Origin of the sequence: Mycobacterium sp. 1164966.3 (genome assembly GCF_001665395.1) — a bacterium.
Classification (GTDB): Bacteria; Actinomycetota; Actinomycetes; order Mycobacteriales; family Mycobacteriaceae; genus Mycobacterium.
Genome location: NZ_LZSG01000001.1, coordinates 284,814 through 341,469, shown reverse-complemented (window position 1 = coordinate 341,469; position 56,656 = coordinate 284,814). Strand labels below are relative to the sequence as shown.

Annotated in this window: 57 protein-coding genes and 2 tRNA genes (2 of these 59 only partly in view); 35 read left to right on the top strand and 24 right to left on the bottom strand. The window is 66.4% G+C overall.

The window, feature by feature from the left end; translation table 11 throughout:
• Positions 1-697, bottom strand: partial view of an STAS domain-containing protein gene (locus tag A9W99_RS01580; RefSeq protein WP_067233927.1) — the 5' portion only. The gene continues 206 nt to the left of window position 1, outside the view; the window shows 697 of its 903 coding nt (coding positions 1-697); it begins with the start codon at positions 695-697; the stop codon falls past the left edge of the window.
• A 219-nt stretch (positions 698-916) separates the two neighbouring features.
• Between A9W99_RS01580 and A9W99_RS01575 the strand changes: the two genes are divergently transcribed.
• From A9W99_RS01575 to A9W99_RS01545, 7 genes are all read left to right on the top strand, one after another.
• On the top strand, positions 917-1,285 hold the full coding sequence (locus A9W99_RS01575) for an STAS domain-containing protein (RefSeq protein WP_156622885.1): 369 nt from the start codon (positions 917-919) through the stop codon (positions 1,283-1,285).
• Positions 1,286-1,311: 26 nt separating this feature from the next.
• On the top strand, positions 1,312-1,812 hold the full coding sequence (locus tag A9W99_RS01570) for a DUF6328 family protein (protein WP_067372298.1): 501 nt from the start codon (positions 1,312-1,314) through the stop codon (positions 1,810-1,812).
• 120 nt (positions 1,813-1,932) lie between these two features.
• Positions 1,933-2,145 carry a hypothetical protein gene (locus tag A9W99_RS01565; RefSeq protein ID WP_156622884.1) on the top strand — a complete coding sequence of 71 codons (213 nt, stop codon included), beginning with the start codon at positions 1,933-1,935 and terminating at the stop codon, positions 2,143-2,145.
• Between the two features lie 153 nt (positions 2,146-2,298).
• Positions 2,299-2,598: a DUF4193 domain-containing protein gene (locus A9W99_RS01560; RefSeq protein WP_067372294.1), complete on the top strand. Its 300-nt coding sequence runs from the start codon at positions 2,299-2,301 to the stop codon at positions 2,596-2,598.
• Positions 2,599-2,641: 43 nt separating this feature from the next.
• A complete protein-coding gene (locus A9W99_RS01555) occupies positions 2,642-3,022 on the top strand; it encodes a thiol-disulfide oxidoreductase DCC family protein (protein WP_067372290.1) in 381 nt (126 codons plus the stop codon).
• Positions 3,023-3,064: 42 nt separating this feature from the next.
• Positions 3,065-3,895 (top strand): hypothetical protein, encoded by an 831-nt coding sequence (locus A9W99_RS01550; RefSeq protein ID WP_067372286.1) that lies wholly within the window; start codon positions 3,065-3,067, stop codon positions 3,893-3,895.
• A gap of 45 nt (positions 3,896-3,940) precedes the next feature.
• Entirely contained in the window at positions 3,941-5,320 is a 1,380-nt protein-coding gene (locus A9W99_RS01545) for a cytochrome P450 (RefSeq protein WP_156622883.1), read from the top strand.
• Between the two features lie 70 nt (positions 5,321-5,390).
• On the opposite strand, the gene A9W99_RS01540 is transcribed toward A9W99_RS01545, so the two are convergent.
• Positions 5,391-6,878 carry a DUF4185 domain-containing protein gene (locus A9W99_RS01540; protein ID WP_082929754.1) on the bottom strand — a complete coding sequence of 496 codons (1,488 nt, stop codon included), beginning with the start codon at positions 6,876-6,878 and terminating at the stop codon, positions 5,391-5,393.
• Between the two features lie 378 nt (positions 6,879-7,256).
• Between A9W99_RS01540 and A9W99_RS26375 the strand changes: the two genes are divergently transcribed.
• On the top strand, positions 7,257-7,412 hold the full coding sequence (locus A9W99_RS26375; RefSeq protein WP_156622881.1) for a hypothetical protein: 156 nt from the start codon (positions 7,257-7,259) through the stop codon (positions 7,410-7,412).
• A gap of 64 nt (positions 7,413-7,476) precedes the next feature.
• Here the strand turns inward: A9W99_RS26375 and A9W99_RS01535 are convergent.
• The 4 genes from A9W99_RS01535 to ponA2 form a co-directional block, all read right to left on the bottom strand.
• A tRNA-Pro gene (locus A9W99_RS01535) sits at positions 7,477-7,550 on the bottom strand.
• Between the two features lie 51 nt (positions 7,551-7,601).
• Positions 7,602-8,708 (bottom strand): PLP-dependent cysteine synthase family protein, encoded by a 1,107-nt coding sequence (locus tag A9W99_RS01530; RefSeq protein WP_067372280.1) that lies wholly within the window; start codon positions 8,706-8,708, stop codon positions 7,602-7,604.
• Entirely contained in the window at positions 8,705-9,661 is a 957-nt protein-coding gene (locus A9W99_RS01525; protein ID WP_067372278.1) for a metallophosphoesterase, read from the bottom strand. The genes A9W99_RS01530 and A9W99_RS01525 overlap by 4 nt, the downstream gene beginning before the upstream one ends.
• Before the next feature lie 83 nt (positions 9,662-9,744).
• Positions 9,745-12,177 (bottom strand): transglycosylase/D,D-transpeptidase PonA2, encoded by a 2,433-nt coding sequence (ponA2, locus tag A9W99_RS01520; protein WP_067372275.1) that lies wholly within the window; start codon positions 12,175-12,177, stop codon positions 9,745-9,747.
• 362 nt (positions 12,178-12,539) lie between these two features.
• Between ponA2 and A9W99_RS01515 the strand changes: the two genes are divergently transcribed.
• Positions 12,540-12,890: a WhiB family transcriptional regulator gene (locus A9W99_RS01515; protein WP_067372272.1), complete on the top strand. Its 351-nt coding sequence runs from the start codon at positions 12,540-12,542 to the stop codon at positions 12,888-12,890.
• 193 nt (positions 12,891-13,083) lie between these two features.
• On the opposite strand, the gene A9W99_RS01510 is transcribed toward A9W99_RS01515, so the two are convergent.
• Together A9W99_RS01510 and A9W99_RS01505 are read right to left on the bottom strand one after the other, a co-directional pair.
• Positions 13,084-14,244: an ArsA family ATPase gene (locus A9W99_RS01510; RefSeq protein WP_067372269.1), complete on the bottom strand. Its 1,161-nt coding sequence runs from the start codon at positions 14,242-14,244 to the stop codon at positions 13,084-13,086.
• Positions 14,244-15,266, bottom strand: a complete 1,023-nt coding sequence (locus A9W99_RS01505) for an ArsA family ATPase (protein ID WP_067372266.1) — start codon at positions 15,264-15,266, stop codon at positions 14,244-14,246. Before A9W99_RS01505 ends, A9W99_RS01510 begins: the two co-directional genes overlap by 1 nt.
• A 74-nt stretch (positions 15,267-15,340) precedes the next feature.
• Here A9W99_RS01505 and A9W99_RS26370 point away from each other — a divergent pair, with 74 nt between their 5' ends.
• The 3 genes from A9W99_RS26370 to A9W99_RS01495 are packed head-to-tail and all read left to right on the top strand — an operon-like array spanning position 15,341 to position 16,785.
• The gene (locus tag A9W99_RS26370) at positions 15,341-15,502 is read left to right on the top strand and encodes a DUF4177 domain-containing protein (protein WP_156622880.1); all 162 of its coding nucleotides are present in this window, start codon (positions 15,341-15,343) and stop codon (positions 15,500-15,502) included.
• A gap of 8 nt (positions 15,503-15,510) precedes the next feature.
• Positions 15,511-15,978 carry a RidA family protein gene (locus tag A9W99_RS01500; protein ID WP_067372263.1) on the top strand — a complete coding sequence of 156 codons (468 nt, stop codon included), beginning with the start codon at positions 15,511-15,513 and terminating at the stop codon, positions 15,976-15,978.
• A gap of 6 nt (positions 15,979-15,984) precedes the next feature.
• Positions 15,985-16,785, top strand: a complete 801-nt coding sequence (locus A9W99_RS01495; RefSeq protein WP_067372261.1) for an MBL fold metallo-hydrolase — start codon at positions 15,985-15,987, stop codon at positions 16,783-16,785.
• A 76-nt stretch (positions 16,786-16,861) separates the two neighbouring features.
• Here A9W99_RS01495 and crp read toward each other — a convergent pair whose 3' ends face one another.
• Together crp and A9W99_RS01485 are read right to left on the bottom strand one after the other, a co-directional pair.
• Positions 16,862-17,536 (bottom strand): cAMP-activated global transcriptional regulator CRP, encoded by a 675-nt coding sequence (crp, locus tag A9W99_RS01490; RefSeq protein ID WP_067233956.1) that lies wholly within the window; start codon positions 17,534-17,536, stop codon positions 16,862-16,864.
• Between the two features lie 98 nt (positions 17,537-17,634).
• The gene (locus A9W99_RS01485) at positions 17,635-18,030 is read right to left on the bottom strand and encodes a hypothetical protein (protein WP_082929753.1); all 396 of its coding nucleotides are present in this window, start codon (positions 18,028-18,030) and stop codon (positions 17,635-17,637) included.
• Positions 18,031-18,134: 104 nt separating this feature from the next.
• Here A9W99_RS01485 and nth point away from each other — a divergent pair, with 104 nt between their 5' ends.
• From nth to marP, 4 genes are read left to right on the top strand one after another with little or no spacing between them, the layout of a single operon-like run.
• Entirely contained in the window at positions 18,135-18,872 is a 738-nt protein-coding gene (gene nth, locus A9W99_RS01480) for an endonuclease III (RefSeq protein ID WP_172828785.1), read from the top strand.
• Positions 18,873-18,889: 17 nt separating this feature from the next.
• On the top strand, positions 18,890-19,522 hold the full coding sequence (locus tag A9W99_RS01475) for a TlpA disulfide reductase family protein (protein WP_067372251.1): 633 nt from the start codon (positions 18,890-18,892) through the stop codon (positions 19,520-19,522).
• Between the two features lie 34 nt (positions 19,523-19,556).
• Positions 19,557-20,348 carry a CoA pyrophosphatase gene (locus tag A9W99_RS01470; protein ID WP_172828784.1) on the top strand — a complete coding sequence of 264 codons (792 nt, stop codon included), beginning with the start codon at positions 19,557-19,559 and terminating at the stop codon, positions 20,346-20,348.
• Positions 20,349-20,353: 5 nt separating this feature from the next.
• Positions 20,354-21,547, top strand: a complete 1,194-nt coding sequence (gene marP, locus A9W99_RS01465) for an acid resistance serine protease MarP (protein WP_156622895.1) — start codon at positions 20,354-20,356, stop codon at positions 21,545-21,547.
• Here the strand turns inward: marP and A9W99_RS01460 are convergent.
• Positions 21,540-22,502, bottom strand: coding sequence for an alpha/beta fold hydrolase (locus A9W99_RS01460; protein ID WP_067372241.1), 963 nt, complete (start codon positions 22,500-22,502; stop codon positions 21,540-21,542). The two genes, marP and A9W99_RS01460, sit on opposite strands and share 8 nt — an antisense overlap.
• Complete coding sequence (locus A9W99_RS01455; protein ID WP_067372238.1) at positions 22,503-23,018, bottom strand: phage holin family protein; 516 nt, start codon at positions 23,016-23,018, stop codon at positions 22,503-22,505. It lies immediately after the preceding gene.
• A gap of 222 nt (positions 23,019-23,240) precedes the next feature.
• On the opposite strand from A9W99_RS01455, the gene A9W99_RS01450 reads away from it, so the two are divergent.
• Positions 23,241-23,936 (top strand): serine protease, encoded by a 696-nt coding sequence (locus tag A9W99_RS01450; protein WP_156622878.1) that lies wholly within the window; start codon positions 23,241-23,243, stop codon positions 23,934-23,936.
• A 29-nt stretch (positions 23,937-23,965) separates the two neighbouring features.
• Here A9W99_RS01450 and acs read toward each other — a convergent pair whose 3' ends face one another.
• The 4 genes from acs to A9W99_RS01430 all read right to left on the bottom strand — a co-directional run bounded on the left by acs (position 23,966) and on the right by A9W99_RS01430 (position 28,915).
• Positions 23,966-25,927, bottom strand: coding sequence for an acetate--CoA ligase (acs, locus tag A9W99_RS01445; protein WP_067372230.1), 1,962 nt, complete (start codon positions 25,925-25,927; stop codon positions 23,966-23,968).
• Positions 25,928-26,006: 79 nt separating this feature from the next.
• Entirely contained in the window at positions 26,007-27,278 is a 1,272-nt protein-coding gene (locus tag A9W99_RS01440; RefSeq protein ID WP_067372228.1) for a PPE family protein, read from the bottom strand.
• Positions 27,279-27,385: 107 nt separating this feature from the next.
• A complete protein-coding gene (locus tag A9W99_RS01435) occupies positions 27,386-28,315 on the bottom strand; it encodes a PPE family protein (RefSeq protein WP_067372225.1) in 930 nt (309 codons plus the stop codon).
• Positions 28,316-28,471: 156 nt separating this feature from the next.
• Positions 28,472-28,915 carry a hypothetical protein gene (locus A9W99_RS01430; protein WP_156622877.1) on the bottom strand — a complete coding sequence of 148 codons (444 nt, stop codon included), beginning with the start codon at positions 28,913-28,915 and terminating at the stop codon, positions 28,472-28,474.
• 101 nt (positions 28,916-29,016) lie between these two features.
• Here A9W99_RS01430 and A9W99_RS01425 point away from each other — a divergent pair, with 101 nt between their 5' ends.
• The 5 genes from A9W99_RS01425 to A9W99_RS01405 are packed head-to-tail and all read left to right on the top strand — an operon-like array spanning position 29,017 to position 34,845.
• A complete protein-coding gene (locus A9W99_RS01425; protein ID WP_067372440.1) occupies positions 29,017-30,651 on the top strand; it encodes an ABC transporter substrate-binding protein in 1,635 nt (544 codons plus the stop codon).
• Position 30,652: 1 nt separating this feature from the next.
• On the top strand, positions 30,653-31,579 hold the full coding sequence (locus tag A9W99_RS01420) for an ABC transporter permease (protein WP_067372220.1): 927 nt from the start codon (positions 30,653-30,655) through the stop codon (positions 31,577-31,579).
• Positions 31,572-32,435 (top strand): ABC transporter permease, encoded by an 864-nt coding sequence (locus A9W99_RS01415; protein ID WP_067372217.1) that lies wholly within the window; start codon positions 31,572-31,574, stop codon positions 32,433-32,435. Before A9W99_RS01420 ends, A9W99_RS01415 begins: the two co-directional genes overlap by 8 nt.
• Complete coding sequence (locus A9W99_RS01410; RefSeq protein WP_067372438.1) at positions 32,432-34,069, top strand: ABC transporter ATP-binding protein; 1,638 nt, start codon at positions 32,432-32,434, stop codon at positions 34,067-34,069. The genes A9W99_RS01415 and A9W99_RS01410 overlap by 4 nt, the downstream gene beginning before the upstream one ends.
• Positions 34,066-34,845: an oxidoreductase gene (locus A9W99_RS01405; RefSeq protein WP_067372214.1), complete on the top strand. Its 780-nt coding sequence runs from the start codon at positions 34,066-34,068 to the stop codon at positions 34,843-34,845. The genes A9W99_RS01410 and A9W99_RS01405 overlap by 4 nt, the downstream gene beginning before the upstream one ends.
• Positions 34,846-35,291: 446 nt before the next feature.
• Here A9W99_RS01405 and A9W99_RS01400 read toward each other — a convergent pair whose 3' ends face one another.
• Complete coding sequence (locus A9W99_RS01400; RefSeq protein WP_067372211.1) at positions 35,292-36,149, bottom strand: HAD-IB family hydrolase; 858 nt, start codon at positions 36,147-36,149, stop codon at positions 35,292-35,294.
• Between the two features lie 491 nt (positions 36,150-36,640).
• On the opposite strand from A9W99_RS01400, the gene ssd reads away from it, so the two are divergent.
• The 7 genes from ssd to A9W99_RS27030 all read left to right on the top strand — a co-directional run bounded on the left by ssd (position 36,641) and on the right by A9W99_RS27030 (position 41,325).
• On the top strand, positions 36,641-37,696 hold the full coding sequence (gene ssd / locus A9W99_RS01395; RefSeq protein ID WP_082929765.1) for a septum site-determining protein Ssd: 1,056 nt from the start codon (positions 36,641-36,643) through the stop codon (positions 37,694-37,696).
• Entirely contained in the window at positions 37,693-38,868 is a 1,176-nt protein-coding gene (locus A9W99_RS01390; RefSeq protein WP_067372205.1) for a TadA family conjugal transfer-associated ATPase, read from the top strand. The genes ssd and A9W99_RS01390 overlap by 4 nt, the downstream gene beginning before the upstream one ends.
• Entirely contained in the window at positions 38,865-39,677 is an 813-nt protein-coding gene (locus tag A9W99_RS01385) for a type II secretion system F family protein (RefSeq protein ID WP_067372201.1), read from the top strand. Before A9W99_RS01390 ends, A9W99_RS01385 begins: the two co-directional genes overlap by 4 nt.
• A 148-nt stretch (positions 39,678-39,825) precedes the next feature.
• Positions 39,826-40,422, top strand: a complete 597-nt coding sequence (locus tag A9W99_RS01380; protein ID WP_172828778.1) for a type II secretion system F family protein — start codon at positions 39,826-39,828, stop codon at positions 40,420-40,422.
• 63 nt (positions 40,423-40,485) lie between these two features.
• Positions 40,486-40,677, top strand: coding sequence for a DUF4244 domain-containing protein (locus tag A9W99_RS01375; protein WP_156622893.1), 192 nt, complete (start codon positions 40,486-40,488; stop codon positions 40,675-40,677).
• Positions 40,674-41,003: a TadE family type IV pilus minor pilin gene (locus tag A9W99_RS27035; RefSeq protein ID WP_305799899.1), complete on the top strand. Its 330-nt coding sequence runs from the start codon at positions 40,674-40,676 to the stop codon at positions 41,001-41,003. The genes A9W99_RS01375 and A9W99_RS27035 overlap by 4 nt, the downstream gene beginning before the upstream one ends.
• A gap of 16 nt (positions 41,004-41,019) precedes the next feature.
• A complete protein-coding gene (locus A9W99_RS27030) occupies positions 41,020-41,325 on the top strand; it encodes an Rv3654c family TadE-like protein (RefSeq protein WP_067372195.1) in 306 nt (101 codons plus the stop codon).
• Here A9W99_RS27030 and A9W99_RS01360 read toward each other — a convergent pair.
• A complete protein-coding gene (locus tag A9W99_RS01360) occupies positions 41,322-42,356 on the bottom strand; it encodes a PAS domain-containing protein (RefSeq protein WP_067372192.1) in 1,035 nt (344 codons plus the stop codon). The genes A9W99_RS27030 and A9W99_RS01360 overlap by 4 nt on opposite strands.
• A 219-nt stretch (positions 42,357-42,575) precedes the next feature.
• Positions 42,576-44,891, bottom strand: coding sequence for a DEAD/DEAH box helicase (locus tag A9W99_RS01355; RefSeq protein WP_067372190.1), 2,316 nt, complete (start codon positions 44,889-44,891; stop codon positions 42,576-42,578).
• Between the two features lie 292 nt (positions 44,892-45,183).
• On the opposite strand from A9W99_RS01355, the gene cspA reads away from it, so the two are divergent.
• The 3 genes from cspA to topA all read left to right on the top strand — a co-directional run bounded on the left by cspA (position 45,184) and on the right by topA (position 49,225).
• Positions 45,184-45,387 (top strand): cold shock protein CspA, encoded by a 204-nt coding sequence (gene cspA, locus A9W99_RS01350; protein WP_007166602.1) that lies wholly within the window; start codon positions 45,184-45,186, stop codon positions 45,385-45,387.
• A 231-nt stretch (positions 45,388-45,618) separates the two neighbouring features.
• Entirely contained in the window at positions 45,619-46,209 is a 591-nt protein-coding gene (locus tag A9W99_RS01345) for a hypothetical protein (RefSeq protein ID WP_067372188.1), read from the top strand.
• Between the two features lie 211 nt (positions 46,210-46,420).
• A complete protein-coding gene (gene topA, locus A9W99_RS01340) occupies positions 46,421-49,225 on the top strand; it encodes a type I DNA topoisomerase (RefSeq protein ID WP_067372185.1) in 2,805 nt (934 codons plus the stop codon).
• A gap of 231 nt (positions 49,226-49,456) precedes the next feature.
• Here the strand turns inward: topA and A9W99_RS01335 are convergent, their stop codons facing one another.
• Positions 49,457-51,193 (bottom strand): adenylate/guanylate cyclase domain-containing protein, encoded by a 1,737-nt coding sequence (locus A9W99_RS01335; protein WP_253869508.1) that lies wholly within the window; start codon positions 51,191-51,193, stop codon positions 49,457-49,459.
• A gap of 76 nt (positions 51,194-51,269) precedes the next feature.
• Between A9W99_RS01335 and A9W99_RS01330 the strand changes: the two genes are divergently transcribed.
• Together A9W99_RS01330 and A9W99_RS01325 are read left to right on the top strand one after the other, a co-directional pair.
• A complete protein-coding gene (locus tag A9W99_RS01330; RefSeq protein WP_156622892.1) occupies positions 51,270-52,478 on the top strand; it encodes a DNA polymerase III subunit delta' in 1,209 nt (402 codons plus the stop codon).
• 44 nt (positions 52,479-52,522) lie between these two features.
• Positions 52,523-52,595, top strand: a tRNA-Thr gene (locus tag A9W99_RS01325).
• Between the two features lie 74 nt (positions 52,596-52,669).
• On the opposite strand, the gene A9W99_RS01320 is transcribed toward A9W99_RS01325, so the two are convergent.
• Positions 52,670-54,457: a hypothetical protein gene (locus tag A9W99_RS01320; protein ID WP_067372179.1), complete on the bottom strand. Its 1,788-nt coding sequence runs from the start codon at positions 54,455-54,457 to the stop codon at positions 52,670-52,672.
• 32 nt (positions 54,458-54,489) lie between these two features.
• On the opposite strand from A9W99_RS01320, the gene A9W99_RS01315 reads away from it, so the two are divergent.
• Positions 54,490-55,434, top strand: coding sequence for an NAD-dependent epimerase/dehydratase family protein (locus A9W99_RS01315; protein ID WP_067372177.1), 945 nt, complete (start codon positions 54,490-54,492; stop codon positions 55,432-55,434).
• A gap of 72 nt (positions 55,435-55,506) precedes the next feature.
• Here A9W99_RS01315 and A9W99_RS01310 read toward each other — a convergent pair whose 3' ends face one another.
• The 3 genes in view from A9W99_RS01310 to A9W99_RS01300 are tightly spaced (at most 47 nt apart) and all read right to left on the bottom strand, a layout consistent with a single transcriptional unit that may run on beyond the window.
• Entirely contained in the window at positions 55,507-55,842 is a 336-nt protein-coding gene (locus A9W99_RS01310; protein ID WP_067372174.1) for a DUF2304 domain-containing protein, read from the bottom strand.
• Positions 55,843-55,889: 47 nt separating this feature from the next.
• Positions 55,890-56,591 carry a glycosyltransferase family 2 protein gene (locus A9W99_RS01305; protein WP_067372172.1) on the bottom strand — a complete coding sequence of 234 codons (702 nt, stop codon included), beginning with the start codon at positions 56,589-56,591 and terminating at the stop codon, positions 55,890-55,892.
• A gap of 34 nt (positions 56,592-56,625) precedes the next feature.
• Positions 56,626-56,656, bottom strand: partial view of a hypothetical protein gene (locus A9W99_RS01300; RefSeq protein ID WP_067372429.1) — the final stretch only. The gene runs 1,247 nt beyond the window's last position; 31 of the gene's 1,278 nt are visible here — the last part of the coding sequence; its start codon lies beyond the right edge, outside the window — the gene reads right to left on this strand; its stop codon occupies positions 56,626-56,628.

Here is a 56,656-nt window from a genome sequence, read left to right as displayed (position 1 = left end):
GGTTTGCCACCGTCGAGTCGATGGTGGGCACACCGGTGATGTCGATGACCACCACTTTCGCGCGATTGGCCCGAATGGCGCGCAGCAGCTGTTCGGTGACCTGGCGGGCTCGCTGGCTGTCCAGGACCCCGATGATCGGCAGAATCAGCAGCTGCTCGCGCACCTGCAGCACCGGCGTTGACAGCTCGCGAATCGCCTCCTGCTGCTGGCGGATGATGCGCTCACGTTCCTGGACGAAGCTGACGCCCACGGTATTGGCGATGCGGTTGGCCGCCGGCTCGTAGGCGTCCAAAACCCGGTTGAGCATGTCGAACTCGGCCTGGTACTTCTCGAACAGCGACCGCGCCAGCACGTCGCGCAGCAGCAGCACGATGCCGAGCACCTCATCGGTCTCTACGCCCCGCGGGATGATGCGTTCGGAAAGGTCGCGAGCGTAAGCCTGCAACGCCTCGACGCTACCGGTCTCGAGCACCTCGACGTAGTTGTCATAGACGGCGGTGGCTTCGGAAAAGAGCTCCTCGGGCGTCATCGCGGTGAGCAATTGTGCCTCGGTGATTCTGCGCGCCCATTCTTCGCGCAGAATCGTTCGATTCCGCCGCAGGTGCTGCACCAGCTGTGGCAGCAGGCCCTCGCTGGAGACGCTGACCGTTTGTGCGGCGCTGCCGGGGTTGCTGTTCTCCATCAGCGAATCTGACATGCGGGCCTCCTAAGGCCTCCCAATGCACTCAATGCACTCCCAATGCAGTCCCTGTGCCCAGCCGATGCGCGACGCGCTCCGCAGGGCGCAAGTTCTATGGCGACATTAGCCTGAGTAATCGCACGACAGGTGTTGAGGTCTTTTTCTACGCGCGCCTGGCGAGGCGGGTTAGGCTGACACCACACTCAAGGCACGCAAGACCCGGACGAAGGACCACCATTGTCAGCTCCTGATTCGATTACCACCATGGTCGCGGACCACGATGGGGTGTCCGTGGTCAGTGTCAGCGGTGAAATCGATTTGGTTACCGCTCCCGCTTTGGAACAAGCCATTGGTGCGGTGGTCGCGGACGGTCCGACGGCGCTGGTCATCGACCTTTCAGGGGTGGAATTTCTCGGCTCGGTGGGCCTGAAAATCCTGGCGGCTACGCACGAGAAGCTCGCCCAATCCGCCGAGTTCGGGGTGGTGGCGCGCGGGCCGGTGACCAGACGGCCGATTCACCTGACCGGTCTGGACAAGGCCTTTCCCCTGTACCCGACGCTGGAGGAAGCGCTGACCGGCGTGCGAGACGGCAAACTCCACCGCTAACGCCACGGCGTTTCCGGGCTGCGGCCATGGATGTCGACCATCCAGAAGAAGACCAGCGCTGGGACAGCCGCCAGCGTGGTGAAACCGAACTTCAACGGCTGGATCGCAATTGGAACAGCCTGCTGCAGGAGCTGCGGGTGGTGCAGACCGGGGTGCAGCTGCTCACCGGCTTCCTGTTGACGCTGCCGTTCCAGCAGCGTTTCGACGTTCTCAGCGGACACATGCGCATGGTGTACCTGGCGACGGTGAGCTGCTCGGTGGCGGCAACGGTGTTGTTGATCGCGCCGGTCGCCATGCACCGGCTGCTGTTTCGGCGCCATCGACTCCAGGTGCTGGTCTCAGCGGCGCACCGATGCGCCTATGCGGGGTTGACTCTGCTCGGCCTCGCGCTGACCGGGATGACGGTGATCGTCTTCGCGGCCGTGTCCGGGCGCATTGCGGGTTTTGTCGCGGGAGCGTTTGCGCTGGCGCTGTTCACCGTGTTTTGGCTGGTGGTGCCGCTTTTGTTGCGCACCCGCGGCCCGTAGCCGGCGAAGTCTCGGGCACCGGTGCCGGACTTTGCGCGATCCGGTAGATTACCGACCGTGTTCGGGGGGAAATCGGGCGCGGCGGGCCGCGCATCGGCCGTCGTCTTTGCGGTAGGTCTGGTGGCGGCCGTCATCGCGTTGGCGAATGGTTGTCTTTTGATCGCCGGCGCGAGCTTGATTCTGGCTTTTCTGGCGCCCTGGTTTGGGCTGGCCGCCGTCCTGCATAGTAAACCGCGCGTCATCGATAGCGAATTGCCTTGGCAGGATGGACGTTCCGCGAACCCCGTGCCCGTGTCCAGCGGCGGCTATCGGATCCGGTTGCCGGCACGCTGAAGCCCGGTTTCGTCTTGGCCCGACCGCCGGAAACACGTATTGAATTTATTGGAATTAAAAGGTGTGACCGCCCCTTCAAGGGGGTATCGCCTCTGCCACGGGTCGACTACAGGCAGGTCGGTTGACCCGTCCCTCGGCGAGGAAGGAACACCCATGACGACCGCAAGCGATTACGACGCACGCCGTGTGTCCGACGTCGACACTGCGGACCGGTCCACACTACGGGAGTTGGCACCTGTGTTGCCGAGGTCTGCCCCCGTAATCGTCGACGACCTGAACGATGTGCCGTTCTTCGAGCTGCCCGGCGCGGATTTGTCCAATGAAGAACTGACGGTGGCCGTGATTCCCGTGCGCGAAGACGAGTTCACCTGCTCGAGCTGTTTCCTGGTGCAGCACCGGAGTCGGTTGCGCAGCACCGCAGGAGGACGTCAAATCTGCGCCGACTGCGCCTGAATCGTCGGTCTGCCGGCCGCCGCAGATGCGGCAGACTAGGACCATGGACGGTGTCTTGCTTTTCGACGGGCGGTGTGGAATTTGCACCCGCGCATGCAATCGGTTGGCCCGGTGGAATCGGACGGGCCGGCTGCGGATCGAACCCTTCCAGAGGCCCGGGACGGCCGAACTGCTGGGGGTGTCCGCTGCGCGTTTGACGGAATCGGCATGGTGGCTTGACGCGTCGGGCGCCGTCTTCTCCGGGGCGGAGGCAATGAACGCAGCCCTTTCTGCGGCGCTCGGTACGACACTGCCGCTACGGGTCTACCGGCTACCGGGAGTCGGCGCCGCGCAGGACGCGGCATACCGCTGGGTGGCGGCACACCGTTATCGGTTCCGCGGTGTGACGCCGCTGTGCGAAGCTGAGCCCGAACGCTGCGCGTAATCGGTTGGCGTGGTGGCATTTCCAGCAAATGAGCGATCACCAGTGCACTTCCGCCGATTCGATTTACGCGCCGCGATGGTGGCGATCAGCGTCACTGCCGTGGCCGCAGCGGGTGGGTGCGGATCGGGTGGCTCGACGGGCAGCTCCACTTCGACGTCCGCGAGTGCGACTGCGCCGCAACAGGTGTCGCCGTCCTGCCCGAACGTATCCATTGGCTTCCAGCCAAAGCTGCAAGACCAGCATGTGCGCTGCGTGCTGCAGGTCGCGCAGAACCTGATCCTCGACGTGTCCAGTGCTCCCGCGTGGTCGTTTACCTTGCGAAACGCGGGAGTGGTGGCACAAGAATTTCGGGAGCCGACCGCGGAGATCGGTGAAACCGGCGAGGTGCCGCTGCTGCAAGACATCGACAACAGCGGGGCTCCCGAGTTGCTGGTGGTCATCGGCCGCGGCGGGACGGGAGGGGAACCCATGGCCGTCTGGCGCTTGACTGGTTGGCCGGGCCAGCAACCCCGGTTCGTCCGCGCCGGCCAGCTGTTCGGGTTTCGCAGCTTCTACCAAACCGCCGAGGGATACTTCGGCAACTACGCGCATTCCAGCGCGGCGTCGGGAACCGTCCAGTTGTACCGCTGGGTCGACGACAAGATGGTCGAGGTGGCCCTGCTGGACATGCAGGTCGTCTCGACGCGGCCCGACCCCGATTCCCGCCATGACTGGCTGCGCAACGGCAATGTGTTGTGCGGCCTCAACAACGACGACTATCCGGAGGGTTCCCGCGCCGCCAGGACTGCCGCGTTGCAAGCCGCCGGGATCGACCCCGCTACCGCGGCGCAGCGGTTCTGCACGCAGCCGTGGGTCGCTTCGATCTATAAGTAGATCGGCGATACGCGGCGCGGACGTGGCTCCTTGACCTAGTGCGAGGTGCCGTGTTGTGTCGTTAGCGTGGCATCATCCGCACTTCGCTCGTCGAACGCACCGGATGCCTTGCCCCGTCCGCCGGGTTTGCCTGCGCCGCGCAGGTTACATGCGGTCTTCGCGGCAGCGTATGCGGTTGCCTACCTGGTGGGCGGGGAGCGCCGGATGCTGCGGCTGATCCGTCGGTACGGCCCGATCATGACGATGCCCATCCTCAGTCTGGGTGACGTTGCGATCGTTTCCGATCCGGCGTTGGCGAAGGAGGTCTTCACCGCCCCGCCCGACGTGCTGCTCGGCGGCGAGGGTGTGGGGCCCGCGGCCGCGATCTACGGGTCGGGATCGATGTTCGTGCAGGAGGAACCGGAACATCTGCGACGGCGCAAACTTCTGACACCGCCTTTGCATGGAGCCGCGCTGACCGGTTATGTGCCGATCATGGAGGAGTCCACGCGCGTCGCGATGCGCAGCTGGCCGGTTGACCGTCCGTTCGAGATGCTGGAAGCGGCGCGGTCATTGATGTTGGACGTGATCGTCAGGGTCATTTTCGGCGTCGACGATCCCGCCGAGGTGCGGCGACTGGGCCGGCCCTTCGAGCGGCTCCTGAATCTCGGTGTCTCAGAGCAGTTGACGGTCCGCTACGCGCTGCGCCACTTCGGCACCCTGCGGGTATGGCCGCAGCGTGCCAAAGCCAATCGGGAGATCGACGACGTCGTCATGCCGCTTATCGCGCAACGACGAAACGACCCGGCGTTGGGGGAGCAACTCGACGTCTTGGCTTTGCTCATGGGCGCACGCGGAGAAGACGGTAAAGGGTTGTCCGACGATGAGATTCGAGATGATCTGATCACCTTGATGCTCGCGGGCCATGAGACGACGGCCACCACATTGGCGTGGGTCATGGACCTGCTGCTGCATCATCCCGAGGCGCTGCAACGCGTCCAGGCCGAAGCCGCCAGCGGCGGAGAGGATTTCACCACCGCCGTAATCCACGAGGCGTTACGGGTGCGTCCGCCGGCTCCGTTGACCGCACGGGTGGCCGCGAAGCCGTTACCCATCGGTGGCTACCGTGTAGCTGCCGGCACGCGAATCGTGGTGCATATCATCGCAATCAATCGGAACCCGGGTGTTTATGAGTATCCGAACGAGTTTCGCCCTGAGCGGTTCCTCGGTATCCGACCGCAGACCTACGCCTGGGTCCCGTTCGGTGGCGGCGTGAAACGTTGTCTGGGAGCAAGCTTCTCGATGCGCGAATTGATCACCGTGCTGCATGTGCTGCTGCGCGAGGGCGAGTTCACCGCTGTCGACCCGAGTCCGGAAAAGATCGTGCGACGGTCCATCATGCTTGCTCCCCGCCGCGGCGCCAGAGTGCGCTACCGGCCAGCATGACGAGCAGACGCAAAATCACCCGTTTCGACGCCGAAATGGGGGATTTTGCGTCTGCTCGCGCAGGGGCCGGCTAGGGGAGCACGGTGTGCATGAGCATGACGTCGTATGCCGACCACAGCGATAGGTTGAAGTACAGGTCTTTTCCGGACGACCAGGGGTGGATCATCGGAGCGTAGATGCCACCGGGCATCTGGAACGACGACACGAGCAATTGCTCTGGGCTCCAAGGGCCTTGCGGAGCCGGGGCAGTTCTTGCCACCACGTCGTTGGCGCCGTTGGTGTACAGCACCAGGTACTGCTTGAGATAGCTGTTGTATTGTCCTGACATTTCCGCGACCGGGCCCGGAATGACCGGCGTTGCCGCGCCCGGGTCGGCCGCGACCCAGTGGCCTTCTCCGTCACCGTTCCAGTATTGGTACTTACTGAGATCCGGTACGAACTGCGGTTGCACCCGTGCGAGATGCGCCGCACCGCCACGCCCGGACGGGGTTCCGAACGAGTAGAGGTAACCGTCGGTACCCTTCATGAACGCGCCCATCTGGAAATTCTCGTTGCCCGGAACGAATTTGGCTCCCGGCACGCCTTCCGGATCGGCCGGGCGGATGGTGCCCGGGTAGACCCCCCAGGTCTGGCCGTTGTCGCGGGACATCGCGATGGCCGAGAAGTTCGTCCGCCAGTCTCCGTCGCGCACCCACTCCCTGATGGACATGAAGTTCACGAGTTGCGTTCTGCCGATGGATATTCCAGCGGTCGGAATGATTCCGGTCTCGTGCGGCGCCCTCTTCATGGTATTGATGATCTGCCTGGACAGCCCCGACGGATACGACGGCGAGCCGGCATACCTGTCGGTAGCGGAGCCCTGCGCCACGTGGATCCCGTGCGAGAGATCGTGATCTGAACTGCGGAACAGTGTGTTGTAGCGCCATTGCTGGCCATGGACACGGCAGTAGCCGAACGTGTCGCCGAACGCCATCAGCACCTGACGGTTCGCGGGATCGCCGTTGTCCCAAGCGATCCCGAGGTCCGTTCCCGAGATGCCGAAACGTTCGAGTGTCTTGTTCGGGCCGTTGACCCCGGTCACCCAGTCCACCAGCGACGTCGGGGCGCCGGCGATGGAGGGCGGTGGTCCGGCCTCGGGCGCCGGCTGGGGTGCAGGTTGTGGAGCGGGCTGAGGGGCGGGCTGCGGCGCTGCATTCGGACGCAGCTGAGTGGCGTTGGGTGGCGGTTGGGCGCCCGGTTGGGGTGGATTGGGACCGGGCTGTGTCCCCTCCGCTCGTGGGACCACCTGCGATTGGTTCTCCTTCGGGGCGGAGTACCTAGTGGTGCCCGGTCTGAGCAGAGACGAGATCAGCGGGCCGAGTTTGGGAAGCGGCGCATGGTCGTTCGTGTTGCTCGGCCGGCGTCCGGTCGGCGGCCGGACAACTGGTGCGGGTGCAGGTACCGGCGCGGCGGTGGCGGGAGGCTCGATGTTGGCCTCCGGCGCCTCGCACGGCGTGGCGGACGCGGGCGGGGCAGCGCCTATCCCGACAATGAGTCCGATGGCGACCGCCGACGCCATCGATACGGACACGAGTCGCGGAAACGCCGACAATGTCACACCTTTCGAGGACAAGACGCCGGATTGACGCCCGCAGTTACACATGTGACGATAGAGATCCACGGGGCTGTTGTGACCAGTGATCCGGCAAAAGGTATGCATCTGAGATCGTGTCGCGACCCTTTTGTTGGCCCCCGCGGCAAACCGCAGCGGGGGACTTGCCACGCGGGCAAATCGCCCGGGTTTCAGCTGCACAGGATGACGTGACAGCTAGGCCCGTAGTGGCCCAAGGGTCCGAATCCACGGCGGAGGGCGCTGCGGCAGCACGATTGGAGAGCTGAGAAGCCGGGTATACCAGCCGAACCAGCAAATTAGAGCTTTCAGCAGGAGGGTCGCGACGTGATTATTCTCGGCATCATTCTTTTGGTGGTCGGCTATTTCACCGGCCTGAGCATTCTGTACACCATCGGCGGCATCCTGGTGCTCGTCGGCGTGATTCTGTGGATTCTCGGTGCCGTCGGGCGGCCCGTGGCGGGGCGAAGAGTCTGGTTCTAACGCCGCGGCAAGGGATTTGGTCGTTCGCCGGGCGTGCCCAGCCCTCTAATGGCGATGACGCGAGTCGGGGTGGCGGGATTTGAACCCACGGCCTCTTCGTCCCGAACGAAGCGCGCTACCAAGCTGCGCCACACCCCGATTAAAGCCACGACAGCCTATCGCGGCCCCACCCACCCGGCCAAACGCGCACTATCCCCAGCGGCATGAGCGTTCGAACACGACCAACGTCTCGGCATGCGCGCCGGGGTCTAGTCCCTGGGCGGCGACCCACTCGTCGCTGAAATAGGTGTCGGCGTAGCGGTCGCCGCTGTCGGCGAGCAGAGTGACCACCGACCCACTGCGTCCTTCGGTGACCATCCCGGCAAGCAGGCCGAAAGCTCCCCACATATTGGTGCCAGTCGAGGGTCCCACGCGACGGCCCAGGACCGCGCTGACGTGGCGAGCGGCCGCGATCGACGCTTCGTCGGGCACCGCGACCATCCGGTCGACCACGCCAGGCAGGAACGAAGGCTCAACCCGCGGTCGGCCGATACCCTCGATCCGCGATGAGGTCGGCATGACGATGTCGTACCGACCTTGGGTGTAGGCGGGGAAGAACGCGGAGTTCTCGGGGTCCACGACGCACAGCCGGGTGGGATAACGCTTGTAGCGGATGTAGCGGCCGATCGTCGCGCTGGTGCCGCCGGTGCCCGCGCCCACCACAATCCATTCCGGTATCTGATGCGTCTCGTCGCACATTTGGGCGTAGATCGACTCAGCGATGTTGTTGTTGCCGCGCCAGTCGGTCGCGCGCTCGGCGTTGGTGAATTGGTCCAGGTAATGGCCGCCGGTGTCTTGGGCGACGCGGACCGCCTCGGAGTAGACCTTGCTGGAATTCTGCACGAAATGACAACGGCCACCGTGTGATTCGATGAGCGCTACCTTGGCGGCGCTGGTAGCGGCGGGCACCACGGCAATGAATGGCAGGCCCAACAGCGCGGCGAAGTAGGCCTCGGACACGGCCGTGGAACCAGAGGACGCCTCGACCACTGTGGTGCCCTCGCCAATCCACCCGTTGCACAGCGCGTAGAGAAACAGGGAACGCGCAAGGCGGTGCTTGAGGCTGCCGGTGATGTGCGTCGTCTCATCTTTGAGGTAGAGCGCGACGTCCACCTCGGTGGACCAGGCCGACGGCAGCGGGTAGCGCAGCAGGTGCGTGTCGGCGCTGCGACGGGCGTCGGCCTCGATCAGCCGGATGGCGTTTTCGGTCCATGCCCGCGGCAGGCTGCGGACCGCGATTTGGGTCGGATCGGTCAACGCACCGATGCTGTTGGCTGCGAACGGCTCAGGTTGCTATTGGAATCCCGGTCACCCATCGGGGCGGCGATCAAGGTCAGCAAGGTTGCCTCCGGGCGGCAGCAGAATCGCACCGGCGCGAACGGAGATGTTCCCACTCCCGCCGAGACATGCAACAGCATGTTCTCACCCCAACGCGACGGCCCCTTGGCCCGCGACCGGTCCAGGCCACAGTTGGTTACCAGGGCGCCGTAGAAGGGCAGGCACAGCTGACCGCCGTGGGTGTGGCCGGCCATCACCAGCTGGTAGCCGTCGGCGGCGAAGCGGTCCAGCACTCGCGGCTCAGGCGAGTGCGTCAGCCCCAGCCGCAGGTTCGCGGCCGGGCTCGCGGGGCCTGCAATGGTGTCGTATCGGTCCCGCTCGATATGCGGGTCGTCCACGCCCGCGGCGGCGATGTGCAGTCCGGCCACCTCGAACTCGCGACGGGTGTGCGTCAGATCGAGCCAGCCGCGTTCGGTGAACGCCGCCCGCAAGTCCTGCCAGGGCAGCGGCTCACCGCGGACGCGGTGACCGGGGTTGGTCAGGTAGTTCATCGGGTTCTTTAGCCGCGGGCCGAAGTAGTCGTTGCTGCCGAATACGAACACGCCCGGCCGGGACAGCAGGTCGCCCAGCGTCTGGACGACGGCGGGCACGGCCTTGGGGTGGGCCAGGTTGTCCCCGGTGTTGACCACCAGATCGGGCTCCCACGCGGCCAGCTCGCGCAGCCAGGCCTGTTTGCGGCGCTGATTGGGCAGCATGTGCAGATCGCTGATATGCAGCACCCGCAGCGGGGTGGAGCCTGGCGACAGCACGGGCATGGTCAACTCACGCAGGACGAACGCGTTGCGCTCGACAATCGCGGCATATCCAATTCCGGCGACGGTCGAGCCGAGCGCGACGGCACCGGTCCGTAACAGCACGGGCAAAACAGCCATGCAGGCAGCCTACTGCCGGTCGCCGACTACATACGCATGTCCCACGACACAGGCCCTCGAACGACCCTCGAAAGAGCCCATTGTTATGGCGGCGGCTGTCCCGGTGGTGGCGGCGGCGGGGGTGCCAACAGCGGGATGGTGATCGGTGGCAATCCCGGAATCTCCACCACCTGCGACCCGATCGGTACCGGCGCGCCCTCCGGCGGTGGCGGCGGTGGCGGCGGGATGCCGTTGCTGACTTGAATGGTGATGATCGATCCCGGGATGGTCTGGCCGCTGGGCGACGTTCCGACCACCTCGCCTGCCTTTGCGGAGCTGTTGACGGAGGATGTTTCCTGGGCCACCTGGAAACCCGCTTCCGTGATGCGCTGCCGGGCCAGCTCGACGGTCAGACCGGCGACGCTGGGCACCCGTGAACCCGGTGAACCCTCGACGTAGCGGGGATCGGTCGGCGGCAGCTTCACCTCGCCGAACATGGTGGCAATCGGCTTCATGGCGGTGAACCACGTGCGGGCCGGCTCGTTGCCTCCGTACAAGTCACCCTCGCCGCAGTGGCGCAGCGGGCCCGAACACAGATCTGTCGGCGAGGTCGAGTCGTCGTAGATGTAGTTCGCCGCCGCGTAGTGGCTGGTGAAGCCCACGAATCCGGAGGACCGGTGCGCTTCGGTGGTGCCGGTCTTGCCAGACATCGGTAGGTCCCAGCCTGCCGCACCGGCTGAACCCGCCGCCGTGCCGGAGCCCGTCGCGTCCTTGCTCATGGCGTTGGCCAGCGTGTTTGCCAACCCCTCGGGCACGACTTGTTCGCACGTTTCGGTCGTCACCGCGACCTGATTGCCGTTACGGTCTATCAGCTTGTCGATCGGGTTGGGTGGGCACCACACACCCCCCGACGCCAGGGTGGCCGCGACGTTCGACAGCTCCAGCGCGTTGACCTCGATCGGTCCGAGGGTGAACGAACCGATGTTCTGCCGCTTCACGAAGTCCGCCAGGCTCTCGTTACTGTCTGGGTTGTAGTCGCGAGCGGTGCCGGGATTGGCGTACGACCGCAGGCCGAGCTTGATGGCCATGTCTACCGTGCGCGACACTCCGACCTGCTGAATCAGCTTGGCGAACGCCGTGTTGGGCGAGGTGGCCAGCGCGTCCGTCACATTCATCGACCCGCCGTATTTACCGGCGTTGATCACGCACCAGGTGTCCTTCGGACAGCCCTTGGCCCCGCCGCTGCCCATGCCCTTGGCCTGGAACCGGCCCGGCACCTCGAGCGTGGCATTGATGCCCATGCCCATGTCCAGGGCCGCTGCAGTGGTGAAGATCTTGAATACGGACCCCGCACCGTCACCTACCAGCGAGAACGGCTGCGGCCGCATGGTTTCGCCGGCGTCGATGTCCAGGCCGTACTTGCGGTTGCTGGCCATCGCGAGAACCTGGTGGGTGTCCTTGCCAGGCCTGATTACGCTCATCACGCTGGAAATGCCGGGCAAGGTCGGGCTGGCGAATTTGTCGATAGCCGCCTTGACCGGGATCTGCACATCGGGGTTGAGCGTGGTCATGATCTTGTAACCGCCCCTGGCCAGCTGCTCCTTGCTGATTCCGGCGCGAGACAGATACTCCTGGACGTAATCGCAGAAGAACGCGCGGTCGCCGGCCGCGATGCAACCCCGCGGCAACTCCTTGGGCTGCGGCAAAACGCCCAGCGGCTGGGCCTTCGCGGCGCGCAGGGCATCCGCCTCCGCAGGCAAGTTCTCGATCATGGTGTCCAGGACCAGGTTCCGCCGCGCCAGGGCGCCTTCGGGGTTGACGTACGGGTTGAGCGTGCTGGTGGACTGCACCATGCCGGCCAGCAAAGCCGCTTGCTGCCAGTTCAGCTCGGAGGCGTTGATACCGAAGTACGTCTGCGCCGCATCCTGCACGCCGAATGAGTTGTTGCCGAAGGACACCAGGTTCAGATACTTGGTCAGGATCTCCGGCTTGGTGAAGGTTTTGTCCAGCGTGAGCGCCATCCGGATCTCGCGCAGCTTACGCGCCGGTGTGGTTTCGACGGCTGCTCGCTTCTCCGCGTCGGTCTGGGCCGTGACCAACAACTGGTAGTTCTTTATGTACTGCTGCTCGATCGTCGATCCACCGCGAGTTTCCACGTCGCCGGATGCGTACCCGGCCAGCCCCGTCAAGGTGCCTTTCCAGTCGACGCCGTTGTGTTCGGCGAACCGCTTGTCCTCAATTGAGACGATCGCCAGCTTCATGGTGTTGGCGATCTTGTCGCTGGGCACTTCGAACCGGCGTTGCGAATACAGCCACGCGATGGTGTTGCCTTTGGCGTCGACCATCGTCGACACGGCCGGCACCGCCCCCTCGAGAAGTTGCGCCGAGCCGTTGGCCACCACCTCGGAGGCGCGATTGGACATCAGCCCTAGACCGCCCGCCACCGGGAACATCAGCGCGGTGGCGACAACGCCGGCGAGTAAGCAGCACCCAGCGAGCTTCAACAGCGTCAGCGCAACTGGGGGACGATCGGACATGGGTCCACAGTATCCACCTCTGGCGACAGCGCTATGTCCTCATGCCTACAAATCCCTGCATACCGGCCCGAACGGTGCCGCGGGTCAGAGAAAAGTCGGCAGAAAATTTTGCAAGTGACGGTGTTCAAACCGCAGCTAGTGGCTACACCATCCGGAGTGGAAGCCTCCGTAGTCGCTCAGACGGCACGCTCGTCCCAAAAAAACCGTTATAAGACTGTTGCGCAATTGGCCCCTGACCACCTAACTTAGACACACGGTGAGATGTAGGTAACACCGCGGTGCACAGTGTGGCGTAGATCGCAGCAGAGTCTGCACCCGGGGAGGGCGGCCGCTAATGGCGGCTGGGAGGAAGGGAGCGGCCCGTGTCAGCAACACGCCCAGGAGCGCGCAGGACGAATTTGTCTGCTGTCAACACCACGCTTCGCGCCGTTGACGCAGGAGAACGAATTGCCTGGGTTTCCAAGGCGTTGTGTCGGACAACGGATCCCGACGAATTGTTCGTGCGAGGGGCTGCTCAACGCAAAGCCGCAGTGATCTGCCGTCACTGCCCGGTGATGCAGGAATGCGGCGCAGACGCGCTGGACAACAAGGTCGAGTTCGGCGTCTGGGGTGGCATGACCGAGCGCCAGCGCAGGGCTTTGCTCAAGCAACACCCGGAGGTCGTGTCGTGGGCGGACTTCTTCGACAAGAGGCGTAGCCGCAGCGTGGGGTGATTTCGTCGGTGCATCCGCGGTGATGGCCTGAGACGGCTTCGGTTTGAGCACTCCTCATTACATTTCTGTTACAGCGCTCGGGTCTGGATCCGAATTCGTTTGTGCGCTAAGAGAACTGGCGATTTCAGTCGGCTTCTCAGCGGGCCGCTGCGCGGCCCGCATCCTCGCCGACTTCTGCTGATCGGCCGGCTTCTCAGCGGGCCGCTGCGCGGCCCGCATCCTCGCCCACCGAAGTGATCTGGTCGGCGAGGGCGCGCAGCGCATCGAGGTCAGACACGTCGAACGGCAGCGACGGAACTCCGACCACCGGCACGTGCGGATTGGCGCCGGTGAATCGTGATAGCAGCCGTATCTCCCGCTTGGCGGTTTGCCCGCGGTCGGCATGAATCCGCAGCACAGCCGCCGTCAGCGGGGTGTCGCTGGAGTCGGCATGCTCTGACTCCAGCGTTTCGGTCGCGTCGATCGCCCGCTCGACCGGCAGTGAGCACAATGTCGGGTGGGTGCGGTTCAGGACGAGCCCGGCGAGCGGCATGCCTTCCTGGGATAGCCGGTCGACGAAGAAGGATGCCTCACGCAACGCGTCGGGCTCGGCCGCGGACACGACGACAAACTGGGTACCGCGCCGTTTCAGCAACGAGTACGTGCGGTCCGCCTTCTCGCGGAATCCGCCGAATGTTGCATCAAGTGATTGCACGAACGCCGCGGCGTCGCCGAGCATCTGTGAACCCAGAATCGTCGACATCGCCTTCATGGCCAATCCCATTGCGCCAGTGACCAATCGACCGATGCCCCGGCCAGGCGCCAGCAGCAGCCGCCACAGACGGCTATCCATGAAGCTGCCCAATCGTTTTGGCGCGTCCAGGAAGTCCAGCGCGTTGCGCGACGGCGGGGTATCCACCACCACCAGGTCCCAACGGTCCTGCGCCAGAAGCTGACCCAGCTTCTCCATCGCCATGTACTCCTGCGTGCCGGCAAGCGATGTGGCGACGGTCTGATAGAACTGGTTGTCCAGAATCGCTTGTGCCCGTTCAGGTCCGGAGTACTGAACCACCATTTCGTCGAAGGTGCGGCGCATGTCGAGCATCATCGCGTAAAGCTGGCCTGGAACCTCCGGCGCTAGGGGCACTCGCTGCGGAGTATTGCCAAGATCGTTGACTCCCAGAGCTTGTGCCAAACGCTTGGCGGGATCGATAGTCAAAACGACCACTGTGCGGCCGTATTCGGCAGCCCGCAGCGCCATCGCGGCCGCGGTGGTTGTCTTGCCGACACCGCCCGCGCCGCAGCACACCACCACCCGGTTGGAGGTGTCAGCCAGGATTGCGGCCATGTCGAGAGACTTCGGCTGATGAGTCATCATCGAACCCCTTGCTCTGCAAGCGATTCGGAAAGTTCGTACAGGCTGCCCAGATCCACGCCGTCGGAAATGGTAGGCAGTTCGAGTCGCGATACCTGCAACTCGTCGAGTTGACGGGCGGTCTCGGAGCGCGCGCTGATCCGGGTGGCGTGCTCGATCGTCTCGGTCAGCAGACCGGCGAAATCGCCGTCGGCCAGCGTGATTCCGGCCGATGCCAAGCCGGCCCGCACCGAGTCCGCGTCTACGTCTCCTTCGGCGGCCTTGGCCAGAGCGTCGGGCCCGAGGTACGCCGGGATGTTGCGGTTGACGATCACGCTGCCGATCGGCAGTTCCATTTCCGCCAGCTCCTCGATGGCTTCCAGAGTTTCCTGCACCGGCAGCGCTTCCAGCAGGGTCACCAAGTGGATGGCGGTCTGATCGGAGTGCAGCAACCTGACCACACCCTCGGCCTGCGAATGCACCGGGCCACCCTTGGCCAGATCGGATACGGCCTTGGTGACGTCCAGGAAACGCGCGATGCGCCCCGTCGGGGGCGCATCGACCACGATCGCGTCATAAATCGGCAGCCGGTTCTTGTCGACGCGTATGACGGTCTCCTTGATCTTGCCGGTGAGCAGTACATCGCGCAGGCCGGGTGCGATCGTCGTCGCGAACTCTATCGCCCCGATCCGGCGCATCGCCCGGCCCGCGATGCCCAGGTTGTAGAACATGTCGAGGTATTCCAGGAACGCCGCCTCGATGTCGATCGCCAAAGCGTTGACCTGGCCGCCGCGCTCGGCAGTGGCGATCTTGAGTTCCTGATAGGGCAGCGGCGGCACGTCGAAGAGCTGCGCGATCCCTTGGCGACCCTCGACTTCGACGAGCAACACTTTGCGGCCGCCCGCGGCCAGAGTCAGGGCCAGCGCGGCCGCGATGGTCGACTTTCCCGTACCGCCTTTGCCGGTTACAAAGTGCAAGCGAGCCTTCGACAAGCGCGCCGGCCAGCCGACGGAATGACTGCCGCTAGATGTGGTTGCCACCATCGCACTTTAGCCCGAGGGCTTGGGCCGGCTAGGCCTGGCCGGAGCTGGTCATGACCGCCCGATAAGCTCGCGGCATGACCCAACCGACCGCGTGGGAGTACGCCACGGTTCCGCTGCTCACGCACGCCACCAAGCAGATCCTCGACCAGTGGGGTTCCGACGGCTGGGAGCTGGTGGCAGTGCTACCCGGGCCCACCGGCGAGCAGCACGTGGCATACCTCAAGCGCCCCAAGTAGCGGCCGCCATGAATTCCGGAGCGTCCTGGCTGGCCCGTCTTGGGCAACTCGGGGTCGCGCTGCCGCAGGTCGCGGCACCGCTGGCCGCCTATGTTCCGGCGGTGCGCACCGGCAACCTGGTCTACACGGCGGGCCAATTGCCGTTCGACGCCGGAAAGCTGGCACGCACCGGCAAGGTGGGCGCGAACATCACTCCTGAAGAAGGCAAAGCGCTGGCGCGGATATGTGCACTCAACGCGCTGGCCGCGGTGGACGCGCTGGTGGGTCTCGACACGGTTACCCAGGTGGTCAAGGTCGTCGGGTTCGTCGCCTCGGCGCCGGGGTTCAATGGCCAGCCGAGCGTTGTCAACGGCGCCTCGGACCTGCTTGCGGAGGTGTTCGGCGACAGAGGCACGCATGCGCGTTCGGCGGTGGGGGTGGCCGAGTTACCGCTGGACGCACCGGTGGAGATCGAGCTGATCGTGGAGGTCGGCTGAGATCCGATGTCCGGATCAGCCGAGCCGGTCGAGGCGCTCACGCATCCCGCCTACGGGAGGCTGCGCCCTGTCACCGAAACCGCATCGGTGCTGCTGGCCGACAACCCGGGTCTGATGACGCTGGACGGGACCAACACCTGGGTGCTGCGCGGCCCGCGCAGCGACGAGGTGGTCATCGTGGACCCGGGCCCGGACGACGAAGAGCACATTCCCCGGATTGCCGCGTTAGGCCGGATCGCGCTGGTGCTGATCAGTCACCGGCACGGCGACCACACCGACGGGATCGACAAGCTGGTCGAGCTGACCGGCGCACCCGTACGCGCCGCCGATCCAAAGTTCCTGCGGGGCGGCGGCGTCGCGCTTGCCGACCGCGAGGTGATCGACGCGGCCGGGCTGAAGATCACGGTGCTGGCGACCCCCGGCCACACCGCCGACTCCCTGTCGTTCCTCCTGGACGACGCCGTGCTGACCGCCGACAGTGTGCTGGGCCGCGGCACCACCGTCTTCGACAAGGAAGACGGCGACCTCCGTGACTACCTGGAGTCGTTGCGCCGGCTGCGCGGTTTGGGCGGCAGGACCGTGTTGCCCGGGCACGGGCCGGATTTGCCCGACCTGGAAGCCGTCACTTCTGGTTATCTGATGCACCGTCAGGAACGCCTGGAGCAGGTGCGCGCGGCGCTGCGGGAGCTCGGCGACGACGCCGGCGTCCGTCAGGTCGTCGAACACGTCTATGTCGACGTCGACGAGAAGCTGTGGGACGCCGCCGAGTGGTCGGTGCAGGTACAGCTGAACTATCTGCGCGGTTGATCGGCGCGCGCTTACCTCGCTCGGTGTTGAGATTCTCGCTCGGTTGCTGCCTAGTCTGAGGCGCGAGGCGCCGAGCTTACCTCGCTCGGCGGGCTAGGCGCTCGGAGTCCGAAATGAGCACACTCTTGCCCTCCAGGCGGATCCAGCCGCGGTGGGCGAAGTCGGCCAGCGCCTTGTTCACCGTCTCCCGTGAGGCGCCCACGAGTTGCGCGATCTCCTCCTGCGTGAGGTCATGGGTAACCCGCATCGCGCCACCTTCCTGGGTGCCGAAACGCTGGGCCAGCTGCAGCAGCTGTTTGGCCACTCGACCGGGTACATCCGTGAAGATGAGGTCGGCCAGGTTGTTGTTGGTGCGGCGCAGCCGTCGGGCCAGCACCCGCAGCAGCTGCTCGGCGATCTCGGGACGGTCGGCGATCCATGCCCTCAGCGCATCCCGGTCCATCGAGACCGCGCGCACCTCGGTGATGGTGGTCGCGCTCGACGTCCGCGGCCCCGGGTCGAATATCGACAATTCGCCGAACATGTCCGACGGCCCCATGATGGTCAACAGGTTCTCCCGACCGTCCGGCGAGCGGCGGCCGATCTTGACCTTCCCCGCGACGATGATGTACAGCCGATCGCCGGGCTCTCCCTCGGCGAAAACCGTATGTCCACGCGGAAAGTCGACAGGTTGCAGTTGTTTGGTCAGTGCGGCGACTGCGCTGGGCTCAACCCCTTGGAAGATCCCTGCCCTTGCCAAGACCTCGTCCACGTTGCCTCTTCAGTTTTCCAACAAAGTGATACGGGCAGCCCGACCTGTTACGAGTGACACGCGTTTAAAGGTAGGCCAATCGGTTCGACGTGCCAACGCTACACACGATTGACGTCTCGAGTCTCCCTAAATTGCGGATTAATCCTGGAGCGAGCGTCCATTCGTATCGGCAGGCCGGACTCACCCGGTGTGCGGAAATCGCCGGCAAACAACAACGCGTCGTGGCGCGGCCTGGAAGGGGCGCCGGGCGCCGGTGATTCGGCGAGTCGCTGAACCTGGCGCCGGTGCAGATAATCCAGCGCCTCCGGCATACCTTCGCGGGCCAGCGTGTGGACGTCCACGGCCTCGGCGTGCTCGAGAAACTCGTCGACGTCCGTCGCCGTGACGGTGTCGGTGGTCAGTTCCCTTTCCAGCCGCCCGAGCCCGAGCGTCGCCAGCATCAGCAGCCCTGGAACGCAGGCCACCAGCAACCACGACACAAGGAGAGTAAACATGGCCAAGGTCTCAGCGAGATCACGAAATCAGTACTCTGTCGTAGGTGACAACGGCAAAGTCGTCCGGCCGCACCAAGCCGAGGCCGGCGACACCTGGCGCAGAGCTGGCCCGACGTTGGTCCAAGGAAACACGAGTTGGCTTGGTGCGACGGGCGCGACGCATGAATCGCGCACTGGCGCAAGCGTTTCCGCATGTGTACTGCGAGCTGGACTTCACCTCGCCGCTCGAGTTGACGGTGGCCACCATCCTCTCGGCGCAGAGCACTGACAAACGGGTGAACCTGACGACGCCGGCGTTGTTCGCGAAATACCGGACGGCGCTGGACTATGCGCAGGCGGATCGCGCCGAGCTGGAAAACCTCATCCGTCCCACTGGTTTCTACCGTAACAAGGCGAACTCGTTGATCGGCCTGGGGCAAGCGTTGGTCGAACGGTTCGACGGCCAGGTACCGGCCACCATGGAAGAGTTGGTGACGCTGCCCGGGGTGGGCCGCAAGACCGCCAACGTCATTCTCGGGAACGCATTCGGGATCCCGGGCATCACCGTCGACACCCACTTCGGACGCCTGGTGCGCCGGTGGCGCTGGACCGCCGAGGAGGATCCGGTCAAGGTCGAGCACGCGGTCGGCGAACTCATCGAGCGCAAAGAGTGGACCCTGTTGAGCCACCGCGTGATCTTTCACGGCCGCCGTGTGTGCCACGCCCGCAAACCCGCGTGCGGGGTATGCGTGCTGGCGAAAGACTGCCCCTCCTTCGGCCTCGGTCCCACCGAACCGCTGCTGGCGGCTCCGCTCGTCCAAGGTCCGGAAACCGAACATCTGCTGGCGCTGGCCGGGTTGTAGCAGCAGGGCGGGCGACTTTGACCGTAAGGACCCGCTGGACCATAGCGATCCTGGCGGTGGTGGCGGCGCTGATGGCGGCGCTGGTGGCGCAATTGCACGACGACTCCCCAAGGGCCGGCACGACGCGGCCGGGTGCCGACCGTCAACACCGCGACGCGGACACCCCCGCGGCGCTGGCAGAACCCCGCCAGCGTGCGAACCTGCCGTCGTGTCCCGCCGCCGGGAGCGATTTAGGCCCCCCCGCATTGCGCGGTGTGGTGGTGGAGTGTGCGGCAGACGGTTCGGCCGTCGACGTGGCCCGCGCGCTGGCCGGACGTCGGGTGGTCCTGAACCTGTGGGCGTATTGGTGTGTGCCGTGCCGGGCCGAACTGCCGGCCATGGCCGAGTACCAGCGCCGAGTCGGGGCGGACGTGCTGGTGGTGACCGTGCATCAAGACGTGAACGAGACCGCAGCGTTGCTGCGGCTGGCGGAGCTCGATGTGCGGCTGCCCACCCTGCAGGACGGTCGCCGGCGGGTGGCGGCGACATTGGCGGTGGCAAACGTGATGCCCGCGACGGTTGTGCTGCGGCCGGACGGTAGCGTTGCCCAGACGCTGCCGCGAGCCTTCGACTCTGCCGATGAGATCGCGGCTGCAGTCGGACCCCAATAAGAAATGACGCGCAATGAGAGCGCCGTGAAACGGCCTGAACGCGACGGAGGCGCCGGTGAATGCTGCGGCTTCCCTGACGCCTGAGGCCGGCCCGCCGTGGTTGCGTCCACTGGTGGACAACGTCGGCCAGATTCCCGACGCGTTCCGGCGCCGGCTGCCCGCCGATGTGCTGGCGATGGTGACCGCGGCCCGGGCTATGTCATCGGTGGCTTCGCTTCGTGGCAACGATCGCGAGGCCGCGGTGCTGGTGTTGTTCTCCGGCCCCCAGACCGGCCCCGATGGCAGCCTGCCCGACGACGCCGACCTGTTGCTGACCGTGCGGGCCTCGACCCTGCGGCATCATGCCGGTCAGGCGGCGTTTCCCGGCGGCGCATCCGACCCCGGCGACGACGGACCGGTAGCCACCGCCCTGCGCGAGGCGCACGAGGAAACCGGAATCGATCCGTCCCGGCTGCATCCGCTGGCCACGATGGAACGGACGTTCATTGCGCCCTCTCGGTTCCATGTCGTCCCGGTATTGGCCTACTCACCGGACCCCGGGCCGGTGTCGGTGGTCAACGAGGCGGAAACCGCGATCGTGGCGCGGGTTCCGGTGCGCGCCTTCGTCAATCCGGCCAACCGGCTGACGGTGTACCGCAGCGCTCTCGGTCGACGATGGGCCGGACCGGCGTTTCTCCTCAACGAAATGCTGGTATGGGGATTCACTGGCCAGGTGATCTCTGCGGTGCTCGACGTCGCCGGCTGGGCCCAGCCCTGGGATACCAGCGACGTCCGCGAACTGGATGACGCCATGGTGCTGGTCGGCGAAAAGGGTGGCGCGCGATGAATTCGCTGACCCCATCGGACTGGCTGGATGTGGCCGTGTTGGCGGTCGCGTTCATCGCGGCCATCTCGGGCTGGCGTTCGGGCGCGCTGGGATCGATGCTGTCGTTCGCCGGTGTGCTGTTGGGTGCGTTGGCCGGCGTGCTGCTGGCCCCGCATATCGTTAGCCATATCGCGGCGCCGCGGGCCAAGCTCTTTGCCGCGCTATTCCTCATCCTCGCGCTGGTTGTCGTCGGCGAAGTCGCGGGCGTGGTGCTGGGCCGGGCGGTCCGCGGCGCGATCCGCAACCGCAATGTCCGGTTGGTCGACTCGATCGTCGGAGTAGGCGTGCAAGTGATCGTCGTGCTGACCGCGGCGTGGCTGTTGGCGACTCCGCTGACCCAATCGAAGGATCAGCCCGAGCTGGCGTCCGCGGTGAAGGGTTCGCGGGTCCTCGCTTCGGTGAACGAGGTTGCACCCCAGTTCCTGAAGACGGTGCCGAAGCGGCTGTCGGCGCTGCTGAACACCTCGGGCCTGCCCGCGGTGCTGGAGCCGTTCAGCCGGACCCCGGTGGCGCCGGTCGCGTCACCGGATCCGGCGTTGGCCAACAATCCGGTGGTGGCCGCCACCCGGCCAAGCGTCGTCAAGATCCGCAGCGTGGCTCCCAGTTGCCAGAAAGTGCTGGAGGGCAGCGGATTCGTGATATCACCCAACCGGGTGATGACGAACGCCCACGTGGTGGCGGGGTCCAACAGCGTCCAGGTGTATGCCAGCGGCAATCCGTTCAACGCCACGGTGGTGTCCTACGACCCGCGGGTCGACATCGCCATCCTCGCCGTGCCCAACTTGCCGCCGCCACCGCTGGCCTTCGCTCAGGCCGAAGCGAAGTCGGGCACCAGCGTCGTGGTGCTCGGTTACCCCGGCGGCGGCAACTTCACGGCCACCCCGGCCAGGGTTCGCGAGGCCATCAAGCTCAGCGGGCCGGACATCTACCGGGACCCCAAACCGGTAACGCGTGACGTGTACACGATTTTCGCGAACGTCGAGCAGGGTAATTCGGGCGGACCGCTGATCGACCTCAGCGGCCGGGTGCTCGGCGTGGTGTTCGGTGCGGCCGTCGACGACGCCAACACCGGCTTTGTGCTGACGGCCGACGAGGTGGCCGCTCAACTCGAGCGGATCGGCTACACCCAGCCCGTCGCTACCGGCGCCTGCGTCAGCTGAGCCGCGGCCCGTGCACGTGCTCGAGGAAGCGCGTCAAATGCCGGTTCACTTCGTGCGGTGCTTCTTCGTGGCTGAAATGCCCTGCGCCGGCAATGGATAAGTAGCGTCCGTGCGGAGCGTAGTGCTGCGTGCGGTCGACGGGATCGGCCAGCACGTAGGGATCCGCGTCGCCGCGCAGGTGCAGCAGTGGCAGGCCGAGCTGTTGGGACATCGACTTGATGAAGCGCCGACCCTCGTCGCGCAGCTGACTGCGGACCGCCCAGCGCTGGTACTCGAGTGCGCAGTGCGCTGCACCGGGAATCCGGATCGCCTGCCGCAGATGTCCGATGGTGAGTGAAAAGTCTTCAGAAGCAACCCATTTCGCCGAGCTGCGGCTGCGGACCAGTCGCTCGATCTCGTCGGCGTTGTGCCGGGTGAGCAGCCGCTCGGGCCACATCGGCACCTGGTAGCGCAGCAGCGTCGGCAGCAGCGCCCGGCTCTGGTCGCGTCGGGTCAGGGTGGACCTGCGCAACGCGGCCGGATGCGGTGAGCTGATCAGCGCGATGGCACGCACCAGCCGGGAATGCAGTAATGCGGTGGCCCAACAGGTCAGCCCGCCGTCGGCGTGGCCGACCAGGGTTGCCGAGGAGTGTCCGAGTGCCCGGATCAGCCCAGCGGTGTCGCCGGCGAGCGTCCAGCCGTCGTAGCCGCGCGGAGGCTTGTCGCTACCGCCGTAGCCGCGCAAGTCGACCGCGACCACCCGCGCTCCGGTCAGCTCACGCAGCTGGTGCCGCCACGACCACCAGAACGAGCCGAAACCGTGCAGCAGGATCACCAGTGGCCGCGCCGTGGCCGGCTCGGTGGGCTGGCCAGTCGCCACGGATTCGACGACGTGGAATCGGATGCCGTTGGCGTGGACGTCCAGATGGCGCCATGGCCCGTCGATGCGGACCACCGACGGATCTGGTGCTGGCATCTACCAACCTGAGGGGTCGGCGGGCTTCTTGGGATCGGAGGTTATTGCCTTGGGAGTCCCGGGCTTGTCGTGTCCCGGGGTGAGCGCTGTTCGCGTCTCCTTGACCGATTCGATGGTCTCGCGCGGCCCCCGGATCCGACGGACTTTCAGATAGCCCAACAGGGCAAGCACCGCGGTAACGACGACCATGATCGCGAAGACGATCAGAAATGCCACCCAACGCCACAGCCAGGTATCGAGTAGCTCGGCGAGGAAGAAGAAGAAAAAGAACGTGGAGTAGAACAGCACCACCAGCGCAGCGATGAAGAACACGCTGCCGGTCAGGCCCTTCTTGACGTCACGGGTGATCTCGGCACGGGCAAGTTCCACCTCGGCGCGCACCAGCGTGGACATTTGTGTGGTCGCGTCTTTGATCAGGTCACCGATCGACGGCTCACCCGACCGGGCATGCGGATCGGCCAACGGAATCGTGGTCAAGGTGCTGGGCACACCGTTCGTGTGATCGGCTTTGCTCACAGACGGTCCTTTCGGTTTGCTTGCCCGGTTCGCTGTCGTCGCGGTTCATGTTGCCATGTGGTGCTTCGCCAGACGAGGCCAGCCACAGCACACTGGAGGAGTGATGACATCTCCCAACTAATCGACGGCACGGCAATTCGGCCAGAACGGGTATTCACAATCGATCATTTAGACTGGCGCACCGGTTCTCCGACGCTCAACCAGCCAGACAGGAGTTTTGCCGTGCAGTCAGCGCGCCGCTGGGTAGCGGTGGCGGTCGCCGCCATGCTCTGGGCACTGGTTGGACTGCCTGCGACTGCGTCGGCTGACGACAGAATCCCGTTGGGCGGTGGGGCGGGCATCGTCGTCAACGGGGACACCATGTGCACCCTGACCACGATCGGCACCGATCGCACCGGTCAGCTGATCGGCTTCACCTCCGCGCACTGCGGGAGTCCGGGTGCTCAAGTCGCCGCGGAGGTCGCGGAAAGCCGCGGTCCGCTGGGTGTCATGGTCGCCGGCAACGACAACCTGGACTATGCGGTGATCAAGTTCGACCCGGCCAAGGTGGCGCCGGTGGCCAACTACAACGGCTTTGTGATCAACGGCATCGGGCCGGACCCGGCCTTCGGTGAAGTCGCCTGCAAGCAGGGCCGTACCACGGGTAACTCCTGCGGCGTCACCTGGGGGATGGGCCAGCAGCCCGGCACCATCGTCATGCAGGTCTGCGGGCGACCGGGTGACTCGGGCGCCCCGGTGACCGTCAACAACCTGCTGGTCGGCATGATCCACGGTGCCTTCAGCGACAACCTGCCGACCTGCGTCATCAAGTACATTCCGCTGCACACCCCGGCGGTGGTGATGGACTTCAACTCGATACTGGCCGACGTCACCGCGAAGAATCGTCCCGGTGCGGGATTCGTGCCGGTGCCCGGCTGAGCTGTGTCGCTGCCGCGGGGCCGGCAGGGCTATTTGGCCGCCTTGATCGCGTCGAACACGCCGGGATCGAGCAGCGTTGACGTGTCGCCCAGCTCGCGGTTTTCGGCAACATCGCGCAACAACCTGCGCATGATTTTGCCGCTGCGGGTCTTGGGCAACTCGGGGACGATGTGAATTTCGCGTGGCTTGGCGATCGGCGAGATCTCCTTGGCGACCTCGCCGCGCAGCTCATCGACGGTTCCTTCGTGCGCGTCGTCGCTGTTGCACAAGACAACGAACGCGCAAATGGCTTGCCCGGTGGTGTCGTCGGTGACCCCGACCACCGCGGCTTCGGCGACGCCGGAATGGCCGACGAGAGCCGATTCCACTTCGGCGGTGGAGATGCGGTGTCCGGACACGTTCATCACGTCGTCGATGCGGCCCAGCACCCAAATCGCTCCATCGGGGTCAAGGCGGGCACCATCGCCGGCGAAGTAGAAGCCCTTGTCGGCGAATTTCGACCAGTAGGTTTCCCGGTAGCGGTCGGGGTCGCCCCAGATGCCGCGCAGCATCGACGGCCAGGGCTGGTCCACCACCAGATAGCCGCTGATGTGCCCCGCCTCGTCGTCGGCGGGCTCCAGCGGATCACCTTGGTCGTCAACGATTTTGGCTGAGATGCCGGGCAGGGGTGCCATCGCCGAACCGGGTTTGGCCGCGGCCACTCCGGGCAGCGGCGAGATCATCGCCGAGCCGGTCTCGGTCTGCCACCACGTATCCACCACCGGAACCCGGCCTGCGCCAAGGACATCGCGGTACCAGCGCCAAGCCTCAGGATTGATGGGCTCGCCGACCGAGCCCAGCAGTCGAATGCTGGACAGGTCATGGGAGTCGGGAATTTGCCTGCCCCACTTCATAAACGTCCGGATCAACGTGGGCGCAGCGTAATAGATTGTGACGCCGTGCTTTTCGATGATCTGGAAGTGGCGGTGTTCATCGGGAGTGTTGGGCGTGCCCTCGTAGAGAACCTCGGTGATGCCGTTGCACAGTGGACCATAGACGCCGTAGGTGTGGCCGGTGACCCAGCCGATGTCGGCCGTGCACCAGAACACATCGGTTTCGGGTTTGACGTCGAAAATGGCGTGCATCGTGTAGCCACACTGGGTGAGGTAGCCGCCGCTGGTGTGCACGATGCCCTTGGGTTTGCCGGTGGTGCCCGACGTGTACAGCAGGAACAGCGGCTGCTCGGCGTCGAACGCTTCCGGGGTGTGTTCGGCTGACGCCGAGTCGACCACATCGTGCCACCACAGGTCGCGACCGTCTTCCCACGGCACATCAATCCCGGTGCGCCGCACCACGATAACGTGCTCGACGGGACTGTCCGGCCCTTCGACCGCCTCGTCAGCGGACTCTTTCAGCGGTGCCGGCTTGCCGCGACGGAATTGCCCGTCGGTCGTGATCAGCAGCTTGGCCTCGGCGTCGGCGATCCGGGCCCGCAATGCCTTGGCGGTGAAGCCGCCGAACACCACGGTGTGCATGACTCCCAGCCGCGCGCAGGCCAACATGGCGATCACGGCTTCGGGAACCAACGGCATGTAGATCGCGACCCGATCACCGGCTGTCAGGCCGAGATCGGTGAATGCGTTGGCAGCCTTGCAAACCTGGCTCTGCAGATCGGAATACGTCAGACTTTGGCTGTCGCCGACCGGTTCGCCCTCCCAGTGGATGGCGACCCGATCCCCATCGCCGGCCTCGACGTGACGGTCCACGCAGTTATAGGCGACATTGAGCTTGCCGCCGACGAACCATTTGGCGAACGGTGCATCCGACCAGTCCAAAACCTCGGTAAAAGGCGTCTCCCATGACAGCCGCTCGGCTTGCTTGGCCCAGAACGCCAGCCGGTCTTTCTCTGCCTCCCGGTAGAGATCCTCGCGGGCGTTGGCTTGCTCGACGAACTGCTCGGGCGGCGGATACGAGGTGGCCTCTGCGGATCCTTCGGGTTTGGTTTCGCTCACTGGCTCTCTCCTGGGTCGAGGCTCGCGCCTGCGAGCCTAGCGCCGCAACCAGGGGCGCGCAGGCGACGACGAGGTCGTGCTATCCGGCCGACGGCGAATGGGGAATCAGGGACGGACGAAACCCGACTCGCAGCGCACCCTCGGATTCGCGTCCGACCATTCCGCCCAGCGGCAGTCTGGAAATCGCGGGTCCATTCGCCACCGGCGTCGTCCCGCCCGGCACGACGCCCGGGTCGAGGATGGGTGCCGGCGCAGTCATCGACCCGGCTTGGGTCGCCTGAGCGCCCCAACTCGGAGGCACTGACAAAGTCCCCAGCGGCGTCGCTTGACCCAGGCTCGCGGCCGCGCTGGTTCCGCCCGCCGGTCCTAAAGCTCGGGCACCACCCAACTGTCCCAGGGCACCCAGCGGCCCTAATCCTGCCGACTCGCTCAACTCGTCCGCGCCGGTGAAGTCCATGCCCACGCCGAGCAAGTCCAGGCCGACACCCCCGCCGTCCAAACCCACCAGACCGAACGCGTCCATGCCGAGGCCAGCGGTGTCCTCAGCCAAGCCCAGTTCTTCACCGCTGAGACCGGTCAGGCCCGTCGCCGCGCCTTCGAGAGCGCCGGCGCTTTTGCCGACGCCCTTCATGCCTGACACTCCGGCGAGGCCGGAAACTGCAGCGACGGGCGCCGATGCCGCCGACGACATTCCCGACGAGGCAATCGTGCCCGCGGTTGACGATCCGGGCGTCGCCAGACCCTGCAATGTCTGGGGCACTGTGGCCATCAGGTGCGTCGACGCCGTGTGCGCGACCGCGCCGGCCTGGGCGCCAAGCCCGCCGGGGTTGGTCGTCTGCGGCGGTGGCGTGAACGCCGTGACAGCTGACGCCGCAGCAGAACTCGCCGCGTAGCCGTACATCGCCGTGACGTCCTGGGCCCACATCTCTGCATACTCTGCTTCGTTGGCCATGATCGCGGGCGTGTTCTGCCCCAGCAGGTTGGTCGCCACCAGCGTCGCCAATTGAACCCGGTTGGCCGCGACCATTGGCGGCGGCACGGTCATCGCATAGGCGGTTTCGAAGGCGGCCGCAGCCGCGGTGGCTTGCCGGGCCGCCTCTTCGCATTGGGCGGCGGTGGCTCTCATCCAGATCAGGTAGGGCGTGACCGCGGCTGCCATCGACATCGACGACGGACCGATCCACGATTGCCCGGTCAGCTGTGTGATTACCGACTGATAGCCCCCGGCGGCGGTGTGCAGTTCGGCGGCCAGCGCATCCCATCCGGCCGAAGCCGCCAGCATCGGCGCCGCCCCGGGGCCCATATACATTCGGCCGGAGTTGATCTCTGGTGGTAATCCAGCAAAATCCATCCCATTTCCTTGGTCTAGGGGTTGATCGAAATTGAGGTTTTGAGCAGATATCGGTCGCGGTTACTGCCTTCGCGCCGCTGGCCGAGGCATTCCGCCGAACGAGTGGCTTACGTTGCGCTGCGCCCGGGTCGTCCACTCAGCCGGCGCCCGATGGCAATGGCAGCGCTCTGGAATTCGGTTTCGAAAGACCCGACCGGCGGCGCTGGAAACCAGGCTCGCGGTACCGACAACACTCCAATCGACATCCCGCGGCCCACCCCGGCGACCACAGACGCGCGGTTAGTCCGGACCGCTTTGGCAGCACCCGCGATCGCGACAGCGATCGGAACGCTGGCGTGTTTTGCGAAACCCAGCCGCCGCGAACTCAGCTTCGACAGCGGCGACGACATCGACAGCAGAGCCTTGCCGAACCGCGTCGACGAGGCCGAGGAGAGCGCTCTCAGTGTTCGGGGTAACGTGGAAATCACTTGTGCGCCAGCGGATATGACGTCATCGTCAGCGTCGGACGTCTGGGCGGGTCCGGCGGCGGGCGGTGACTCGAACTGCTGCATGGCCGAGGCCGCAGCCGACGCGTCGGCGTAGGCATACATCGCGGCGGCGTCTTGGACCCACATCTTCTCGTAGTCGGCCTCGGCTGCCGCGATTGCCGGGTGGTTTTGGCCCCAGAAGTTCGCCGTCACCAGCGATGCCCGCAAGGCGCGGTTGGCCATGATCAGCTGCGGGGGGACCGTCGCCGCGAAAGCTGATTGGAACGCGTCGGCGGCGGCTCTGGCCTGGCGCGCCGCGTGCTGCGCCGATGCGGCAGTGGCATTCAGCCACGCCAGGTACGGCGTCGCGGCCAGGCCCATCGCCGTTGCCGCCGCGCCCTGCCACCCGTCAACCAATCCTGAGGTCATGGCGTGGTAGTCGGCGGCCGCTTCGTACAGTTGGCCGGCCAGTTCGTCCCAGGCCGCCGCGGCGGCCAACATCGACCCCGGGCCGGGCCCGTGATACATCCGTGCGGAGTTGATCTCCGGCGGTAACGTCCCGAAATCCATTGCTGGATTGCTCCTAGAAGCTGGGTTACGCGGAAAGGCCAAGGTCGCCGCGGGCTCTGCCGGTCCGGCGGCGGCACCGACGGACGCGTCGACGCTAGCTGCGACTCATCGCCGCAAAGGCTTGTGACGCAAGGCAATTGCCCGGCGGTTGACCGATCAGCGGCGCGCGACGCAGAGTTGGGTCAATAGATCTTGGCCGGTGAGTACGGTGGCGGGTGCCCGGGAACGGACGTCGCCTTGCCGCTGCGTCCCGGCGACCCAGGCAACCGTGGGCGGTGACCAAGCGCCGCGTGGTTCGCACACCGACCAGGTGGCCGGCCGATCACGCCTCAACCCGGCGCCTTTGACGGCCTTGTCGTCCGAGGGGGACCCGCTGTCGAGATCGCCTACTGACGCGGAGCGGCGATTGACGTGTGCCGGACCGGCGTTCGGGCTGATCAGTGCTGTTGCGGTGACCGATTGCGATGCGTCGCTCGCGATGTCGGTCTGCAGGGCCCAGCTGCCCACCGCAGCGCCGGAGACGCACAACACAGCGACGACAGCGATGGCCGACTTCCACCGTGACGATCTAGAAGGCCCGCCCGCAACCCGAAAACGCACAATAAGGCAACTGTAGCAGTGGGTAAGAATCACTGGCCAGCACGGCGCGTCGGCACCGGTGCTGACAGCGTGCCGCCACGTCAGCACCTATGGTCGCTGTCATGCGTCAGAGGTTGCGGGCCACGCTGGCTGCCGTCCTGGCAGCGGTGCTGCTGACCGCCTCCCTGGCCGGTTGCGGCGGCGGGGTACTGAGCCCCGATGTGGTGGTGGTCAACGGCGGCGAACCGCCGAATCCGTTGATTCCGACCGGCACCAACGACAGCTTTGGCGGGCGGATCCTCGATCGGCTGTTCGCCGGCCTGGTGTCCTATGACGCCACGGGCAAACCGTCGCCGGAGGTGGCGCAGTCGATCGAGACCACGGATAACGTCAACTATCGAATCCTTATGAAACCCGGGTGGACGTTCACCGACGGATCGCCGGTGACGGCCCGCTCGTTCGTCGACGCGTGGAACTATGGGGCTGCAAGCACCAATGCCCAACTGCAACAAGAGTTTTTCAGCCCGATCGACGGATTCGATGAGGTTGCCGGGGCACCAGGTGATGGAAGGCCGACCACCATGTCCGGGTTGAAGGTAATCAACGATCGCGAATTCACCGTGCGGCTCAAGGCGCCGACCGTCGACTTCACTTTGCGGCTGGGCCATAGCGCGTTCTATCCGATGCCGGACAGGGCTTTTCGGGACATGGCAGCGTTCGGGCGCAACCCGGTCGGCAACGGCCCGTACCAGCTTGACAATGGTTCTCAAGGCCCCGGGGGCCAGGCCTGGGAACACAACGTCAGGATCGACTTGAAACCCAACCCCGGATACCACGGCAACCGAAAGCCACACAATAAAGGCTTGAGGTTCGAATTCTACGCAAACCTGGACACCGCCTACGCCGACCTGCTGTCCGGCAATCTCGATGTGCTGGACACGATTCCGTCGAGCGCGTTGACGATCTACAAGCGCGATCTCGGCGGCAACGCCGCCAGTGGGCCGGCCGCGGTGAATCAGTCCCTCGACACCCCGCTGCGGTTGCCGCATTTCGGCGGCGAAGAGGGCCGACTGCGCCGGCTCGCCCTGTCGGTCGCGATCAACCGTCCGCAAATCTGCCAGCAGATTTTCGCCGGAACCCGCAGCCCCGCGCGCGATTTCACTGCCCGGTCGCTGCCGGGCTTCGATCCGAACCTGCCCGGCAACGACGTGCTGGACTTCAATCCCGAACGGGCCCGGAAACTTTGGGCGCAGGCCAACGCGATCTCGCCGTGGAGCGGGCGGTACGCCATCGCGTACAACGCCGATAGCGGCCATCAGGAGTGGGTGGACGCCGTCGCCAACAGCATCAAGAACGTGCTGGGCATCGACGCCTTCGGCGCGCCACAGCCAACATTCGCGGGATTCCGCACCCAGATCACCAACCGCACCATCGACACCGCTTTCCGGGCCGGCTGGATCGGCGACTATCCGTCGATGATCGAGTTCCTCTCCCCGCTGTACGGAACCGGTTCGGGATCCAACGACGTCGGATACTCCAGCCCGGAGTTCGACGCGGCGCTGGCGAGGGCCGAAGCTGCACCCAGCCTGCCGGAGGCAGACGTTTTGGTCAATGTCGCGCAGCGAATCCTGTTGCACGACATGCCCGCTGTGCCGCTGTGGTACTACATCAGTGTGGTCGGGTGGTCGTCGGCGGTCCGCAGTGTCACGGTCAGCTGGAACGGCCTGCCTGACTACGAGAACATCGTGAAGGCCTGAAATGGGTTGGTACATAGCGCGCAGGATGGCCGCAATGGTGCCGGTGTTCGTTGGCGCCACGCTGCTGATCTACGCCATGGTCTTCCTGTTACCCGGTGATCCGCTGGCCGCGATCGCCGGAGACCGGCCGTTGACCCCTGCCGTGGCCGCACAGCTGCGCGCCCGCTACCACCTCGACGATCCCTTTTTGTTGCAGTATCTGCGCTACCTGGGCGGTATCCTGCATGGCGACCTGGGCCGCGCATACTCCGGCCTGCCGGTCAGTGCCGTTCTGGCGCACGCGTTTCCGGTGACAATCAGGCTGGCGTTGATCGCGCTGGCGGTGGAGGCGGTGCTGGGCATCGGCTTCGGCGTGATCGCCGGCTTACGCCAGGGCAGTGTCTTCGACGCCACGGTGCTGGTCACCGGTCTCGTCATCATCGCGATCCCCATCTTCGTGCTCGGGTTTCTGGCGCAGTTCCTCTTCGGGGTCCGACTGGGCATCGCACCTGTGACCGTCGGCGAAAGGGCAAGCTTCACCCGCCTTTTACTACCTGGAATCGTCCTGGGCTCGGTGACATTCGCCTATGTGGTGCGATTGACCCGGTCGGCGGTGGCCGCCAATGCGCACGCCGACTACGTGCGCACCGCCACCGCGAAAGGCCTGTCGCGGCGACGAGTGGTGACGGTGCACATCCTGCGCAATTCGTTGATCCCGGTGGTCACCTTTCTCGGTGCCGATCTGGGAGCGCTGATGGGCGGAGCGATTGTGACCGAAGGCATCTTCAACATCCACGGCGTCGGCGGGGTGTTGTATCAGGCCGTCACCAGGCAGGAGGCGCCGACGGTGGTGTCGATAGTGACGGTGCTGGTGCTGATCTACCTGATCACCAACCTGCTGGTGGACCTGCTCTACGCGGCGCTCGACCCCAGGATCCGGTATGGCTGAGACACACAGCATCTGGCGCGACACCTGGCGCAATCTGCGTCGCCGACCGAAGTTCATCGTCGCCGCCGCGCTCATCTTGCTCGTCGTCGTCGTAGCCGGGTTTCCGGCGTTGTTCACCGGAGCCGACCCGACCTATGCCGATCCCAGTCAGAGCCTGCAGCCGCCTTCGGCGGCCCACTGGTTCGGCACAGACCTGCAGGGCCACGACATTTACGCGCGCACCGTCTACGGTGCACGGGCATCGGTCACCGTCGGGCTGGGAGCCACCTTGGCGGTGTTCGTCGTCGGCGGGGCCCTAGGTGCACTGGCGGGCTTCTACGGCAGCTGGATCGACGCCGTCATTTCCCGTGTCACCGACGTGTTCTTCGGATTGCCGCTGCTGTTGGCAGCCATCGTGCTCATGCAGGTCATGCACCACCGCACGGTCTGGACCGTGATCGCCATCCTGGCCTTGTTCGGCTGGCCGCAGGTGGCCAGGATCGCGCGCGGGGCAGTGCTGGAAGTGCGGGGCAGCGATTATGTCCTGGCGGCTAAAGCGCTGGGGCTGAGCCGATTTCAGATCCTGCTACGGCATGCGCTGCCCAACGCCATCGGCCCGGTGATTGCGGTGGCCACCATTGCTCTGGGTGCGTTCATTGTCACCGAGGCGACCTTGTCCTACCTCGGCGTGGGCCTGCCGACGTCGGTGGTTTCGTGGGGCGGCGATATCAACATCGGCCAGACCCGGCTACGAGCCGGCTCACCGATACTTTTCTATCCCGCAGGCGCACTGGCGATTACGGTGCTGGCCTTCATGATGATGGGCGACGTCCTGCGCGACGCACTGGATCCGGCATCGCGGGCGTGGCGCGCATGAATGCTGAGCCTTCGCTGTTGTCGGTCGAGGGCCTGGAAGTCAGGTTCGGCGCCCAGGATCCCGCGGTTTGCGGGCTAGATCTGACCGTGCGTCGTGGTCAAACCGTCGCCGTGGTGGGTGAATCCGGGTCGGGGAAATCCACCGCGGCCACGGCGATCCTCGGCCTGCTGGCGCCCGGCGGTCGAATCACGGGCGGCCGCATCGTTTTCGACGGCCGCGACATCGCGTCGTCCGATCGGCAAGCCGACTCCCGGGTGCTACGGTCCATCCGGGGCAGTGAGATCGGCTATGTCCCGCAGGATCCGATGACCAATCTCAACCCGGTCTGGAAGGTAGGTTTCCAAATCCGGGAAGCCTTGCGGGCCAACGCCGATAGCCGTGACGCACGACGGCGGGCGGTGGCATTGCTCGCCGAGGCGGGTATGCCCGATCCGGTGAAACAGGCGGCCAGATACCCGCATCAGCTGTCCGGGGGCATGTGCCAACGTGCGCTGATCGCCATCGGCCTGGCGGGCCGGCCCCGGCTATTGATCGCCGACGAGCCGACGTCCGCGCTGGACGTCACCGTGCAGCGCCAGGTGCTCGACCATTTGCAACGCCTCACCGCTGAATTGGGTACCGCTCTACTGCTGATCACGCACGATCTGGCGCTGGCCGCCGAGCGGGCCGAGGCCGTTGTCGTCGTCCACCGCGGCAAGGTGGTGGAAGCCGGTGCGGCACAGCAGATTCTGCGCAGCCCCGAACACGAGTACACCCGTCGGCTGGTGGCTGCGGCGCCGTCGCTGACTGCGACCCGACGCCGGGAAGTGCCCGCCGAGACCGAAGATATTCTCGTCGCCTCGGAGCTGACGAAGGTCTACCGGGAGTCGCACGGCGCACCTTGGCGGCGAACGGAATTCCGGGCCGTCGACGCCGTGTCATTCCGGCTCCGACGGGCAAGCACCTTGGCGATCGTCGGCGAGTCCGGGTCGGGAAAGTCGACGCTGGCGCGGATGGTCCTCGGTCTGCTGCGACCCACGTCGGGCACGGTGGTTTTCGGCGGCACCGAGATCACAGACAACCGGGACCGGAACCGGGAACTTGCCTTTCGCCGGCGGATCCAGCCGGTGCTGCAGAACCCCTACAGCAGTCTGGATCCCAGATACACGGTGTATCGCGCCATCGAGGAACCGTTGCGGATCCACCGGATCGGCGATCGACGGCAACGCGAGCACGCGGTGCGTGAGCTGGTCGACCAGGTGGCATTGCCGTCGTCGGTCCTGGGCCGGCTGCCTCGTGAGCTGTCGGGCGGTCAGCGGCAGCGGGTGGCGATCGCTCGGGCGCTCGCGCTGCGCCCGGAGGTACTCGTCTGCGACGAAGCGGTGTCGGCACTTGATGTGCTGGTGCAGGCGCAGATTCTTGATCTGCTGGCCGGCCTGCAGACGCAATTGGGTCTGACCTACCTGTTCATCAGTCACGACTTGGCGGTGATCCGGCAGATTGCCGACGACGTGCTGGTGATGCGCGCCGGCCGGGTGGTCGAACGTGCCCCCACCGAAGAATTGTTCAGTCGGCCCGGTCATGAGTACACCCGTGAGCTGCTGCAGGCCATCCCCGGCGTCTCGGCCATCGCCGATAGGCTTGGCAATTCGTGACGGCTGATCCGCTGGCTCCGCTGATGGAGCTCCCCGGCGTCGCCGAGGCCAGTGACCGGGCTCGCGACGCGCTGGGCCGGGCCCACCGGCATCGTGCCAACCTGCGCGGCTGGCCGGTGACTGCTGCCAAATCGGCACTGCGGGCCGCGCGGGCCTCGTCGGTGCTCGACGGCGGCCCGGTGCGCCTGGAGGACCTGGCGGACTCGGCCGGACCGGAGTCAGGCGTCAGCGATCCGGTTTTCGGTGGAGCGCTGCGGGTGGCCCAGGCGCTGGAAGGCGGCGGAGGCACCCTTGTCGCGGTGTGGCAGCGGGCCCCGTTGCAAGCGCTGGCGCGCCTGCACATGCTGGCCGCTGCGGACCAGGTCGATGCGGACCGACTGGGTCGTCCTCGCGCCGAGCCCGAAATTGGGCCCCGATTGGAATTGCTCGCCGAGCTGGTGACCGGCCGCACCGAGGCGTCCGCACCGGTGGTTGCCGCGGTCGCACACGGAGAGCTGCTCACCCTGAAGCCGTTCGGTAGCGCGGACGGCGTCGTCGCCCGAGCCGTCTCGCGGCTGGTGACCATGGCGACCGGACTGGACCCGCACGGGCTGGGGGTGCCGGAAGTTCGATGGATGCGCCAATCCGCCGACTATCGCGACGCCGCGCGCGGTTTCGGCGAAGGCACGCCGAAAGGGGTAGGGGCGTGGCTGCTGGTGTGTTGCCGAGCGCTACAGGCCGGCGCGGAGGAGGCGCTGTCGATTGCCGAGTCGTTGCCGAAGAATCCGAAGCAATAGCCAGCAGGCGCCCTGGAAATGGCGTGAAACATGTGAAAGCGGGCGGCGATCCGATTTATTCGGTCCGCCGCCCGCTAACACGGAACTCGGTTACCAGGCGTACATCCTATGGGCTGCGTGGGATGGCCTCGGCGATCTTGCGACGCTTCCGGTTGCAACCCCACCCAAAGGGCCGTCGATACCTTTCACTTTTCGCAATTACGCAGGCCCGCAACACTTCTGCCATTATCGCGGCTGTGACTCAGCGTGGGTGCCGAGAACCGTGCTAGGTGCCCGGATCGGGAGAACGAACCTTCTCTTCCGGATCGACCTAGGCCTCACCGGGCTTCCGTGTTTCCTTTGTACTACTAGACCCTTGGCACAGCAAGGCCCAATTGAGTGAATGTTGCGAAGGGGCACCGAATTTGCGCGCTGGCCAGTTTGCTGGCAGCCGAAGCTGCTCGGAGCTAGAAAGCGAACCGGCGCAGCAGCGCGTAGGTGACCGCGCCGGCGGCCAGCGCGCTGACACCCACCGCGGCCGTTGTTGCGATCGCGGCCCCCGAGGGTGCGGGAATGCGGTCGCGCAGCGACACCGGCCGGTCGAACGTCAGTATGGGCCAACCACGTTCGATGGCTTCTCTGCGCAAGGCGCGGTCGGGGTTGACCACGTGCGGGTGGCCGACTGCCTCGAGCATCGGCAGGTCGGTGATCGAGTCCGAGTAGGCGTAGCAGTGTTCCAACGCATAGCCCTCACGCGCCGCCAGCTCGCGGATTGCTTGCACTTTGCCTTCGCCGTAGCAATAGAACGCAATCTCGCCGGTGTACTTGCCGTCCTCAACGACCATCCGCGTCGCCATGGCGTGGGTGGCGCCCAACTCGCGGGCGATCGGGGCCACGATCTCCTCGCCCGAGGCCGAAACCACCACCACGTCGCGGCCGCAAAGCTTGTGCGCGGTGATCAGGTCCGCGGCTTCGGCAAACACCAACGGCGTCACGATGTCGTGGAGTGTTTCGTTGACGATCGACTTGACCTGGGCGACGTCCCACCCGGCGCACATGTTGGTCATGTGAGCGCGGATCCGGTCCATCTGGTCATGATCTGCCCCGGAGAGCAGGAAGATGAATTGCGCATAGCTGGACTTGAGCACAGCGCGACGACTCAGCAGCCCCTGAGCAAAGAATGGTTTGCTGAACGCCAGTGTGCTGGACTTCGCGATGATGGTCTTGTCGAGGTCGAAAAAAGCCGCGGTGCGGGCACCGGGACCGGCGGGCGGCACTGCTTCAGGTGAGGTTTGCTGCTGCGCGGCCGAGTCGGAGGCGGTCACGCACCCAGCATAGGCGGCGGCCCTGACGAGGCCGTGGTATCGCGCCCCAAATCGCCACCGAGTTGGCCGAGGTACCCCAGGCAGGTCGCGTTTTTGCGGCTCAAGGTGTCTTTTTGATGCAACGACCACTTGCGTTAGTGCGGACTGTCATGTGTATAGTAAGCAGTACTCGGCCTAGTCCGAGGGTGTATCAGCCCGACCCCCCGGGGCTGATACACGACGACCCTCGCCTCCTCCCCCCCTGGCGGGGGTCGTCCCTTTTCTCCGGTAAATATTTCTCATACGCAGGGCGCTCGCTGCAGCTAGTTGCGTGTTGCGGGAATGTGCTGTCGCGCGCGGTCGCCGTGCTGGGCCGGTCAGTTTGTGCACACTTGCGTCTCTTTCCACAGATCGCTGTCTGGGACTGGCGTCCCAGCCCTCTGGCCGCCCACGCTGGGTGGGTGAGTAGCGACGGGGGCAACGTAAAGACGGCTTCGGCCGGTGTGTTGGCGGTGCTGACCGACGCCGACCTGCGTGACGAGCTGGACCGGGTTGCCGCTGCCGTCGGCATCCGAGTGGTGCACCTCGGCTCAGGAGCTGCGCTAAGCAGACGGACATGGTCGGCGGCCGCGGCCGTGGTCCTCGACCAGCCTGCGGCCGAACGCTGCGGGCGGCTGGCCCTCCCGAGGCGGGTCCATGTCAGCGTCGTGACCGCCACCGAACCAACCACGGCGACCTGGGAGTCGGCCATCGTCATCGGTGCTCAGCAGGTGCTGAGGCTGCCCGAGCAAGAGGCCGGACTGGTCCACGAATTGGCCGAAGCGGCCGAGTCGGCGCGCGACGACGCTCCCCGAGGAGACGTCGTCGCTGTGATCGGCGGTTGCGGCGGCGCCGGCGCGTCGTTGTTCGCGGTCGCACTCGCGCTCGCGGCCACCGACGCGCTCCTGGTGGATCTCGATCCGTGGGGCGGTGGCATCGACCTGCTGGTCGGCGGGGAAGGCGTGCCCGGTGTGCGTTGGCCCGATCTGTCACTACAGAGCGGGCGGCTGCATTGGTCGGCCATCCGTGAAGCACTGCCCCGCCATCGCGGGGTCAGTGTGCTCTCCGGCACCAGACGCGGGTACGAGGCCGATGCGGGACCGGTCGAGGCCGTCATCGATGCCGGCCGCCGCGGAGGAGTCATGGTGGTATGCGATCTTCCCCGCAACCTGACTGACGCCACCCAGACCGCTTTGGACACAGCCGATCTCGTCGTCCTGGTGAGCCCGTGCGATGTGCGTTCGTGCGCGGCGTCCGCGACTGTCGCTCCGGTGCTGGCCGCGATCAATCCCAACATCGGCCTGGTCGTGCGGGGACCGTCACCGGGCGGATTGCGCGCAGCAGAGGTGGCAGACATCGCGGGTCTGCCGCTTTTGGCCTCCATGCGAGCTCAGCCGCGCCTAGCCGAGCAGCTGGAACACGGTGGTCTGCGCGTGCGGCGTGGCTCCGCGTTGGCGGTGGCGGCTCGTCGGGTGCTCGGTGTGCTGCCGGCACGCCCTGGCACACTGCAGAACGGCAGGGCGGCGTGAGCGGGTCGCTGATCGACCGGGTGCGGGAGCGGCTGGCCGCGGAACCCGCCCCGCCGGGGTCGCGTCTGGGGCCCGCGGTGGTGGCCGCCGCGATACGGGCCGAGTCTGGCGGAGTGCTCGGTGATACCGAGGTTCTCGCCAATCTCCGGGTTCTGCAGACCGAGCTGACCGGCGCCGGAATCCTCGAACCGCTACTGCGTGCCGATGGCACCACCGACGTGCTGGTCACCGCGCCGGATGCGGTGTGGGTCGACGACGGAAACGGACTGCGCCGCAGCGAAATTCGGTTCACCGATGAGGCGGCGGTGCGGCGATTGGCGCAGCGGCTGGCGTTGGCCGCCGGCCGGCGCCTCGACGACGCGCAACCCTGGGTGGACGGCCAGCTACCCGCGATCGGCGGCGGCGAGTTCGCGGTGCGGCTGCACGCCGTGTTGCCGCCCATCGCGGCCGCGGGCACCTGCCTGTCGTTGCGGGTATTGCGGCCCGCCACTCAGGATCTGGCCGCCCTGACCGCGGCGGGCGCGATCGAGCCGCAAGCCGCTGCGCTGATCGCCGACATCATCGCCGCGCGGCTCGCATTTCTGGTGTGCGGGGGCACCGGGGCCGGAAAGACAACTCTGTTGGCGGCCATGCTGGGCGGGGTGGCTCCCAATGAGCGCATCGTCTGCGTCGAAGATGCTGCCGAGCTGGCGCCCCGGCATCCGCATTTGGTCAAGCTGGTCGCGCGATGTGCCAACGTCGAAGGCGTCGGCGAGGTGCCGGTGCGCCAGTTGGTTCGTCAAGCGCTGCGGATGCGGCCTGACCGCATCGTGGTCGGCGAGGTCAGGGGCGCCGAGGTCGTCGATCTGCTGACGGCGCTGAACACCGGCCACGACGGCGGCGCGGGCACCGTGCACGCCAACAATCCGGGCGAGGTCCCCGCGCGGTTGGAGGCGCTGGGCGCGCTCGGCGGGCTCGACCGGGCCGCGCTGCACAGTCAGCTTGCGGCCGCCGTCCAGGTGCTGCTCCACGTCGCCCGGGACCGCTTCGGGCGGCGTCGGCTGGCTGAGATCGCTGTGCTGCGCCCGACGGACGGGACGGTCCGGGCGGTCACCGTGTGGCATGCCGACCGGGGCATGACCGACGATGCGGGTGATCTGCAGCGCCTGCTGCGGAGCCGACTGCCGTCATGACCGGCCAGGTGATTGCGGCGCTGTTCTTATCGCTTGCTCTGCTGATGCTTTCGTCGTCCCCGCGGCGCCGGCTTGCTGTTGCGGTGCCCGGCGGCCGGCACCTGCGGTTGGCAGGCGCCCGCTGCACGGGCCGCATCGCGGTGGGGTGTTCCGTGGTCGCCGCCGTCGCGTTGCTGCCGTCGACGACGGTCCTCGCCGGCGCTGTGCTGGGCGCCACCGCCACCCTGCGTCGCCGTCATGGCCGCCGCATCCGCCGGGCGACCGACGAGGGCCAGACCTTGGAAACCGGGCTGGATGTGCTGGTCGGCGAACTACGCGTGGGTTCGCATCCGGTGCATGCGTTCGACGTCGCGGCGGACGAGACGCACGGCGCGGTTGCCGGGTCGTTGCGCGCAGTGGCGGCCCGGGCCAGATTGGGCGCCGATGTTGCGGCGGGTCTGCGCGGAGCGGCCGGCTCCTCGGCGCTGCCGTCGCAGTGGGAGCGGCTAGCCGTGTGCTGGCAGCTGGCCAGCGACCATGGGTTGGCCATTGCGACTTTGATGCGCGCCGCACAACGAGACATTGCCGAGCGGCAACGGTTCGCGGCGCGGGTGGCATCGGGGATGGCCGGCGCTCGCGCTACCGCTGCCATCCTGGCCGGCCTGCCGGTGCTCGGGGTGCTGCTCGGTCAGCTGATCGGGGCCCGGCCGCTGAGGTTCTTGTTGAGTGGCCATGCGGGCGGATGGCTGCTGGTCGTGGGGTCGACGCTCGCTTGCCTGGGACTGCTGTGGTCGGACCGCATTACCGAGGGAGCGGGAGCCGAGGCATGAGTACCCGAAGGTGCCGCGAGTGAGGATCGCAGCGAGGAACGAGCGAGGACCGGAGCGAAGCGGTGCCGAGGCATGAGTACCCGAAGGTGCCGCGAGTGAGGATCGCAGCGAGGAACGAGCGAGGACCGGAGCGAAGCGGAGCCGAGGCATGAGTACCGCGGCGGTGTTGTTGGCGGTGGCGTTGTGGACCGGCGCCGGCCCGTCGATGGTGCGGGCGCGAGCCGGGAGACCGGTCCGCGCACTTACCAGGCGGAGTCGGCTGCAGCGCACGAAACGCGGTGCGGACCCGCTGGCGGTCGCCTCCAGCCTCGACGTGCTGGCGGTCTGCCTGACGGCCGGCATGGCGGTGTCGGCCGCCGCGGCGGCGACCGCGCCGTCCGCGCCACCAAAATTGGCCTCGGTGCTCCGCCGGGCTTCCGATCTGCTGGCGCTGGGCGCCGACCCGGCGGTGGCGTGGTCGCCGCGGGATCTGGCCTCCGACTCGGTGGACCCGCAGATCGATGCGTTGCTGCGGTTGGCGAGGCGTTCGGCGTCCTCGGGCTCGGCGCTGGCCGCCGGCGTCGCGGAACTGGCCGATCAGTGCCGCAGCGACGCGGCATACGCGGCGGCCGCGGCCGCCGAGCGTGCCGGGGTGCTGATCGCCGGACCACTCGGACTGTGCTTTTTGCCGGCGTTCGTGTGTCTGGGCATTGTTCCGGTGGTCGCCGGCTTGGCCGGCGACCTTCTTCAATCGGGACTGCTGTGAACAGTGACGAACAGCTTTTAAAAGACCGAGAGCGACCAAAAGGAGAAAGTATTGGTGATCAACATGTTTCGGGTTTTTGTGGCGCGCATGACGCTGCTAGCCACCGACGAGTCCGGGATGTCCACAGTCGAGTACGCGATCGGGACTATCGCGGCGGCGGCCTTCGGCGCGATCCTTTATTCCGTCGTCACCGGTCATTCCATCGTGTCGGCGCTGACCAACATCATCGGTCGCGCGCTCAACACGAAGGTATAGCTTCGAGTGCCGGTGCGAGCACGGTCGAGGCGGCGCTGGGGGTCGCCTCATTGGTCGTTGTGCTGGTGGTGTGCCTGGCCGGGATCACCGCCGTGTCGATGCAGGTGCGTTGTGTCGATGCCGCACGCGAGGCGGCCCGGCTGTCGGCGCGCGGCGACGAACAGGCGGCTGTCGCGGCAGCGCGGCGCATCGCCCCGGCTGGCGCGCAGATTCAGGTACGCCGCGACGGCGACTTCATGGTCGCCACCGTGGTCGCGCACTCAAAGCTGTTGCCAGCGTTGGACATTGCGGCCAAAGCGGTGTCGGCGGCCGAACCGGCGGGATGACCGCGGCTCGGCCACCGTGGTCGCAGCGGCAATGGTCGCCGTCCTGCTGTCGGTGACCGGTGCGGCCGCGTATCTCGGCTCGGTCGTGGTGGCACGCCACCGGGCGCAGGCGGCGGCCGATCTGGCCGCGCTGGCGGGTGCGGCGCGACTACCGTCGGGCATCGCGGCGGCCTGCAACCGGGCGATCGCAGTGGCCCGGGCCATGCGTGTCGACGACGCCGGATGCCGCGTAGACCGACTCGACGTGGTGGTAACGGTCCGGGTGGGTGTCGCCTTCGCCGGCGCGGCCCAGGCAGCGGCACGGGCCGGCCCAGTTGGCTAGCCCGTGCCGTCCGCGCCTAGAAGATTCGCCTCGGCGAGTTCTTCGTCGGTGGGTCGTCGCAGCGACACCAATCCGGCGAAGGTATCCGGTTCGAGTTCTACCCGGTTGACGGTTACGTGCATGGGCACCCACGCGCCACGGTCGCCGGGCAGGCGCAACACCCGGGATGTCGCACCGCCGGCGAATTCTGAGGTCATTGACGACTTCAGATGCTCGTCGTCGGGATGCACCCGTGGCCGGTCGGGGTCGCTGCCGCGCCAGTCGTAGAAGGGGCAGGGGTCGTCGAGCCACTTCAGCAGGGTCCAGTTGTTGAGGTCGACCAACGCCCGGTGCACTCCCGGCTGGGCCAAACCGTTCAGGATCTGCTGTGCCAGTCGATCGACTGGCAGCGGTGCCCCTTCGAGTTCACCCCGCCAGTTCATCCCGCGCGAGATCAAGTGGTCGCGACCGTCCGGCCCCGGTTCCACCGCGGTGCGCGCGACGAAGCCCACCCGAATCGGCTCGCCCTGCCAATCGGTGATATCCCAGCTGCTGCACAGGGTTTGACCGGCTTCGGCTTTGATGGCCAATGCCAATACCTTGCTCTCGTTGGGATTGAGATCGCGCGATGGCAGATCCTCCGCAAAGGCCCTCCCGTGAGTGGCCTCGACCGCCGGATTTTTGCCGCTGTTTTCCAGCGACTCCGGAGTATCGGTGGCCATGCCCAGGGTCAGGTCCCACTTGAGCGGGCCGGGGATTGGCCGCTCCGGCGGATCCGTGCCGGCAGGCCCGCTCCAGACGTGCACGCCGTGCAGGCGGCCGTCGGACATCACTACGGGTTCGGTGCGGATGACGCGGTCGCTCTTGGGGGTGATGCTGGTCAGGCTCTGGCCGGTTTGTACGGACTCGGCGATCGCTGTACGGACCGCGGAGAGGTAGGGACTTCGTCGCAGGAACGCGGTTATCGGAACGAGGTTCTTCGGTTGACGCCCCTGCGCTACCACGGCGGGTTCGTCCCCTAGCGTCTCCACGAGCAACCAGTCGTGGGCCATGTCGACAAGTTTACGGGCCGCCCCCTGTCTAGCTCAGACACCGGCTGGGGCGGGTGCGCGCCGGATAACGGTGCGATAACAAATTTGCCGTTGTCACTTCGAACCGGGTAATTTCCACTGCGCCCGCTTTGTCGGGCTTACGAGCGGATCGTGTTTTCCGACCGTTCGTCGTCCCGTGGAGGTCGACCGTCGAGGGGTCGGTCGCCATCCGCAGGGTTTTTAAGGTGATTCGCTGGCCAGCGCCGCGAGCACCAACCGCAGCACCTGGACAGCACCGGCCTTGTCCAATGGGTCGTTGCCGTTGCCGCACTTGGGCGACTGCACACATGAGGGACATCCGCCTGGGCATTCACATGCCTCGATGGCCGCGGCAGTCGCACCCAGCCAGGTGCTGGCCTGGCGGAAGCCACGTTCGGCGAACCCCGCCCCGCCCGGATAGCCGTCGTAGACGAAAACACTGGGCAGACCGTCGGGCCCGATAGCGGTGGACATCCCGCCGATGTCGCTGCGGTCGCAACTGGCCACCAACGGCAGCAGTCCGATGGCCGCATGTTCGGCGGCGTGCAGCGACCCGGGGATTCGCGGTAGCTCAATATTGTTGTGTGACAAGGCATCCGGGGTGACGGTGTACATCACGGCGGTGGTGGGCAAGGTGTGCTCGGGCATGTCCAATTCGGTGAAGTCGATCACCTCCCCGGTGAGCCGTCGACGCAGGTAGCCGACGACTTGGTGGGTGACGGTCACCGGCACCAGCCCCAGAGTGACTTCGCCGAACGGTAGGCGCTCACCAATACCGGTGACCGAGATGTCGGTGACCTCTCGCGCGAACGTCGCGTAGCCGGGGTCCCCAGCGTGTACGAACGCGATCCCGTCCTCGATATCCAGCGAGTCGACGACGTAGGTCTCGCCCTGATGCAGATACACCGCCCCCGGATGGACCGTGGCTGGAGCCTGACCGAGACCGACGCTGCCCAACAGCCGTCCGGTTTCGGCCTCCACGATCATGATCTGCTCGCCCGTCGAACCCCGGATGTCCACCGCGACGTGAGGTTCGACGCCGGGCGCCGGAAAATACTTGCCGCCTCGCCGCCGCAGGAGTCCGTCGTCGACCAGGCCACCGGCTACCTGCTCGGCGCCCAACGCCCGGACCTCGGCCTCATCAAGGGGTAATTCAGTTGCCGCACAGAGCAATTGGGGCTCCAGCAGGTAGGGATTGGCGGGATCGATCACAGATCGCTCGACCGGTTTGTCCAGCAGTGCCGCTGGATGGTGCACCAAATACGTGTCCAGCGGGTCGTCGCGCGCGATCAGCATCACCAGCGCGCCCTGCCCTCGTCGGCCGGACCGCCCCGCCTGCTGCCAGAACGAAGCGACCGTCCCCGGAAACCCGGCCAGAACCACCGCGTCCAGCCCCGCGATATCGACACCCAATTCCAGTGCGTTGGTCGTGGCCATACCACGCAGCCTGCCCTCGGCCAGCGCATGCTCGAGGGCGACGCGATCTTCGGCGAGGTAACCGGCCCGATACGACGCCACCCTCTTCGACAGGTCTGGAGCGATGTCGTCCAGCCGGGATTGGGCGCCCAGCGCGGTCAGCTCGGCGGCACGCCGCGATCGCACGAACGTCAGGGTCTGGGCCCCTTCGGCGATCAGGTCGGCCATCACCCGGGCGGCCTCGGCGCCCGCGGATCGTCGCACCGGGGCGCCATTCTCGCCTGTCAGGTCGGTGCGCAGGGCCGGCTCCCACAGCGCGACCGTGCGGGCCCCCTGCGGCGAGCCGTCGTCGGTAACCTCCGCGACCGGCCGGCCGATGAGTTCGGTGGCCGTCGTGCCCGGCGATGCCGTCGTCGCGCTGGCGAAGATCACCGTCGGTTCTGCGGAGTAACGCGCGCACAACCGCAGCAGGCGACGCAGCACCATCGCCACGTTCGAACCGAAAACACCGCGGTAGTAGTGACATTCGTCGACAACCAGGTAGCGAAGACGGCGTAACAGCCCCGCCCAGCGGGCGTGGTTGCGCAGTATCGACAGATGGACCATGTCGGGGTTGGAAAACAGCCATCTGGAGCGCTCGCGGGCGAAGCGGCGCACCTCGACGGGACTGTCGCCGTCGTAGGCCGTTGGAGCGGCGTCGGCCAGCCGCGGGACGGCGGTGGTCAGAGCGTGGGCGGCGCGCAATTGATCGTGGCCGAGCGCCTTCGTCGGCGACAGGTACAAAACCCGGGCCGCGGGATCGGTCGCCAGCGCGTTGAGGACCGGAAGTTGGTAGGCCAAGGATTTTCCCGACGCGGTACCGGTGCTCACCACTACATGACGGCCGGAGTGGGCCAGCTCGGCCGCCTCGAGCTGGTGCGACCAGGGAGCCACGATGCCCCGCTCGCCGAACGCCCGAATCACGTCGGGCTCGGCCCACTGCGGCCACTGGTAGGGCCGGCCGCTGCGCGCCGGCAGCTCGGCGACATGGCGCAACGGCCGCTCGCCCGGTGGAGTGCCGGCGAGCGCGACGGTCAGCAGTTCGCTGCCGAAACTGGCCATCTCGGGCCTTTCTGCGCGTGTCTAGCCGGGTACCGGTATGACGCTGACGTAAATTCACCATCCCTTCGGCTGCCAAGGAGCTGTCGCCGACGCGTCGAACATGGTTGACTGATCCCGGTCGCAGCTTCTGTGTTCGTGTCAAACTTTCGCAGGATCGACGCTGCGGCCGCGGTTCCTGCGAGGTTATCGGTCGGGTGAAGTTCCGGCGACTCCGCGAGGTATGGCGGTCGCAGCTGGCCCGGGGCACCGAAAGGCGGTGCACCGCACCCAGAAGAAAAGGAAAGATCGAGAAATGCCACAGGGAACTGTGAAGTGGTTCAACGCGGAGAAGGGGTTCGGCTTTATCGCCCCTGAGGATGGTTCCGCGGATGTGTTTGTCCACTACACGGAGATCCAGGGTTCGGGCTTCCGCACCCTTGAAGAAAACCAGAAGGTCGAGTTCGAGATCGGCCACAGCCCTAAGGGCCCCCAGGCCACCGGCGTCCGGTCCGTCTAAGCGGGCAGAAGCTGACGAAACCCCCCGGGCATGATCCGGGGGGTTTTCGTTTGGGGTAGGTGTGGCGAGCAGATGCAAAATCGCCCATTTCCGGGCCCCGAATAGGGGATTTTGCGTTCCCCCGCAAGCGGGAGGTGGCCCAGCTCGCCAGTAGGCGGTGCCCAGCGAGCCACAACCGGCGCGCCGAAAACTTCAAGCCGCAGCTCGGCTCGCTGGCCTACTGTCGTTGACGTGAGCCAGCTTTCCTTCTTCACCGCAGAGTCGGTACCGCCCGCGGTCGCCGACCTCGCCGGTGTGCTGGCTGCCACTGGTCAGATCGTGCTCGTCACCAGCGGCGATAGTCAGGGCGCCCGGCTCTCCGTCGTCGTCGACCAGCCCTGGCGGGCAGAGGCGCTGGCCGAGATGATCCGCGAAGCCGGTTTGACGCCTGAGATCACCCGCACCGAGGAAGACACTCCGCTGGTCAGGACGGAAGTCAGCCCGCACTTGCGCCCCATCGCCGCCGAATGGACGCGTGGCGCGGTCAAGACGGTGCCGCCGCGCTGGCTGCCGGGCCCGCGGGAACTGCGAGCGTGGACCCTGGCGGCGGGAAGCCCCGAGGCCGACCGCTACCTGCTGGGCCTGGATCCACACGCGCCGGACACTCATTCGCCGCTCGCGTCGGCGCTGATGCGAGTGGGCATCGCGCCCACGTTGATCGGCACCCGCGGAGCTCGGCCCGCGCTGCGCATCAGCGGCCGGCGCAGGCTATCGCGCCTGGTAGAGAACGTGGGGGAACCCCCCGATAGCGCGGACGCGTTGTCGCAGTGGCCGCGGGTTTAGCGGTCCGCCGGCATCCCGATCATGGGGAGTCGGTTTGCACCCGGTTTGCGCGGGCCCACCAAAGGGTGCGAAATTGTCAGGTGCCCGCAGGCGGAGGGACGCCGACGGATTCGGATCGCCTGGATTGCATCTGCACCTCAGGGCCGACCGTCGTCCCTGCTACGGGTGGTCCCGTCAGGGGCCGGAACACAGAGATGGAGCGTAAGCGCAGTTGCCTGACCCGAATACCGGAGGCCAAACGGGCACTACCAGCGGCCGAAATGGGAGCCCCCGGCGACTTGTCATTGTCGAGTCGCCGACCAAGGCGCGCAAACTAGCCGGCTATTTGGGCTCGTCTTATATCGTCGAGTCGTCGCGAGGGCATATCCGCGATCTGCCACGAGCCGCGGCCGACGTGCCCGCGAAGTTCAAGTCCGAGCCATGGGCCAGGCTCGGCGTCAACGTCGACGCCGACTTCGAGCCCCTCTACATCATCAGTCCGGAGAAGAAGAGCACCGTCAGCGAGCTGAAGGGCCTGCTCAAGAGCGTCGACGAGTTGTACCTGGCCACGGATGGCGACCGCGAGGGCGAAGCGATCGCCTGGCACCTGATGGAGACGCTGAAACCGCGCATACCGGTCAAGCGGATGGTTTTCCACGAGATCACCGAGCCGGCGATCCTCGAGGCAGCCCAAAATCCCCGCGACCTGGACATCGACCTGGTCGATGCGCAGGAGACCCGCCGCATCCTGGACCGGCTGTACGGCTACGAGGTCAGCCCGGTGCTGTGGAAGAAGGTCGCGCCCAAGCTGTCGGCGGGCCGCGTCCAGTCGGTGGCCACCCGCATCATCGTGCAGCGCGAACGCGACCGCATGGCGTTCCGCAGCGCCTCCTACTGGGACATTCTGGCGAAGCTGGACGCCAGTGTGTCCGATCCGGAGGCACAGCCGCCGACCTTCAACGCCCGGCTGACCAATGTGGACGGCCTGCGCGTTGCCACCGGTCGCGATTTCGACTCGCAAGGCGTTTTGCGTAAGGCCGACGAGGTGGTGGTGCTGGACGAGGCGCGTGCCACCGAGCTGGCCGCCGGCTTGCGCGGCGCGCAGCTGATCGTGGCGTCGGCGGAGGAGAAGCCCTACACCCGTCGCCCGTATCCGCCGTTCATGACGTCGACGCTGCAGCAGGAAGCGGGCCGCAAGTTGCGGTTCTCCGCGGAGCGGACGATGAGCATCGCGCAGCGCCTCTACGAGAACGGCTACATCACGTACATGCGTACCGACTCGACCACGCTGTCGGAGTCGGCTATCAACGCGGCGCGCACCCAGGCGCGTCAGCTCTACGGCGCGGAGTACGTGTCCCCGTCGCCGCGTCAGTACACCCGCAAGGTGAAGAATGCGCAGGAGGCGCACGAGGGCATCCGGCCCGCCGGCGAGACGTTCGCCACTCCTGACGCGGTGCGACGCGAACTGGACGGAGACGAATTCCGGCTCTACGAGCTCATCTGGCAGCGCACGGTGGCCTCGCAGATGGCCGACGCGCGTGGCACCACGCTGAGCCTGCGGATCGAGGGCCGGTCGGGTGAGCAGTCAGTGGTGTTTTCCGCGTCGGGGCGCACGCTCACCTTCCCCGGATTCCTCAAGGCTTACGTGGAGACGGTGGACGAACTGGCCGGCGGTGAGGCCGACGACGCCGAGCGCCGGTTGCCGCACCTCACCCGCGGCCAGCGGCTGGACGCGGTCGAGCTGACCCCGGACGGACACGCCACCAACCCGCCCGCACGGTACACGGAGGCTTCGCTGGTCAAAGCGCTCGAGGAGCTGGGTATCGGGCGCCCCTCGACGTATTCGTCGATCATCAAGACCATCCAGGACCGCGGCTACGTGTTCAAAAAGGGCAGTGCGCTGGTGCCGTCGTGGGTGGCGTTCGCGGTCACCGGCCTGCTGGAGCAGCATTTCGGCCGCCTCGTCGACTACGACTTCACCGCGGCGATGGAAGACGAACTCGACGAGATCGCCAACGGGCACGAGCGACGCACCAACTGGCTCAACAACTTCTACTTCGGCGGCGATCACGGGGTGCCCGATTCGGTGGCCCGCTCGGGTGGCCTCAAGAAACTTGTCGGCGTCAACCTCGAAGGCATCGACGCTCGAGAAGTCAACTCCATCAAGCTGTTTGACGACGAGCAGGGCCGGCCCATCTACGTTCGGGTCGGCAAGAACGGGCCCTACCTGGAACGGTTGGTGTCCAACGAAGACGGCGAACCCACGCCGCAGCGCGCCAACCTGAGCGATTCCATCACCCCTGACGAGCTGACGCTCGAAGTCGCCGAAGAGCTGTTCGCCACTCCGCAAGAGGGGCGTGTGCTCGGCGTGGACCCGGCGACCGGCCACGAGATCGTCGCCAAAGACGGCCGGTACGGGCCCTACGTGACCGAGATCCTGCCCGAGCGGCCCGACGACGGTGACGAGGGCAACCAGGGCGCCAAGAAAGGCAAGAAGCCGAACGGGCCGAAGCCACGGACCGGTTCGCTGTTGCGCAGCATGGACCTGCAGACCGTGACGCTCGAAGACGCGTTGAAACTGCTGTCGCTGCCCCGGGTGGTCGGTGTGGACCCCGCATCCGGCGAGGAGATCACCGCACAGAACGGGCGCTATGGCCCATACCTGAAGCGCGGCACCGATTCTCGGTCGCTGGCCACCGAAGACCAGATGTTCACCATTACCCTCGACGAAGCGCTGAAGATCTACGCCGAGCCGAAACGTTCCGGCCGGGCAAACGCCGCAGCGCCGCCGCTGCGCGAGCTGGGAACCGATCCGGCGTCGGGTAAGCCGATGGTCATCAAGGACGGCAGGTTCGGGCCGTACGTCACCGACGGCGAGACCAACGCCAGCCTGCGTAAGGGCGATGACGTGCTGTCGATCACCGACGAGCGAGCCGCCGAACTGCTGGCCGACCGGCGCGCCCGCGGTCCCGCGAAGCGGCCGGCCAAAAGAACCACCCGCAAAGCACCGGCGAAGAAAGCGGCCAAGCGCGGCTAGTTGGGTTCGCGTCCATGCGCTTCACGCCTTTCGCTGTGAAGTCACGGCTTTGCGCGTGAAGCCTCGGATTTGCGCGTGAAGCCTGGGCTTTGCGCGTGAAGCCTGGGCGGGGTTTTCGCCTTCAGGCCGCCCTAGGCTCACACCGAAAGCCCTAGGCTCACACTGAAAGCCGCGGCTTCACACTGCAAGCAGGCGGCGCGATCGAAGGGCCATCCGACTGACGTTCGCGGGTCAGCGGCCGACTTCGCTGGAGGCCTCTTCAGGGGCGGGCTCTTCTGGAGACCTGGCGGCGTCGGTATCAGCGCCACCGGACATCGTCGCCACCTCGTCTGGATTTGCTAGATTCAACGGCCGCGCCAACTGAGTAGGTGCGGTACGGCCGCGCAACTCGACGACTTCCCCGACATCCCAGCACAGGGCTTCGGCGTCGAGGGCGCCACTGACCGCGATCGCGGAAGCCAGCACATGGCCTTCCTCGAGTTTGGCGAGCTCGGTGAGCCGCGCGGCCTCGTTGACCGGGTCGCCGATAACGGTGTACTCGAAGCGCGCTTGGGCGCCGATATGGCCTGCGATCGCCCTGCCGGCCGACACCCCGATGCCGAACTCGGCGGAGCCCAGCACCGGTAGCAGTTCGTCGTGCAGCTCACGCGCGGCCGCCAGCACCGCGCCGGCGCCGTCGGGATGTTCGATCGGCGCGCCGAAAATCGCCAGCGCGGCGTCGCCCTGGAACTTGTTGACGAAACCGCCGTGTCGCCCGACCGTGTCCACCACCACCCGGAAGAACTCGTTGAGCAGGTGGACGACCTCGGCGGGCGGCTTGGTCGCGGCCAGCTGGGTGGAGCCGACCAGGTCGACGAACAGCACCGCGACGTCGCGCTCGCGCCCGCCCAGCTCGGTACCGCGCTCCAAGGCCCGCCGGGCCACGTCCTCGCCGACATAGCGGCCGAACAGGTCGCGCAGGCGCTGCCGCTCGGACAGGTCGCGCACCATGTCGTTGAAGCCGGCCTGCAGCATGCCCAATTCGCTGGCGTCGTAGATCTGCATGTGGGCGTTGTAGTTGCCGCGCTGGACCTCGGACAGCGCCCAGCGCAGCTGACGCAGCGGGTCGGCGATCGACATAGCCACCAGCAGGGTGCTGACCAGGCCAATAACCAGCGCCGCCAGAGCCAGCAACAGGATGGGATCGAACAGCTTCTCGGGTGAGGCCCGCAGCAGCGACGCCTTGTCGGCGACCACGGCGAGCACGATCGTCAGCAGCGGCACGCCGGTGGACAGAATCCAGGCCAGCATCAGCCGCAGGATGACGCCGGGGGCCTGGACGTTTTCCGGCACACCGCTGCGCAGGGCCGCAACCGCCACCGGGCGCAGCACGCGCTCGGACTGCAGGTAGCCGATGATCGCGGTCGCGGTGGCACCCAGGGCGGTGGCGACGGCGACGACGGGCGCTGCGTATCTGGCGACCGACCAGCTGGCGACGATGAATATCGCGCCGCCGATGGCCCACGAGCCCATGCTGATCAACGTGCGATAGAAGGGCATCCGCAGCGCGCGGCTGCGCGCCACTTCGGTGTCGGCCGGGTCGGATTCGGCGAGCAGATTGTCCCGTCGCTGCCAGCGGAAAACCGGCATCAGCAGTTTCACGTTCACCACGAAGCCGGCGAGGAATACGGCGACCAGTGACGTTACGACGATGACCAGGTTCCGCAGTGGAAGGTCCTGCAACTCGACGCGGTCCTGGGGCGGCAACCCGTAGCGCAGGAAGCCGAGCACGAAAAGGGCCCCGATGATATCGGCTTGCAGCATGCTGAGCGAAAAAACCGGCCACGGGGTGCGCACCACCCACCGGACGAACCCATTAATCCGCCCGGGCAGTGCCGCCTGGGTTGCCACGGATCCACCGTATCGGTCGGCAGCGACTTGTCGGAAACCTAAATTCGCCCCGCAAGTCGCCCGCCGTTGGCGAAAGATGCCGAAAGATCACGGAATTGTCGCGAAATGGTGGCCGATCGGTATCTGTCATCCGGTCTCACTACTGTTGCCGATGATGTCCGGAGTGTTTACGCGGCTGGTAGGTCAGGAGGCTGTGGAGGCCGAGCTGCTTGCCGCCGCGCGCGTCGCCCGTGGTGATTCGACTCACAGCTCCGCGGGCGAGGGAATTTTGACACATGCGTGGCTGATCACCGGCCCCCCTGGTTCTGGGCGCTCGGTCGCCGCACTGTGTTTCGCCGCTGCGCTGCAATGTACTTCGACGGACGGGGAGCCCGGATGCGGGCACTGCCGGGCATGCACGACGACAATGGCCGGCACTCATGCCGACGTCCGGCGAGTCATTCCCGAAGGCCTTTCCATCGGCGTGGACGATATGCGCGCCATCGTGCAGATCGCCTCGCGCCGCCCGACCACCGGGCACCGGCAGATCGTGGTGATCGAGGACGCCGACCGGTTGACCGAAGGTGCCGCGAACGCACTGCTCAAGGTCGTGGAGGAGCCGCCGCCGTCGACGGTGTTCCTGCTGTGCGCACCGTCGGTTGATCCGGAGGACATCGCGGTCACCCTGCGATCCCGGTGTAGGCATGTCGCGCTGGTGACCCCGTCGGCCGAGGCGATCGCGCGGGTCCTGGTGGAAAGCGACGGGCTGGACGCCGAGACCGCGAACTGGGCGGCGTCGGTCAGCGGCGGACATGTGGGCCGAGCGCGCCGGCTGGCCACCGACCCCGAGGCGCGCCAACGACGCGAGCGGGCGCTGGGACTGGTGCGCGACGCCGTGGTGCCCTCGCGGGCTTACGCGGCCGCCGAAGAACTGGTCGCTGCGGCCGAAGCCGAGGCGATCGCGCTGACCGCCGATCGCGCCGAAGCCGAAACCGAGGAGCTGCGAACGGCTCTCGGGGCTGGCGGCACCGGAAAGGGCACCGCGTCAGCGTTGCGTGGTGCTACCGGGGCGATCAAGGACCTTGAGCGACGGCAGAAGTCACGACAGACGCGGGCGTCACGGGACGCTCTGGACCGGGCGCTGGTGGACTTGGCGACCTACTTCCGTGATGCGTTGGTGATTGCGGCCAACGCCGGCGAGGTTCGCCGCAATCATCCCGATATGGCCGACCGGGTGGCAGCGCTGGGCGCCCACGCCCCGCCAGAACGGTTGTTGCGCTGCATCGAAGCGGTGCTGCAATGCCGGGAAGCGGTGGCTGTCAACGTCAAACCCAAGTTCGCGGTCGACGCCATGGTCGCCAGCATCGGCCAGGAACTTGGGTGACTCACCCCGCCTGCCGTAGACTCGTGCCGCCCGCGTGAGGGCATGCCGCCTTAGCTCAGTCGGTAGAGCGATTCACTCGTAATGAATAGGTCAGGAGTTCGATTCTCCTAGGCGGCTCTCATTCCTTTGCGCCGAGCGTGCAGCTGGCTGCAGGTTCGAGCCCGAGCGTCAGGCCAGCCGCACGCTCGCGGCTACACCGGCGCGAGAAATCCCACCGGCCCCGACGCGATGCACAGCGAGAGTGCCGTCGTGTTGACGTGCACCGCGATCGCGCCTCCGGCGCCCGGCAGCCGAGCGAAGACCTTGTTGAGTCCCGGACGCACCGGAACTTTCACTTTCGGCCCGTCACTCAACGACAGTGTGATCGACCCGTTGGTGTTGGCCAGGTAGTTCAGCTCGACGGTCCAATCGGCCGGTAGCAGTGGCCCGTCTAGGATCAGCCACACCGGCGTGTCCGGCTGGACGAAATAGCCGCATTGCGGCTGCGGACCGCGCACGATGGTGCGGACCCACGTCACCTGTGCGTCGACAAGCCGCCCGGAGGAGTCCAGCATTCGCAGTTTCGTTGTCGCCGAGTCGAATTCCGGGCGGTCCCGAAGCAGGGCGAACATGTGGCTGGCCAGATTCTCCGGCCAGACGACGCGCTGCAGCACCATCGGGTCCACTTCCTGATCCAGCAGCGGCGCATCCGAATCCGCCCGCGCGGCAGCCAAACTCGCGCGGGCATTCTCCAGGTAGGGCCTGGCGGGATTGTCGCGCCAGCTGGTCAGAAACGTGGCCGTGGAATACACACTGCTGCCAAGGAACAGCAGCGCCAAACCCGTAGTCACCACGGCGCGTTTCGCCGAAGCGTCCAGCCAGCGCGACGACGACCGGTTAGGCGCGGTGAAGGCGACGGCGGCCAGCAGCGCCAGCACCACCACGAGGTCGGGCAGATAGCGCAGGGTCTGCGCCAATTCCAGGGCGGTGAACCGCGACGAACGCATCAGGTAGATGGGCACCTGGCAGGCCACCGCATACCCGGCCGCGGTCAGCCAGACCAACCCGATGCGTTGTTTGCGGATCAGCGACACCGCGAGCACCCCGACAAGCACCAGCCACCCGAGCGTCATCACCAGCGGCGGGGGAGTGGCCCACGGGGAGGAGGGTGCCCAGCGTTCCCAATGCCACGGCCCACCCGCCAGACCCGGCACGATGCCGCGCGTGACCGAACGTCGCAGCAGACCCCAGGTCATGCCCAGATCAGAACTCCACCGCTTCTGATCCACCACGCTCAGATACAGCGCTGTCCAGCCGGCGGTCAGGGCCAGCGACGCGACCCACAGCCGCATGCCCGCCCGCCATGCCGCTCGCACGACCCCGCTGTCACCGCGCACGTGCCGCAGCAGTGTCACCACCGCGAAAGCAACAAACGGAATCACGGCGGCCTTCTCGAAGAACAGCAGCCCGCCGAGGTAAGCCAGCACGCCCGTCACGGCATAGCGCTGATTGCCGGTGCGGTCCAGCAGCACCGCGTCGGCGCACACCCAGGCCAGCGCCGCCAACATCGGAAGCGAGTTCAGCGCCGCCGCCCACCAGGCGAAGCCCGGCAGTGCCAGCGGCGTGAACAGCGCGAACGTCAACGGAATCAACAGCACTGGACGCCAACCCAGGATCACGTACAGCGCGCGCAGCAGCGCCACCGAGACCAGCAGCTGCAGGACCACGAGACTGAGCGCCGGCCCGGTCCAGTTCAGCGGCGCCAGCCGGATGATCGCGCCCGCGACCAGGAAAGCCGCCGGCATCACATGGCCGTCGTGGTCGTCGAACAGGTACGACGGCGACAGCGGAACCTCGGTGCCGGCCTTGCCGATCAGGATCAGGTCGTCCCAGTAGAAATAGCCGCCGAACGCCAGCACCGCGCGGATCACCAGCTGAACGGCTATCAGCACGGCAGCGGCCAGCGCCACCCGCGGTAGCCGAGCGGTCGCGGTGAGCATGGTTATTTCTTACCGGTCGGTATGGTGGGCCGGTGCGCGCACTGGTCACTGGGGCAGCCGGCTTCATCGGGTCGACGTTGGTCGATCGTCTGTTAGCGGACGATCACACCGTGGTCGGCCTGGACAACTTCGCCACCGGCAGGGCCACCAACCTCGAGCATCTGGCCGACAATCCCGCGCATGTGTTCGTCGAGGCCGACATCGTTTCGGCGGACCTGCGGGCCATCTTCGACGAGCACCGGCCCGACGTGATTTTTCACCTGGCGGCCCAGATCGACGTCCGGCGTTCGGTCGCCGATCCGCAATTCGACGGGGAGGTCAACGTCATCGGCACCGTGCGCCTGGCCGAGGCGGCACGCAGCACAGGTGTCCGCAAGGTCGTGCACACCTCGTCGGGGGGATCCATCTACGGCACCCCGACCCAGTTTCCGACCAGCGAGGCAGTGCCCACTGATCCGGCGTCGCCATACGCCGCCGGCAAAGTGGCCGGCGAGATCTACCTGAACACTTTCCGGCATCTGTACGGACTGGACTGCTCGCATATCGCACCGGCCAACGTCTACGGCCCGCGGCAGGATCCGCACGGCGAGGCCGGCGTGGTGGCGATTTTCGCGCAGGCACTGCTGTCGGGGAAGCCCACCAAGGTGTTCGGTGACGGCACCAACACCCGCGACTACGTGTTCGTCGACGATGTGGTGGACGCGTTCGTCAAGGCTTCCGGGGACGCCGGCGGCGGGCAGCGCTTCAACATCGGCACCGGCATCGAGACCTCCGACCGGCAACTGCACACCGTGGTCGCCGCGGCCGTCGGGGGACCCGACGAACCGGAGTTTGCGCCGCCGCGGCTGGGCGACCTCAGGCGATCGTGCCTGGCCATCGGGTTAGCCGAGGGGGTGCTGGGCTGGCGACCGCAAGTCGACCTCGACGAAGGGGTACGCCGAACCGTCGACTACTTCCGGCGGTTGCACGCGGGGTGACCCTCCCGGCGAGCAGACGCAAAATCGCCCATTTCCGTGCTGAAACAGGTGATTTGCGTCTGCTCGCCAGGGCTACTCGGGCGCTTGCGCGCCCTCAAGCGCGACCGCGCGGGCGAGTCTCGCGTAGCGCAGCTCCAGATCCTTGAACCGCATGTAAGTGCTCAGCGTCGTGAAGCTGAACGCCATCACCAGCGCGTACAGCATCAGATCGGTGCCGCGGCGCACCCCGAACCAGTTCGCCACCACGGTGGTGTCGTCCGGCCGCAGCACGGCATAGATCCCGGCCAGCACGAACAACACATAGCCGACCTTGACCCACGCCCGGGACCGCGCATTACGCCGCGACCGCAGCAGGTAGACCAGCAAGGCGACGATCGATCCGATCAACAGCACCTGGATCCAGTTCATCTCTCGGTCCTTCTCATCGTCTGTTCTTCTTCATCGTCCGTTCTTCTTCATCGGGGCATCCTCCCCCGCAGGAAACCGTCGAAAATGATGTTCACGCCGTTGAGCAGGGGCTGGCCCTTCGACTTCGAGTAATCGGTGTACAACACCTCGACCGGTTCCTCAACCACCCGCCAGTTGTTTTCGGCGATCAGCATGACGAACTCGTTGGCGTGGCTCATCCCGCTCATGGTGATGTCCAGCCCGTCGGCCACCTTCTTGTTGAACACTCGCAGGCCATTGTTGGTGTCGGTGAGACCCAGCCGGCGACCTCGTCGGCTCAGTCGCGCCGCGGTCCGCAGCACGATCCGCTTCAGGAACGGCGGGCGACCGGCGTCCGAGCCGCCGAAGCGGGTTCCGATGACGATGTCGACGTCGCCGGATGCCAGCCGCTCCACCATGGCCGCCAGGTCCTTGACGCGGTGCTGGCCGTCGGCGTCGAACGTGGCGAACACCCGCGCGCCCGGTTGCTTGCGGGCGTACTCCACGCCGGTCTGGATGGCCGCACCCTGGCCGACGTTGATCGGATGACGTACCAAGTGGGCCCCAGCGCGTACGGCGATGTCGCCGGTACCGTCGGTGCTGCCGTCGTCCACGCAGACGACGTGGTCGAACACCGAGCGCAGGTCGGCGATCACCTCGCCGATGACCGTGGCTTCGTTGAATGCGGGAACGACGATCCAGACGTCGGGATAGTGCGTGTCAGTGCTCATTTATGCCCACAAGGTACACGCCGTTAATGCGGTTTCAGCGGGTTGCACGTGCGACGCGCGCAAGT

Excerpts from the sequence above, each read along its gene's own strand:
- A9W99_RS01570 (WP_067372298.1), top strand. The coding sequence starts at position 1,312 with ATGGATGTCGACCATCCAGAAGAAGACCAGCGCTGGGACAGCCGCCAG.
- A9W99_RS01560 (WP_067372294.1), top strand. The coding sequence starts at position 2,299 with ATGACGACCGCAAGCGATTACGACGCACGCCGTGTGTCCGACGTCGAC.
- A9W99_RS01555 (WP_067372290.1), top strand. The coding sequence starts at position 2,642 with ATGGACGGTGTCTTGCTTTTCGACGGGCGGTGTGGAATTTGCACCCGC.
- A9W99_RS01540 (WP_082929754.1), bottom strand. The coding sequence starts at position 6,878 with ATGGCGTCGGCGGTCGCCATCGGACTCATTGTCGGGATAGGCGCTGCC.
- A9W99_RS01525 (WP_067372278.1), bottom strand. The coding sequence starts at position 9,661 with ATGGCTGTTTTGCCCGTGCTGTTACGGACCGGTGCCGTCGCGCTCGGC.
- ponA2 (WP_067372275.1), bottom strand. The coding sequence starts at position 12,177 with ATGTCCGATCGTCCCCCAGTTGCGCTGACGCTGTTGAAGCTCGCTGGG.
- A9W99_RS01510 (WP_067372269.1), bottom strand. The coding sequence starts at position 14,244 with ATGACTCATCAGCCGAAGTCTCTCGACATGGCCGCAATCCTGGCTGAC.
- A9W99_RS01505 (WP_067372266.1), bottom strand. The coding sequence starts at position 15,266 with ATGGTGGCAACCACATCTAGCGGCAGTCATTCCGTCGGCTGGCCGGCG.
- A9W99_RS26370 (WP_156622880.1), top strand. The coding sequence starts at position 15,341 with ATGACCCAACCGACCGCGTGGGAGTACGCCACGGTTCCGCTGCTCACG.
- A9W99_RS01500 (WP_067372263.1), top strand. The coding sequence starts at position 15,511 with ATGAATTCCGGAGCGTCCTGGCTGGCCCGTCTTGGGCAACTCGGGGTC.
- A9W99_RS01495 (WP_067372261.1), top strand. The coding sequence starts at position 15,985 with ATGTCCGGATCAGCCGAGCCGGTCGAGGCGCTCACGCATCCCGCCTAC.
- A9W99_RS01485 (WP_082929753.1), bottom strand. The coding sequence starts at position 18,030 with ATGTTTACTCTCCTTGTGTCGTGGTTGCTGGTGGCCTGCGTTCCAGGG.
- A9W99_RS01460 (WP_067372241.1), bottom strand. The coding sequence starts at position 22,502 with ATGCCAGCACCAGATCCGTCGGTGGTCCGCATCGACGGGCCATGGCGC.
- A9W99_RS01440 (WP_067372228.1), bottom strand. The coding sequence starts at position 27,278 with ATGGATTTTGCTGGATTACCACCAGAGATCAACTCCGGCCGAATGTAT.
- A9W99_RS01435 (WP_067372225.1), bottom strand. The coding sequence starts at position 28,315 with ATGGATTTCGGGACGTTACCGCCGGAGATCAACTCCGCACGGATGTAT.
- A9W99_RS01425 (WP_067372440.1), top strand. The coding sequence starts at position 29,017 with ATGCGTCAGAGGTTGCGGGCCACGCTGGCTGCCGTCCTGGCAGCGGTG.
- A9W99_RS01420 (WP_067372220.1), top strand. The coding sequence starts at position 30,653 with ATGGGTTGGTACATAGCGCGCAGGATGGCCGCAATGGTGCCGGTGTTC.
- A9W99_RS01415 (WP_067372217.1), top strand. The coding sequence starts at position 31,572 with ATGGCTGAGACACACAGCATCTGGCGCGACACCTGGCGCAATCTGCGT.
- A9W99_RS01410 (WP_067372438.1), top strand. The coding sequence starts at position 32,432 with ATGAATGCTGAGCCTTCGCTGTTGTCGGTCGAGGGCCTGGAAGTCAGG.
- A9W99_RS01385 (WP_067372201.1), top strand. The coding sequence starts at position 38,865 with ATGACCGGCCAGGTGATTGCGGCGCTGTTCTTATCGCTTGCTCTGCTG.
- A9W99_RS01380 (WP_172828778.1), top strand. The coding sequence starts at position 39,826 with ATGAGTACCGCGGCGGTGTTGTTGGCGGTGGCGTTGTGGACCGGCGCC.
- A9W99_RS01375 (WP_156622893.1), top strand. The coding sequence starts at position 40,486 with ATGTTTCGGGTTTTTGTGGCGCGCATGACGCTGCTAGCCACCGACGAG.
- A9W99_RS01360 (WP_067372192.1), bottom strand. The coding sequence starts at position 42,356 with ATGGCCCACGACTGGTTGCTCGTGGAGACGCTAGGGGACGAACCCGCC.
- A9W99_RS01355 (WP_067372190.1), bottom strand. The coding sequence starts at position 44,891 with ATGGCCAGTTTCGGCAGCGAACTGCTGACCGTCGCGCTCGCCGGCACT.
- cspA (WP_007166602.1), top strand. The coding sequence starts at position 45,184 with ATGCCACAGGGAACTGTGAAGTGGTTCAACGCGGAGAAGGGGTTCGGC.
- A9W99_RS01330 (WP_156622892.1), top strand. The coding sequence starts at position 51,270 with ATGTCCGGAGTGTTTACGCGGCTGGTAGGTCAGGAGGCTGTGGAGGCC.
- A9W99_RS01320 (WP_067372179.1), bottom strand. The coding sequence starts at position 54,457 with ATGCTCACCGCGACCGCTCGGCTACCGCGGGTGGCGCTGGCCGCTGCC.
- A9W99_RS01310 (WP_067372174.1), bottom strand. The coding sequence starts at position 55,842 with ATGAACTGGATCCAGGTGCTGTTGATCGGATCGATCGTCGCCTTGCTG.
- A9W99_RS01305 (WP_067372172.1), bottom strand. The coding sequence starts at position 56,591 with ATGAGCACTGACACGCACTATCCCGACGTCTGGATCGTCGTTCCCGCA.